The following is a 45,828-nucleotide window of genomic DNA, read 5'->3' on the forward strand; positions in this document are numbered from 1 at the left end:
GCTGCATATTTAACGATAACTGCCAGTTTGATGGAAGCGATTCCGAAAAACACCAGATAATCCGTCGCAGTACCGGAGATACGTCCCACTACATTTTCATCAATATAATCACCGACGCCGACTTTTCGGAAAACGAGGAACATCACGATCGCGGTCAAAAATGCCATCAGGTAATTCGGCAGATCCAGACCGATCGCTGCATAGATTCCCTTGCTGAGTCCCACACCGATACCGGATGCGATCAGCATCACTGCCAGATGCCATGCCAGCGGATCCAGGACGTTGGATGAAATAGTTTCCTCGCCCATCGACTTGCGCTCATTTTTGGGCACCAGACCACAGCGCAGATCATCGGAGATCTGATTGAAGCCTTTCATATATTTGGTCCAGCCCTTTTTCGTTCCCAGCTTGATGAAGAACAGACCGCCAAAGATACCCGATAAAATACCAACAGTTGCACAGGTCATCGCGATATCCATTGCATCCAGATCACCCAGTCTCTCAAACGCGGTACCAACAGCCGCTGCCGTTCCGTGTCCGCCGGAGAAACCAGCTGCCAGCAGCAGACCGAAGCCATAGTTAATGTTCGGGAATAATTTCGAAATTACTAAAATACTAAACAACGGTGCCAGTGAGAACTGAATCGCCTGTGCCAGCACTTTATAGGAAAAATAAGAACCAATCCGGTCAATTTCCGCTTTAAAATCTTTCTTATTGAAAGAAAATCCATTAATTCCGACACCTGCGAAAATCAGGATAATCAGAACACTTGCATAAGAACCAATATTTTCAGAAAACGGCAGGATTCCCAGTCCCTGCGCCCCGAGTGCCAGCGCGATAAATCCGGCTATCATACTAGGCGGAATAAAAAATTTTTGCACCAACGGCACTTTTGCACGTAAAAGCTGACCAACCGCGATAAAAAACGATGCGACCGCAAAGTCCACTAAAATGTCTGTAACACTCACAGATACCCCTCCTATTCTTCTGTATTAAATGCGCCTCCAGCTATTTCCCATCCGGAAGCGCTTCTATTCTCCCCTCAAATGGCAGAGCGCTTTTCATCCGTATCCCCATACGTTTCACGAAAAGCGTTCTGCCGGTATCCTTTATCTGAAAATCACTTTTCTAATTTGATAAAGTTATCCGAATGGCTCTTGGTTGCCGACGGAGCCAGATCCAGTTTCTGATCTGCGATCTCTAAGATGTCTTCCGGACGAACCCACGGTCTGCCCTGGATGGCACTTGTCTCCTCATGGGTTAAGTATCCCTTGTAGGTGGTTAAGCTGCGGCGCAGGAAACCATCCTTTGCACATGCCTGCGCCACGCCATTGTTGATGATGCTTCTGAAGTGCGGCAGTACGGATGCTGCGTATGCGATCGAGGTAGACTGGGAAATTGCACCCGGAATGTTGCTTACGCAATAATGTACGACGCCCTCTTCGATGTAGCGCGGATTTTCATGGGTGGTCTCATGGAACGTCTCGATTGCACCATAATCGTTGCTGATATCTACGATAACGGAACCTTTCTCCATCGAGCGGACCATCTCGCGGTCGATCATGTATTCTTTGGCATCCTTCGGCCATCTAACACAATTATACACGACATCGATCTCCGGTAAAATCTTTTTCAGATTATAACGGTTGGAAATCTGGGTATTGACTTCCTCATTGAACTGTTTTCCGATATCACGCAGGGTTCCGATATTAATATCCATAACCGTTACCCACGCGCCCAGCGCATGAAGAACAGAGATTGCTGCGCGTCCTACCACGCCGCCTCCAATGACCAGCGCCTTAACGCCCGGAGCACCGCCGAGACCGTTGACGAATTTGCCCTTGCCGCCGTTGATGGAGAGCAGGGATTCCAGACCAAAAAGTGCGCCCGCCTTACCAGCTGCCTCGCAGTTCGGTGAACCGTAACGGTGGGAATCTTCTGCGGTAAATGCAATACACTTGCTGTCGAGAAGTGCCTGTACCTCCTCCGGATGTGCTGCCGGATGGATGCAGGTAAATACGATCTGGTTTTCACGGAGCAGCTTGTACTCGCACGGTTCAAACTCTTTTACCTTTGCGACGAAATCGCAGGTTGCATAAATTTCTTCCTTTGTATCAACCAGCTTCGCGCCCTCTTTCACATATGCCTCATCCGGGAATCCAGAACCTTCGCCCGCGCCCTTCTGAACGTAAACCTCATTGCCGTCACCTACCAGCATGCTTACCTCTGCCGGGGTTGCGATGACACGGTACTCGCCTACTTTGATGTCTTTCAATACGCCAACTTTCATAATGTGTTCCCTCCATGTAATATATTTTTCTTTTTGCTTGATACTTTTGCTTGATACTCATATATACAGCAAGTTCCGTGCCAACTTTTACGTTTTTCGATTTTATTTAATATTTTTCTTTTTTATTTTCCAAAAAATTCGAGGTTTTCCTTGTAAATACAAGGTTTTTGTCGAATTAAAATTTTTATTTATTTTTTTGATAACCTTCCAGGAATGACTCGTTCTTGTCTCATTTTTTCATAATGTAAAAAAATGACCCATTTATGAGCTTTTATGTGCTCATAAATGGGTCATTCAAATTTTATTTTTAAGTCATATGCCGATTTTTGAGTCCTACTGCCCAACTTCCGCCGCTGCCAGCTTTCGCGACTCCGTCAGCGTCTTTCCCTCGCGCAGATGAACCACCACGCGCTCCTCGCGCTTCGCGATCCGGGAGGCGGATTCGTAGACTTCCGCGATCTTTCCGGACGGAACCACGACCACGCCGGTCCGGTCCATCACGACCATGTCGCCCGGAAAAATCAGGACGCCGCAGAGCGTCACCGGCACATCCACGCCGACTGTCTCGATATCGTAAGCGCTCTTGTTCGGTGCAGTTCCGGCGCTGTATGCCGGAAAACCAAATGCCGCGATGTCATCGGTATCGCGCAGGCAGCCGTCGGTCAGCTCGCCTTGCACGCCGCGAAGCTGTGCCCGGAGTGCCAGCAGGTCACCGCCCGTCGATACATCCATAATACCGCCCATGGAAATCACCAGCAGGTCGCCCGGTTCCGTTTTGTCATCAATCACTTTTCCGTGCTTTGCCAGGTTCACGCCGTCCCACGGCGTACTCCGGCGCTTCTGCAAAATCGTGCGGGCAAATCCGGCTGCACGCTTCTGGGAGGGATCGATCGGATGAAGTCCCAGCACACTGCCACGTTTTAAACCAAGTCCGTCCATGGCATCTGCCACATTTCCGGTCGGGAGGGCGCTATAGCGCTCCACCCACATCATTCTCTCTTCTGCTGTCATATTTTCCTCTTCCTATTCTCAAACCATATCTTTACAGGCTTCTGCCCGGCTCTTTCATCTATCCGATATGCTGCTTTCTTTTTCCACTATACAAACAGATGATAGATTCCCAAAAAAGAAAATACCGCTACTACTGCCAGTGCCAGGAAGGAAACGGCAAACAGCTCTACAAACATGCGATTCTGTGGGAAACGTTCTTCCGCATTCTCCTGCTGAGAAACACCTGCCATGATGAGTGCGCCGGTTGTGGAAATCGGAGTAAATCCTACGATCGTTCCACCGATTACAATCACCGATACCAGTTCGATGGCATCTGCTCCCAGCGTTGAAGCCAGTCCGCCTGCTGTCGGAATCAGGGTCGGGAATACAACTCCAAGACCAGAACTGAAGAAGGACATAAACCCAGAAGTAATACCCATGATCATCGCAGCAGTCCGTTTGCTCATAACATGCTCCAGAGCCGCTACCATGATATCGATACCGCCGGACAGGGAGATAACATTCATTAAAATGCCAACGCCCAAAACCATAATAATCACATTCCACGGCACCATCTGAACTGCTTTCTTCTCATCACCGCAGCCAAAGATAATTAACAGCGACCCCATTAAAAATCCCATCAGACCGACATTCCAGGAGAAGAACAGAACGCCGACTGCCAGACCAGCCAGTGCTGCCAGGGAAAGGAGCTGTTTTCCGGTAAATTTCGGAAGCTCTGCTTCTTTTCCGACTGCATTTACATCCACTTTCCAGCCTTTATAGTAAATGTAGACAAGTACCATAGTTGCCAGCGCCGTCAGAATCAGGCAGAACATGATCGGAACGGTGTCTGCCTCCAGTCCCTGTGCTGCCATCAGTTCACGGACAACGGCTGCCTCCGGGGTCAGCGGACTCATACGTCCGGACATAACGCCCAGGTCACCGATGATCGCCGTCATAATCGGGTTGATGCCTGCGGATGCCGCAACCGGGATTGCGATAACCGGGATGATTGCCAGACTCGGGATTGCGCCCGGTCCTACGGCACTGATGATAAATCCTAAAATATAGATAACAAACGGAATCAGACGTTTCTGTTTGCCAACCAGCGCTACCATCTTGCGTGCTAAAAGTTCCAGGGTTCCGTTTCCGTTAATAATTGCAAACAGATAAGTAATGCCGACCATCTGGATGCACAGGGAAGCACTGAATCCCTTGATGATATCGGACGCCTTGATGCCGAATACCAGAGCCAGCACCGCTGCGATACCCGTACAGAGAATACCGACGTTACAGTTTTTCACAAAGCCAATCACAATGGCTGCCAGAAGACAGATTAAAGAAATAAGACCTAAATTCATAGCAACCTCCTATCGAAATGTAATGCAGACCGGACTCTCGGTGTGGATGATCCGTCCCGTGTATTCCATGCGGCCTGCTTCCTCGCAGAGGCGCATCTCTACAATGGTATCGCTGTCCTCATTTGCCGCATAAAACAGGCTGTAATCGCGGTTGAAGGAGATAAAACGTGGTGTCAGCCCCAGAGTCGGGTAATAGCCTAATTCCTTCATATATCCAGTGTTCTGGTCGATGCGGTAGAGCACGATAGACTCATGGATGCGGTTGGAACCGATGAGAATCTCGCCATTTTTGCTGAGCAAGGATGCACTCGCCTGTCCCTCGCCCGTATAGGTATCTGGCAGAGTCGGAAGTACCTGCAGCGCCTTTAATTTACCGTTTTTGTCATCAAACGAAAGGTAGGTCATCGAATTTCCTTTTTCATTGATCAAGTAAACAAAGCGGTTGTTCGGGTGAATCGATACGTGGCGCGGCTCATCGTACTCGCGTCCGCGGTAGCAGTCAGTCTGTGTCAGGCTGCCGTCCACCGGATTGAAATGGAATACGATGATCTGGCCGTAGCCCTGCAGTCTCGCCTGGCATACAACAAAAAGGTATTCTTTCTTCTGATCCCAAATACACTGGTGTGCAAAGGAGATAGCGCCTTCTTTCTTCCCTGCCATGTGCGCAGTGTGGACAATCTCTCCCAGACTTCCGTCCGCATTGCGGCGGATGACATAGACAGCGCCGCCCTGCAGGGCTGCCACTACCATGTACTGGTTGGTGCGGTCCGGTGTGATGAAGACCGGATTCTTGCCGCCGATCTCGATGGTGTTTAAGGCAGATAAGGTTCCGTCTGCCTCGATCTTATAGCTGCTGACCTGCGTATTGTCGCCGTGTACGGAGTAGAGATACTTCTCCTCCAGATCCATCGCCTGATAGGACGGATTCGGCAACGTCTCTAAGCACTGAATCTCTTTCCATTCGCCGGTTGCCTCCGAAATTTCGTAAACCTTTAAGCCCTTGCCGCGTGCATTTCTCTCACGGGTGGTACGACATCCTACGTATGCGTAACTCATGTTTGTTTCCTCCTGACCCTTTTAATGCGTTTTATTTTTACCCAAAGAATCCGCGTTCCCTCGAATATGCGGATTCTTTATTTCTTGGTTTGATAAAATTGTAACATGGAGAATTGACAAATGGAAATTCAGGATTTGAATGTAGGGGTATTCCGGAATGGAATGGTACGGATGATGGATGAGATCGCAAGAGGGGCGGCGCAGTCCCAGGGATATTCTTCCAGAAAATGCTTGCGCTCTTGGGTCTGCGCCTGTTATCATATTTATTTCCGTTCTATCTTATTGATGTGATAATACTCTTCTGTAAAGGATATAAAATCCATGATATTCTGGTTCCGATAGCAGGAATCGGAAAGCATCATCCAGACGCGGCGGGAGACAGGTTCCTGTTCTTTATTGTAGATCGGGATGAGCTGGAAACGGCTGCGGTCAAACGCCCAGTCGGAGCCGAAGAGAAAGCAGATGCCAAGTCCATTTTCTACCATCTCGATCGCGATATCCGAATATGGGACGAAATGAGCGGCATGGAGAGATTCTCCAAAGTGATCCTTCCACCACTGGTTGAGCAGCAATTTTACCATCGGATTTAAATATGATTCGATGATTGGCAGGTGCTCGACGTCCTCCAGTGCGGTCCCCATCGGCGCCATGATGTAAAGTTCTTCCTCAAACAGGCAGATTTTCTCCCCGAGAAATGGGTAATCGCCGCAGACGATCGCGATATCGATCGTTCCGTCGGTAATCTGGCGGATCAGCATATCGCTGGAGTTTGGAAATGTCTTAAACTGAAGGCGGTTGTACGCGTCCACATAACCTTTCAGCAGTTTCGGCATATGGAGTCTTGCAAAGGAGTTCGGGACACCGACGCGCACCAGCTCCTTGACGCCGTGGCGCTCAGAGAAATGTTCACGGATCTCACCGAGGAAATCCAGCATGATCCCCGCTTTTTTGACAAGGTAGCGCCCATCCTCCGTGAAGGTCACGCCCTGGCTGCTCCGTTTCACAACCTCCACGCCCCATTCCTGTTCGATCGTCTTGACGCGCTTCGTCAGGGCGGACTGCGTCACGTACAAATCCTCCGCCGCCTTGCTGATGCTGCGTTTTTCATATAATTTTCTAAGAATCAGCCAGTCTAGTTCCCGCATTTCTTCCAGTTCTCCTTTATCTCAACATTTTAATTGCATATTGCTTTGTACTTGTTAAATGAATGAAAAAAGCACCCATTTGTGGTAAAATTATTGAACGGATCATTTTTTCGATTCATGGTGCAATTTTTAGGTTAGAGATTGCTTCGTGAATAACTCAGGATGAATTTTATTTTCTATTTTTCCCAGTTTTCGCACCTTCCGCCACATACTCCACAAACTGCGAAAGCGCCGGGAACAGCCGCTTACTCTTCGGATAGAAAAACCAGGTATTCCGTTCCACCGGCGTCCCATCTTTCCAGAAAAGCGAAGTCAGGCACAGGTTGTGTTCATTGGCAAAATGTTCTGGAAGAAAACAAAGTGTATAACCAAACCCTCGTTCTATCATCTGCCATGCCACATCAATATAACCAACTGGCATACCATTGCCGACTGGGGTGCTGAAATTTTCATTCCACCAGCGCTCCAGAATCTCTCTTGTCCGATCATTCGTCTTATACTCGATCCGATCTAAACCCGGCAAATCTTCCATCTTAACCGGTTCCTTCGTCACCAGGCAGGCAGCGCTTTTACCGACCCGGATGCGCTCCAGCGCCCCCTCATAATCGCCGCGGATAAATCCGACATCCACCGTCCCGTCAAGCAGCTTGCGAAACAGCGCATCGCTCTGATCCGTCACAACCTCAAACTGCACACTCGGATGTTCTTTCCGATACTGGAATAAAAGTTCCGAAAGCATGTATTTACTGTATGTATAGGAAGAACCGATCACGAGCGTCTCCTCCGTGCTCTTCTGCATTGCCGCCAGCGTCTCCGTCGTCTCCTTCATAAACACCAGATACCGCTCCGCCTGATCGGCAAGGTAGCGTCCCTCCGGTGTAAACGAAAGCCCCTTCGGCGTCCGGTTGACGATCGTCACGCCAAATTCCTCCTCCATCTGCTTGAGCCGCTTGGTCAAAGACGGCTGCGTCATGTAAAACGAATTGGCAACCTTCGTCATATTTGGATTTTTATAAAGTGCCTGTAAGATCTGCCAGTCTGTATCTCTCACGGAACATCCCCCATTTTATCACTTAAATTGATTCTGTCGTTATTTTTCTTTCTCTTCTGCCGCTTTTGGATACGCTGTTTCTTCCTGTGTTATCCTTGTTGAATCCGCATATCTTCAAATACACGTTCTTCGCCTATACTCTCTCCTTCTTCGCGACCTTCTTCACGGCCAACCTTCACACCCTGTTCGAATTCCGCTTTTCAAATCAGCTCCTTCTCACGCTTTTCATCGTATTCAAATATACACACTTCTACCACCTCCGCTCGATTCCTCCTAAGAAAATCAGCCAATATATTTTCTGCGATACATTCGGTCACCGCTTTCTCAACAGCTGTGTGTATGTCTCCGTACTTGGCTGTATATCTACAAATTCTGTCAACCAAAAGCATATATTCTTTGCGTAAGTTCCTTTTTTCATAAATCCTCCTTTCTGTCAGGAGAATTTCTTCTGCTTTGTAACACTCCCGTCACCTCACAGTCAGAGCAAAATTCATCGAAAATCTCCTGCTTTTCAATTGTTACTTAATTGGATAAGCATAAGATTTTCTCAGATTCATAATTAGATTGGAATGTAAGATATACTTGAAATGTTTACAAAGAAAACTATATGCTTGATATGATAAATGTAACATATACGAACCCATGATGCAAGGTATATGGTCCTAAATTGTCCATCCGTTCAAAAGATGGATTTGCCGGATTCGGTCATTGCATCCGCAAAAAAGGAAGCAGGTGAGCAAACCATTTAAGACCCCCTCACCTGCTTTTCTTATACCTTGATGTTGTCTTTGAAGTATTTCTCCCAAGAAATCTTGAACGCTTAATGGGGTCTGACCCCACTAACTTCATTCACTTTTTGGCTGTGTAGCTAAGAATACCGCAATTAATATAATCAATGCAATCGGGAATGCGACAAAAATTGTCTGTAATCCAAATGGAGAACCGGTTGCCTCCCAGATAATACTTAATCCACATCCAACAATCATGGATGAAATACCTCCCGCTTTTGTAGCTTTTTTCCATATAAGCGCTCCAACAACTGCTGGTGTAATTCCCGCTCCATATATTGTATAGGACCAGTACTGAATTGCCAGAATCGATGGGAAGAAAGTCAGAATAACATAAGCGACAATACCCGCAATCAAAATAAACGCACGGCTGACTTTAAGTTCTTCTTTTTCAGTTGCATTCGGATTGATTTTGCTATATAAATCAATACAGAAGTTAGCTGCTGCAGACAATAGGTATGAATCACCTGTGGTAATAGTAAATGCTGCTGCAGAAAGTACAATACCACCTATAATCGTAGGAAGAAGCGTTGCTGCACCGATCAATGCCTGTCCTGCTGCAATACTGGTTCCAAAATACTAATGCCTGATAAACCGTAAAGATGTGAATACCATCCTATCTACAGGTGCAGAACTTCTCGAAAACCCCTTATTTTTATCGGATACATCCACCCGTGTTCTTCACTGGTCTGATCTGAAAGAACTAAAGAAAGTTGATGACGAACTGATTCAATGCATCATCAAACACAATTTTGTAACCTCCGATCTATTCGAAAAATACGACTATAAAACTCTTCTGCCCAGTATCGAACAAACCGAACATGCCTTTATTGAACATTCTAATTACCAGAAGAAGAAAGAACGTCTGATTGTAAAAATTGTTATTGAACACCGATATTTTGGCTGGATCGTAGTGATTCCACAGAAACGTCCCTTTGAAGACGGCGATTGTCAAATACTAGATATTTTAGCAAACGTCCTATCGTTAGAATTAGAGCGAAATAAAATAGGCTTTGCACTCAGTTATCGTGAAAATCTTCTATTTGAACTTATTTCCGGACGCATCCGCAATCAGGAAGAATTTAATTTACGGGCAAAAGGATTTGGCTGGATTCCGGGAGAACACTTCTATACCATGGCTATTGGCTTCCGGGATGCGTACCAATCGGACAATCAAGAACGTTCCATCACTGCTTACAAAAATCATCTTGGTATGATTTATCCAACCTATAAAGCAGTCTGTATCGGCAATATCTTATATCTGCTTCTTGAAACCAAAGATCTGGAATCAGTTGCCAATAACTTGGATAACTTCTTTCAAACTTATCATCTGGCCGCTGGTTGCAGTCACCATTTTTCAAATATCATTGAATTTAGTGCATCTGTAGAACAATCCTTAGAGATTCTACGAATTGGAATGAAACAGAATCCAAGGCAGAATATCTATCGATTTCAGGAATACAATATGCCTTACCTGGTTTCCACTTTGAAAAAATATAGTCAGCCGAACTATTTCTGCCTTCCAGAAATACTCAGATTACAGGCCTATGATCAAGAATTCGGAACCGATTATTTAGATACATTACAAACCTACCTCTTCTTCCGCAATGTAATAACTGCAGCAAATCATCTTCACATTCACAGGAACACTATGAATTACAGAATCCAAAAAATCATTGAAATTACGGGGTTAAAGCTTACCGAAGGCGAGGATTTGTATAAAATATGGCTTAGCTGCCTCATTCTTGGTGTTAATGGGTTCTGCCCCCATTAACTTTGAATCACTTTTTCTTTACCATGCAGCGTTTCTTAAAGAATGAAATACCATGCAAAGAATCTGACCAACGCCCCCACTGTGTATCACACACAGCGAGGGCTTTTTTTGCACTCCAGGAGTTCATTTTATTTCCGTCATAAACTATACACTTCCACCATAAGCCGTATCCCGACTTTCAGACCTTCCTGCTCCGGCTTCAGCTTCTTCCGGTCTCCACCGGGCTTTCTGACTTTATATGCTCTTTTCTCTCCCATAATTATTCGTGCAGCTCCAGCGGCAATCCGTCCGGGTCAAGGCAAAATCAAAATATAAAATTCTAAACTTGAAATTTCCAAGGTAATTTTGCTTGAGTAATTTCACAAAAAGCCGTTTTTCTGAAATTTCTTCCGTTCTTTATTTTCACAATAAGTTGATTTCTTGAAATTTCTATGCTAAAATAGCCTCAAAAATTTCAATTTCCATTTTTCGGAGGAAAAAAACAATTATGACAAACCGAGCAGGAACACTCGTGAGTAATCTGTCAGGCGAAATGGCGTATGAATCCTTTCGGCCAGCTCCGCTTCCACCAAATCCTCCTATTGAGGTATCTGGTGAGCTTCTCACGAAACTTATTGATGCAAACAAGAAAATAGCAACACTTGAAGGGCTTTCCTCCCGTATACCAAACATGGGACTTTTTGTTTCCATGTATGTCCGTAAAGAAGCCCTTCTTTCCTCACAGATTGAAGGTACACAGTGCACCCTTGAGGATATCTTGAATCCTCTGATTGAAGACAACACCAATCGAGATGTTTCCGATGTTGTTAACTATATCCGTGCGACTGAGTTTGCGCTTGAGCGGCTGAAAACACTACCTCTGTGCAATCGTCTAATTAAAGAAACTCATGCAGTTCTTCTGGAAAGCGCGCGAGGACAGGAAAAGAATCCTGGCGAATTCCGGTATTCACAAAACTGGATTGGCGGTCAGGGAAGTACTCTCAAAAACGCTCGATATATTCCGCCAAATCCTGAAGATATGCTAACAGCCATGTCCGACCTTGAAAAATATATCAATAGTGATGATACTCTTGACCCTTTGATTCAAGCCGCATTAATCCACTATCAATTTGAAACCACTCACCCTTTCCTTGATGGTAATGGACGTGTTGGACGACTTCTCATTACGCTCTTCCTAATGGAAAAAGGCATTCTGTCTACTCCCGCACTCTATATTTCTTATTACCTCAAGATGAACCGTATTGAGTACTATGACCGTATGACTCAGGTGCGACGTACTGGTGATTATGAGCAATGGATTTCTTTTTTCCTTCAGGCTTTTGCAGATTCCGCAGAAGATGCGATTCATACAATTGATTATCTTACTGCATTACACGATAAAAGCACAAAATTATTTGATGCTCTCACAAAGAGACAGCGTACCAGCGTTCTTAAAGTGTTTGCCTATTTGGAATCAAATCCTATTATTGATATTCAGAAAACCTCTACAGCTCTTGACATGTCCTATAATACTGTGTCAAAGGTAGTCTCCATTTTGGTCAATGATGGAATCTTGAAGCAAACAGACAAATCTGGAAAGGCGAAGATATATTCTTATACCGAATACCTCGATATTCTCCGTAAGGACACTTAACGCCTTGACTATCACCGCAAAAAGCGCTCCAAACAATGTCTTTTTCTCAATTTCTTTCACAATCTTCACTCTTATTCTACCACAAGATTACTACAAATGTCTTTCTTCCGTCAAGTCGCACGAAAAAGCGCCTGCACATCCGCACAGGCGCCTTTTCCCAAAATAAATAAGTTGGTGAATAAGTAGTTATTGTATATAAAAATATAATGGAGGCATAATTAATAAATGACTACGCTTCTTTCTCTGCTTCCAGCTGTTTTTTCAGTGTCCTCAGCTGTCCGCCATTTAAGACAACTTCGATTTCTTTATCCGTCAATTCTAATTTAGCCCAGAAGGAGAATCCTTTTGTCTTATCGGTAATCTGTACACGGCGTGCTGCAATCTGCTCCCGCAGGTTATCGATATGAAGCTCATCTGTCTGCTCCAGGAGGTCATAATCAGCTCCATCCTCAAACAACATTGGAATTACGCCATGATTTACCAGGTTTCCCTTATGGATACGGGCAATACTCTTGGCAATGACCGCTTTTACACCCAGATACATGGGATTAATAGCCGCATGCTCACGGGAGGAACCCTGTCCATAGTTTTCACCGCCGATGATAACGCTCTGTCCCATTTCTTTTGCGCGAGCTGCAAATTCCGGATCATATCGATGATAGCAATACTGGGACATCAGCGGAATATTGGAACGCATACTGCTGAACTCAGCACTTGCCGGTGTAATATCATCGGTGGATACATTATCACGGGCTTTTAAGCTGATAGGAGCATCCAGTGTCTCCTGCGGCGGCTCCGGAACCGGAAGAAACTTGATGTTCGGTCCGCGGACAATCTCCACCTTCGCAGCTTCCTCCGGAGACAGCGGCGGAAGAATCATCGAATCATCAATATCGTACTGATCCGGCTCGTGAATTGAATCCAGGATCTTCACATTTTCACCCATAATATCTTCTGCCGTTGCGAAGGTCCCCATAATCGCTGTCGCTGCAGCACTCTCCGGGCTTACCAGATAGATCTTGGCAGTCGGATTCCCGGCACGTCCCTTGAAATTACGGTTGGAGGTGCGGACTGCCACACCGTCGGTCGCCGGAGTCTGACCGATTGCGCAGCACGGACCACAGGCAATCTCCAGAAGACGGACACCTGCATCCAGAAGCATCTCCACATATCCATCGCGCATCAGCTGACGGTACACCTGCTTGGAAGAAACCGCACAGGTACAGCTTACATCCTCATTCACATGATGTCCCTTAAATACAAGTGCTGCTTTTGCAATATCGGCATAGCTTGCATTGGTACAGCTTCCGATAAATACCTGCTGTACTCTCTTCTTTTCCGCCTGATGCAGCGGCATAACATTGTCCGGCTGGTGCGGACATGCGATCAACGGCTCTAACTCGCTTAAATTGATATCGATCGTCTCGTCGTACTCGGCGTCCTCATCCGGAAGAAGCTCTGTGTATGCTTCCGGACGTCCCTGTGCAGCCAGAAATCTCTTTACCTGTGCATCTGCCGGGAAAATGGAAGTGGTCGCGCCCATTTCCGCACCCATGTTTGCGATAGTCGCACGTGCCGGAATCTCCATCTCGGCAACTGCCGGTCCCACGTACTCATATACATTTCCCAGACCGCCCTTGATGGTCACGCGGCGAAGCATTTCCAGGATAACTTCCTTCGAGTTGCAGCCCGGTCTTAATTTACCGGTCAGGTTGACACGGACGACTCTCGGCATCGTCAGACGCATCGGAACACCCGTCATCGCCGTTGCTACATCCATGCCGCCGACACCGATACACAGCATACCGATCGCGCCGCCATGCGGTGTGTGACTGTCTCCGCCCATCGATACCTTGCCTGGCACACCAAAACGGGATACATGAACGGTATGGCAGATGCCGTTGCCCGGTCTGGACACATACACGCCGAATTTCTTTGCTGCGGACTGCAAATAAATGTGGTCGTCCGGCGTCTTATTATCTACATATAATAAATTGTGATCGAGGTAGCTGACGCTGCACTCCGTGCGGACACGGTCCAGCCCGATCGCCTCGAATGCCAGATAAGTCATAACGGCATTGATATCGTGTGTCAATGTCTGATCCACCTTGATAAAAATTTCTTTGCCCGGCGTCATATCGCCCGATACGAAATGTGACTCAATAATCTTTCTGGTAAGTGATTTCCCCATGTTTTGATTTCCTCCATTTGGTTTGTCATATTCTCTCGGAGTCTTTCCTGCACTCCGCCATCTCTATCAGCCCCGCAGCCTTGACCCGGCTGCCCGTCTGTTTTTTCCGTCCTTATTGTAACGCCTGCCTGCGGGGAAAATCCAATTAAGAAAGGGAATGAAGGTATAACTTTCTGTTATCAGGGCTTTTCCCCGTACTCCTCCCTACTCAATTCTTCGCTTCCATTTACGCCTCCTTATTTTCGCTCATTTTTCGTATATCTACAAAATTATATTATATCTTTTATGTATCATTAAAAATTATTTTATTTTATTATGTAATTTTATGTATCTTTTTGTATTTTTCTGACTGTTTTATGTTAGAATCCAGCCATGTTTGGGAGGACAATTTGTATTAGGGAGGAAATTCGAATGAGAAAAATTAAAATGATGACCAGTGCAGTGCTTCTTTCTTTATCCCTGGCTTTTTCTTTAACAGCTTGTGGAACAAAGTCTGAACCGGCAGCCGATACAACAGCGGCTGAAGCCGAAGTCACCGAGACAGAAGGCGAAGCAGAGACTGCCGAAGAAGCGGCGAATGACGAAGAAGAGAAAGTCAAAGTCGGCGTTTCATGGAATGCAGACGAAATCGACGAAGATGCACAGTTATATATAGATGCCGTTACCAAAGCTGGCGGCGAAGCAATTTATCTTCCTCAGATCAAAACCGAGGATGACGCGAAAAATGCTCTGGCAGAAATCGATGCTCTGGTTATGACCGGCGGCGAAGATATTGATCCGAGCTACTACGGCGAAGAGCCAAACGAAAAATTAGAGACTGTAAACGAAGTCAGAGATACTTCTGATTCTCTTTTAATCAAGGCAGCTCTCGATGAGGATATCCCGATGCTCTGCACCTGCCGTGGCATGCAGTTCTTAAACGTATTAAGCGGCGGTACCTTATATCAGGATCTTCCGACTCAGAATCCGTCCGATATCGAACATCGCGATCCGGACCGTAAGGTATTCGCAAAACATGAGATTACCGTAGACAAAGATAACATCGTTGCTGCCGCATTTGGCGGAGAAGGCACCTACACTGTAAACTCCTGGCATCATCAGGCAGTCGATCAGTTAGGTGACAACCTGAAAGTCGTTGCTACTGCTCCAGATGGAATCATCGAAGCAATCGTCAGAGAAGATAAAGACTACGTGATGGGCTTACAGTTCCATCCGGAAGCTATGATCGCTGAAGGTGATGACAGTTTTCTTGCTTTCTACACCAACCTGATCGATCAGGCAAAAGAGGCAGAATAATCACATTTCTCCCAGACAAAACAATATTTTTGATGTTTTAATAACCTCCAGGCGGATGAATCAATCTTTCCGCCCGGAGGTTTTTTGTCCAAGACGCTCTTTTTTATAAAGAAGAATGTGCCTTGGCACATTCTCGCGCCGAGCGCGGTCGCTTGCGACAAACTACATCTTCGCGCGAGTGCGCATCATTGGCACGTTAGTGCCTTTTTGTGTAATAGGGGATCCCAAGGAATTTCCTATTACATAAAAAAGCAGAAGCCCCACGCTCCCGCATGAGACTTCCACCCTACTTTGAATCATTGAATCTTAATTAAATTGTCTCTACTCCCAGCCAATCACATCCCAGACGTCGCTGGTTTCCAGCCCCAGCCGCCATCCGGCTACGCCTGCCAGGTCGTATTTCTTGATTAAATCCATCTTGAGTCCCAGAGACCTTGTCTCCTCCATCCAGAGCTGCTGTTCGCCGTTCTGGCTGTCCAGCCTGCCGTAATACTGACCAGCCGAATCATCCCAGGTCAGATCCATGCCGCTCTCCGACACCCATTTTGTCGCCTCGGAGATTCCCATCGCACGGGAGGACGCATTGTCGCCGCTTCCCGTCCAGAGCCTTGTGTAGAACGGGACTGCGTTGATTACCTTTTCCTTCGGAACCAGGGAAAGCATATCTTTGATGCCGTTTTCGACATATCCGATCGAAGAAACAGAACCGGCTTCGCCGCCTGCATAGTGCTCATCATAACCCATGATAATCACATAATCTGCGACGTTGCCCTGCTCTTTCTGGTTGTAGAAACGGTTATATACCGCCGGAACATAGTTATCGACCGACAGCACCAGCCCTTTCTTACGGCAGGAAACCGACAGCTCGCGGATAAACTCAATGTAATGGACACCCGCCGCCGTCTTCAAACTCTCAAAATCCAGATTGATACCGTCAAATCCATAACGGTCCGCCTCTGTCATCATATTTTCAATCAGTTTTTCGCGCACAGACGTCCTGGAAAGAAGCACCTCCGCCTGCACGTTCTTGCTGCATTCGCGGCTGAAATTGTCGAGTACCGCCCAGACCTGCAGACCTTTTTCATGCGCCCGATCCACATAGGACTTATCTGCCAGAGATTCATACGCGCCGCTGTTGCTGCTAAGCGTAAACCACGTCGGCGCGATGACATTGACACCTTTCGTCTTTGCAATCAGAGAATCCATCGCCTGGTTTGCCGCCGCGATCGTTACCTGATGCCAGACCATCACAATCTTCTGATCCAGTGAAATATTCTGGTAGACCGGAGCAGTAAAATCACTCTTTAACGTCTCCTCATGCAGATTTTTCATCTTCCACTTGTGCATATATCCGATATGACCGTCCGGTGTCATGACTCTCGCCCAGTTGTCATACTGTTCCAGCACCGTCACTGTCCCGCCGCGCTTTATCTCAGTCACAATCGGGCTTTTCAAGCCGCCTCTTAAGCGGATCTTGGCGCTCCACGCCGCATCTGCCACCGTGACCGGATCCCAGTTATTTTCCACGAAAACCCGCTTCTGTGCCTCACCATCATACGCCTGCAGACGCACATCGGTGTATTTCTGAATCAGAGCCAGTGAAAGATAAACTGCATCGCCATCCCGGTAAAGGATCTTTTTTCCGTCCTCATCCACTGTCGTCTCGTCGCTTTTCACGATCTCCTCCGGCAGGGCGTACACCAGTATTTCCTCATTGGCATCCCAGTAAAAACGTTCATTTAAGTTCGCATCTACCCACGTAGCCGGCAGATACGTCTGCCCGTCCACGTAGACCCCGCTCTCCTCCTGACGTTCATAGTTCAGATACAGCGCCACCCGGTCGCTGCCGCCCGCCGCGTACAGAGCATCCAGATCCGCCCTCTCCCGGCTTGGCATATATTTGACCGCTGCAATCACACCAACGGCTGCCACGATTAAAAACAGCACAAACCCGAAAATCCGTCCCAGACAGCCCGAACGTGCTTTCCTTGATCTTCCTCTTTCCATGTTTTCCTCCGGTGTATGTTAAGGTAATACCATAAGCACTAAGCTCGAAAATACCTCGCTAAGTGCCCTTATTATATCACACCAGCTCCATGGAATGTTGACTTTTTTCTTAACTCCTCTTTCATTTTCCCTGTAATAGGTTACTGTTTACGCATACGTGCCCAGTAACTGTAATAGCACCATCTAAACAGTTCTCACCATTTTCTCCGAAAGAAAAATCCGGCGGACTGTCCAGATACGGACAAAACGGCACCTCTCTTATCACCGGTTGTAAACCCGGTCAAAATGTATCTCTGTCAGCACTCCTGTCTCCGCTCCGACGTAATCAGCCATATAAAACGAGCCGTCCTCCCGGAACTCACACAGCTTCCTGTATTCTTCTGGCCTGCACTCCCTCCCATCAATTAAAATCTGGATTCCTTTGCTTTTATATCGCTGTAATCCCTCGACAAATATTCTCTGCTGTTCCCTACGCCTCCTCTCTGCCTCTTCTTTTTTACTTTTTCTCACTACCATTCCACACCTTCTCCATTCCGCGAAAACAGCCCCTTCTAACTTTTGACCTTTCGGAGATAATCGGTAATTTATAACCCCAGGTCTGCCTCGCTTATCGTAGGAATTTTCCAAAAAAAGTCATGGACTCTCCCGTAACCATCAATGCGTTCTTCTGCAGTGGGATTCGCCGGATCCGGATATCCAGATATTGCTCTGCCATTTTTACAGCTTCCTCTTCTCCAAATGAGACGAAATACTCACACCATTTTTTCCATTTTTGCTTTTCTGCTGCCAATGCCGCAAAATCTGCCAGCTGCCATCCGCTGACCGAACCGACCAGAAAACAGCGGCTGCATCGAAAAAAGGCATCCTGATTCTTCTGTGTCAAGGCTCCGAAGTCGATCACCATCGCCTCCATCCCCCTTTCCGAACAATCGTACCATTCTGCACGTTCAGCCTTTTGATAGAAAAAAATTCCCCTAATTTCAAACGGCTGTCCTGCCCCGTCTATAACCGGTTTTTCCCTTCTTTTTCCCGTCCGGAATATCTTTTCAAGCTGTGCAAATGAGCCGCTCTCATTTTGTTCCAGAACCGCCGTTCGCCGGCACAGAACCCCGGACAGATATGCTGCCGTCATAAGCGAAAAGTGTGTCACCCCAACCGATGGTCCGCTCCCGGCTATCCCGATACATTCCAAGCGTTCTGTCCCGACCTGCTTTGTGTCTGGCACTGGTTTTTGCCTGAATTTTCGCCCCACTTTTGAGCTTTCGCCCCGTTTTCCGATTTTAATCTGTATTTCCTCCTATTTCCACTGCCACGGGAATCCACCCATAAAGCGCTCCCACCTTCGCCGGATGTTCCGCCAGAGTCCCCCTTCTTTTGCTGCCTGCCTGGTCCCCCGTCCTTTTTTGAGAGCTGCCTCCCAGAAAATCCTTTCAAAAAATTCTGTCTCCTCCGCTGCCTCATTTTCCTGCCCCCGCCTTCCGCCTGCATCGAACGGCGGGGTTAAAAACGGAAGCCGCAGATACCTAAGATGCCGGACCTCCTCCGGAAGATAATCCCGCCCGCATTTTCTGTGATTTAATAAAATCTGGAGTCCCTCTTCTGCTCCCAGAAACCGGATCGCCCGCAGAGAATCTTCTTTCTCCCACGGCTGCAATCCACAGACGAAAAGAATCAAATCATACTCCCCCTCCAGAACCGTCTGGAGCTCGGTTCCGCAGTCATCTAAAATCACTTCAAACACTGGCTGTTCCAGCTGCACCACATCGCTGTATCTGGGTTTCAACGCCAGACCGTCCATGTAATAAATTCCATGTTCATCCGGCGCCAGCCCATACCAGGATGCCAGCCTGCGGACTGCCCCCGTGTCATTCTGCTCCCTGTAAAGGCAGGAAACTCCTTTCTGCCGCAGATATCGGACCGCGCCAAGTGCGGTATGTGTAACCCCGATTCCGCTCCGGCTGCCTGCTGCGGCAATCCTGAGAAGTGGTATATGACGTTCTGCAAATATGCGAGCCTCCAGTTTTTCCAATGCCTCTAACACTTCCCGGACACTCTGGCAGCGCTCTTTTTTCTCTATTCTGAGACATCGCCCCATAAGAATGTACAGATCTCCCCGACAGCTTCCCTGTCCTGCTTTTATCTCCCCCTCTGGGGCATGCCCTGTCCCCATATAGTACAGGAGGGCGCCAATGGCATAGATGTCGGTCCTCTCATCCAGAGTCCCTCCCTCGTACTGTTCGGGGGCTGCAAAGCCTTTTGTTCCATAGCAAACAGATCGTTCCTGGCTCAAAGACGCCAGTGCCGCCTGATCAAAATCAATCAATTTTAATTGTTCCCGGCAGATTAGAAGATTCCCGGGGTGGAGATCTAAATATAAGATTGGATTTGGTTTGAATGAATGCAGATAATTCATGATCCGGCAAAGCTCAATTCCCAGACGGATAAGCTCTCCCGTTTGCAGACTGCCCGTTCTCTCAATTCGGGCATACAACGACTCACCGCACAGATATTCCTCGATGAGATAATAATAATTTTCGTCAATTTCCAGATCGTAGATGATCGGGATTCCCGGATGGCGCAGCCGCTTCAAAAGCGCTGCTTCCTGAATGAAACCGCTCTCTGTCCGCCTGACACGCTTAATCGCTCTCTCTTCATCAAGCCCCAGATGCCTGGCTAAAAAAACAGTTCCGCTCCGACCGCGTCCGATCACACGTTCCAGCTGGTATTTTCCAAATAGAACGGCTGCTTCCGTACCGCGCCTCCTTTCGGTCTATACCACCTCTCAAGATTCATTGTATACGATCCCCTCGGTTCCCGCAACCGTTTTTAGAAAGATTTTATGCTTTTTTTTCATATTCAAATTGCCAAGTGATTATATTATATAGTATGATGAATACCAAGGTTCCAAAGTCCAAAACATGAGTAAGCAGCCTTTTTCCGCAGAAAAATGAGCGGCTTACGAATGTCTTGCAAAATTGCGGAAGTGCGAAGCACGAAGCATTCGGTATCTTAACCACCCAAAAGACAAGGAAGTGAAAATCCATGAAAATAGAACGCATCAACGAAAACCAGATCCGCTGCACCCTGACAAGCAGCGATCTGAGCGCCCGCAACTTAAATCTGGGCGAACTCGCCTATGGCACGGAAAAGGCGAAAAAACTGTTCCATGAAATGATCCAGAAGGCATCGAATGAAGTCGGCTTCGAGGCGGACGATATTCCTCTGATGGTGGAAGCAATTCCGCTCTCCAGTGAGAGCATCATGCTGATCATTACCAAGATCGAGGACCCGGAAGAGCTGGACACCCGCTTTTCACGCTTTTCCCCGGGAAACGAGGACGAGCCTCTGACAGCGCTTGCCAACGAGCTTTTAGAGGGCGCGGACGGGCTTTTAAGCCTATTTACTGACAATGGCAAAAATACCGCCGCAAGCCCGCTGACCGGTTCGGACGCGCCTTCCACTGAAAATGCAGAGCCAGGTTCCAAACTGCCGGCAGCGCGTATTTTTACTTTCGGCTCCCTCGACGAGGTCTGCCGGGCAGCGCGCATCGCAGCTCCAGTCTGCGAAACACCGAACACGCTTTATAAACACCCGTCCGATGGTCGTTACTACCTTGTTGTCCGCCAGACAGCCGACAGCACCGACGCATTCAACCGCCTGTGCAATCTCCTGTCCGAGTACAGCGAACCATTAAAGACTGCCGCTGCCCCGAATGCATTTGAGGCATACTATGAGGAGCATTATGAGACGATCGTCCGGGAGCACGCGCTCTCAACGCTCTCGACCCTGTAGGAATACTGACTTCCAGAAAAATCGGTTTTTTCCATTGCTTTTATTTTAGAACATGAAAACCATCAATTTCTCCTTGAATATTTCGCATTTTTAGTATAGAATATAGCCAAACGCATAAATATAAAAGGAGGATTTTATCATGGCATTTGTAATTACTGATTCTTGTGTAAGTTGTGGTTCCTGTGCTGGCGAATGTCCAGTTGGAGCAATCTCTCAGGGAGATGGCAAATACGATATCGACGCTAACAGCTGCATCGACTGCGGTACATGTGCAGGCGTATGTCCGACCGGCGCTATCGAGCAGGGCTAATTAAACACAAACAAAAACGAAATATCTACATAAAAAAGCCTGTCGTTTCCGACAGGTTTTTTTATGCCCTTTTGCAGAACTTATCACATCTTATTCCCATTCCGTCCAAATTTCTTTTTCTTTACACGGGACCGGAAAAATGGAAACCGCCCTGGCGCAGCCGCTGCTGCTTCCGCTCGCCCCTGGTTTTCCCGCTGATACGCGCGGATGACCTCGTCGAGGCGCTTGAAGCGCTCTTCCTCCCGCTCATCAGAGACCCGCATCAGGTATTCCAGCTCCTTCATCAATTTATCATGCACCAGATAGCTAACATCCTGGCTCAGTTTTTCACTGTTTTCCTCGATCGCGCGCCCGATGACCTGGTTCATGATCTCCTGAAACTGGCGCATTTTCTCCCCCGCCAGAGGCTGGGAAACCTCTGCCTGCGGCAGTTCTGTTTCCTTGTTTTCTACCTCTGTATTTTTTTTCATTTCCATATTTTCCTGCCTGCTCATGTTACGCTCTCCTGTTCCCGTTTCCCGGAAAACCGCCTGTGCCTGCGCTTCCAAAAGCGCTTCCGGTTCTGTTTTCTGATTTTCTTCCACTTTTCCGAGGATTCCCCGTATGGCTTTCAACTGGTACCCCTGTTCCTTCAACTGCTTGATCTGACGGAACAGCTGGATATGAAACTCCGTATAGTACCGATGCCCCAGTTCATTTCTCGGAATCGGAAGCCCCAGCTCGTCCTCCCAGTACCGGAGCACGTGAGCCTCCACCTGCACCTGTCTGGAAGCATCCGAAATCAGGTAATGCTTGTTCTTATTCATTCTGCTTGTCCTCCCCGGTACCTTACTACTACTATATGCGGGGTTCAAACTAAATATGAATAGCATTTACATAAAAAACAAGTTCCGGAACTCCTTCACCATCGATCGGAACGATTACCATATCGTAGCTAAATGCCAGCTCGCTGACGGTAGAAGGCGAATGAATGACATAAATAAAAAGAGGGGATTAAATTTCCCCTCTCCATTCTACAGCTTCTTCTCAAAGCACCAGTAATCATGCCCCTGCAGCACATACTCACCGACCTTCTCAAAGGCCAGCTTCGCGTATGACCGCAGCGCTTTCACATTATCCTTCGCCACCAGCATATGGGCACTCTTGCAGCCGCGTCTTCTAAGTTCCTCCATCGCGCCTGCCAGAAGCTCGCGTGCGATGCCTCGGTTCTGGTACTTCTCCGCCACACCCAGTCTGGAAATTTCTGCCGACGGCTGCAGCTCTTCCGACCAGCACGGAATCGATTCCACCTCCGGATCATCATCGATCGAAACCATCCCCGCGATCTCTCCTGACGCATCATCCCGGATGCAGAACAGCGAATTTCTTGAAACATCCGACTGCAGCTCCGGCTCCCCCGGATAGGCATCCGTCCACGCGCAGAACTCCGTTCCCGCTAGCGCGCGATAAAAATGGCGAACTGTATCTAAATCCGCCACATCTGATTTCTGTATTAATTCAAGCATCTTCCATTCCTTTTCTCCAGTCCCGTCCCCCAGCGACCCTATTTCGCCAAATTCGCAAACTTCGTCAGCTCCGGTCTCCACATCAGCTGCACCGTTCCTATCGGACCATTACGCTGTTTGGCAATGATTACCTCCGCGATATTCGGCGTATCCGTATCCTTGTTGTAATAATCATCACGGTACAAAAACATAACCACATCGGCATCCTGCTCAATCGCACCAGACTCACGCAGATCCGAAAGCATCGGGCGATGGTCCGGACGTGTCTCGCAGGCACGGGAAAGCTGCGACAGGGAGATAACCGGCGCATTCAGCTCTCGCGCCAGCGCCTTTAGTGAACGGGAAATCTCCGAAATCTCCTGCTGGCGGTTCTCTCCGCTCTTTCCGCTGCCGCTCATCAGCTGTAAATAGTCGATAATGACAAGGCTTAAACCGTACTCCAGCTTCACCTTGCGGCATTTCGAGCGCAGCTCCGAGATCGAGATACCCGGCGTATCATCGATGATCAGCTTGGAACTTCCGATCGTACCGATGCCTTCCACGACGGCATCCCAGTCGGAATCCGTCAGCGTACCGGTACGCAGCTTCTGGGAATCGACATTCGACTCCATCGACAGCATACGGTTGACCAGCTGTTCCTTCGACATTTCCAGGCTGAATACCATGCACGGAAGCCCTTTTTTGACCGCCACATGCTCGACGACATTCAGAACAAACGCCGTCTTACCCATCGAAGGACGCGCCGCAATCAAAATAAAATCGGACGGCTGGAATCCCGACGTCCGGTAATCCAGATCGATAAATCCGGTCGGAATACCCGTGACGGTGCTGTTGCTCTTCGACGCCGCCTCAATCTTTTCCAGAACATTCAACGCCACCTGGCGGATCGGCACAAACTCTCCGCCTCCGCGGCTCTGGAGCAGGTCAAACACCGATTTCTCCGTGTGCGCCAGAATATCCTCCAGCTTGTTCCTTCCGCCGTAACAGAGGTTTTCAATCTCCTCATTCACTTTTATCAAACGGCGCAGGACTGCCTTTTCCCGCACGATATTGGCATACGATTTGACATTGACCGAGGTCGGCACAGATGTCATGATATCCCGGACAAAGTCCAGGCTGCTGACCTCCGGCGGAACATCTTTTTCGCGTAGCCGATTTTGAAGCGTCACCAGATCGACCGGCTTCCCTTCATTGAAAAGCTCGACCATCGACTCAAACATGACGCCATACTGGTGCTGGTAAAAATCGGCGCCTGTGATAATCTCAGACGCCGCGATAATTGCTTCCCGATCCATAAGCATGGATCCGATGACTGACTGCTCCGCCTCTACACTGTGCGGGAGAACCCGCTTTATCAGGGCTTCCTCCATGATTCAGTCCTCCATATTAAGCTTCTACAACCTTTACTGCCAGTTTTCCGGTTACTTCTTTGTGAAGCTTGATCGGAACTTCGTGTGTGCCAAAGGTCTTAATCGGCTCCGGCAGAACCAGTTTCTTCTTGTCAATATCCAGATTTAACTGATCTTTGATCGCCTTTGCAATCTCCTTGGAAGAAACAGAGCCGAATGCTTTTCCGCCCTCGCCTGCCTTGATGGACAGGGTGATGGACTTATCCTCCAGATGTTTTGCCAGATCCTTCGCTGCTGCCAGGTGCTCTGCCGCGATCTTCGCCTCATTTGCCTTCTGCAGCTTCAGATCATTTAAGTTCTTCGGTGTTGCCTCGATTCCCAGTTTCTTTGTCAGAATAAAGTTGCGTCCATAGCCGTCGCTTACCTTTACAATCTGACCTTTTTTGCCAAGTGCCTTTACATCCTCTAATAATACAACTTCCATCGTTATATTTCTCCTTTCTCCATCATATCCGTAATGAGATCTTTTAATTTCTCTCTGGCTTCATCGATCGTCGCACCCTTAAGCTGTGCACCCGCAATCGTGCGGTGTCCGCCGCCGCCCAAGCGCTCCATGATAATCTGCACGTTGATCTCATCGATCGAACGCGCGCTGAAATAGATCGTGTCGCCCATCTGCGTCAGGATAAATGACGCCTTGATGCCTACAATATCCAGCAGCTCATTTGCCGCCTGTGCACCAACCACGGTAGGACTTTCAAGTCCTTCGGACGGACACACGGAAATCGCAAATGCGCCGTGATAAATCTCTGCTTTCTGGATCGCCTCAGCTCTCGCCCGGTAGTCCTCCAGCCGGTCGCGGAACAGCTTTCTCACACGCACGACATCCGCGCCGTTTCTACGCAGGAACGCCGCCGCCTCAAAGGTGCGGACGCCTGCCTGGTTCATGAAATTGTTTGTGTCAATCACGATACCGGCGTACATCGCATCCGCCTCCGCCGGCTTGATCTTGATGCCGTCGTCGCCGATATACTGCAATACCTCGGCTACCATCTCACACGCCGAAGATGCATACGGCTCGACATAAGATAACACTGCATTATCAATGATCTCGCTGCTCTGGCGGTGATGGTCAAGCACCACGATCGTTTTGATCTGCTTGAGCAATTCCGGTGCCTCCGTGATACTCGGGCGGTTGACATCAACCACAACTAACATCGTGTTGGAATCCGCCCACTCTGCCGCTTCCTCGCCGGTTAAGAACAGATCCTCCGGGTAATCAGAGCTGTTTTCAAACCGCGCCATCATTGGTTTCACGGAAGAATTGACCCCATTGATGACGATCCGCGCCTTTTTATTAAAAGAGGTCGCAATCCGCCAGATACCAATCGCCGCGCCAAAGGAATCCGTATCGCCGATCTTGTGTCCCATGATCAACATCTTATCCTTCGTATCCATCAGCTCGCGCATCGCATGCGCTTTGACACGCGCCTTGACACGGGTCGTTTTTTCCAGCTGCTGCGATTTGCCGCCGTAATAGCGGATCTTCGTGCCATCCTTGACAACCGCCTGATCGCCGCCGCGTCCCAGCGCCATATCAATCGCCGTTCTCGCATACTCATAGTTGCGGATGTAGCTGTCGCCATTCATACCCATACCGATACTCAGCGTGACAGCCATATCATTTCCGATATTAACCGTCTTGACATCCTCCAGGATCGAAAAGCGGCTCTCCTGAATCTCTTTCGTGTACTGCTGCTTGATCACAAACAGATACTTGTCATTTTCCAGCTTCTTGACGATACCTTCCATCGCCATGAAATACTTCGTAATTTTCCGGTCAATCAGGGCAACCAGCAGGGAACGGCGTACCTCCTCGACACTCTCCAGCGCCTCGTCGTAGTTGTCGAGATAAATAAGTCCCGCCACCAGACGCTGGTTGTTGATCTGCTGCTTGCAACGCAGAATCTCCGTCTCATCGCAGAGATACAGCACTAAAAGCATCTCACCGCTGTCCTCGTCCACCGCGCCAAGCTTCATACCTTCCGTCTCGCTCAGCGCCACCTGCTGGATATCGATCCGGTAAAATCTACCGTCAAATGAAGAATGAACGCTCGTTTTTTCGTCCATCTCATCCAAAAATTCCCGCGTCAGTTCCGGAAAGACCGCCGCGATATTCTTACGGCAGTTTTTATCTTCCCCGACGATCTCCGAAAAGGAGTGGTTCAACCAGAGGAAATGTCCCTCTGTGTCCGCGATGGCATACGGCACCGCCATCTCATAGAGGAGCTGTTTCTGCACCCACACATACTCCGCCGAAAACTCCACCAGTCCGCCCATCAGACGTTTTCTCCGGTATATGAACAGCCAGAGTGCCACCAGCACATATATAACCGTAAATCCGGACATCACAAGACCGGCAGCCGGGCTCACAATCCCAACTGCCAGGTTCGCCGCCAACAGGAATACCGACAGTATGATCGGCCACTGCAGATACGTCCGCAGCTGACCTCGTATTTTCATATTTTCTTTCATCTCATTCTCCCGTGCATACAATGTTGCTGTCCATGTGCCGGTTTTCAAAATACCTGCCATGAGCGGTAACGATAAAGCAACCAAAATGACTTGATGCCCCTTATTATAGCATAGTGAGGGGGATTCGTCCAGACAATCCCCCATTGACAAACCAGAGCCGCCGTGCTAGTTATTGTGCACGCATACGTGCCCAGTAACCTGCGCTCGTATATCTTTTACGAAATGCTTTATATGCTTTAGTCTCGGCTATAAAGTTGGTCGAGCTAGTAATAAGACACAAAAATAACCGCCCCGGTCCTGCAAACTTGAGCGGTTATTTTTAACTTATCATTTAAGGGTCCAACCGCTATCGGTGAGATCCTTTATATATAGATAACATAACTACAAAAAATTTCAATCATCTTCTTTGCATCTGTTATCTTAGATATCCTCATATCGACTGCATGAAACTATAAATGCCACTCTTCTTTTACTTCACCGCCTGGCAAATCAACTCCACGCACTTCTCAATTCCCAAATCTCCGCTGTTCAGCATCAGATCATAGTTTTCTCTGTCGCCCCAGCGCTGATTCGTATAGTTTTCATAGTAGATCCGGCGGCGTTTGTCGGTCTGGTGCATAAATTCATCGATATGCTCTTCCAGATCCCCATATTCGTCAATCGCGCGGCGGAGCCGGATATCACGATCCGCATAAACAAAGACACGCAGTACATCCGGACGGCTTCTCAGAATATAATCAGCACATCTTCCGATAAATACGCAGCTTCCGCGCTTTGCCGCCTCCTCGATCGCCTTCTTCTGCGCCACATAGATCTGCTCTGTCAATGGCAGTTCACTGAGCTTCGGCTCTTTCGGATAGGAAAGTCCATACAAAGTTCCCATCGCAAAATTGTAAAGCAGGCTGTTTGTCAGACGCTGCTCACGATCCGCAATAATTTCCGCTGGAAAACCGATCTCCTTCGCAGCAGCATCGATCAATTCCTTATCATAAAATTCCATTCCCAGTTTTTTAGCGGCAGCCAGACCAATCTGACGACCTCCGCTTCCATATTCACGACTGATAGTGATAATCTTTTTCTCCATACAACTGCCTCCTCCCTGTTCCTCCGGAATCTCCCTCTTTTTTCTGTCTTTAGTATAACACACGCCCCGAAATTGTTCAAGTTTAGTCGCACTCACTTCTTATTTTTCTGTATTTTATTCCATATATGTGATTATTTCTGTTTTCTTTTGCCTTTATTTTTTCTTTTCTTCTTAGTTTCTATAAAATGTGAACCAACCGCTTCGTTTCATTCAGCAAAAAAAGATGGATGAAAGCGTTTTATGTATTCCACTTTCACCCATCTGTCCTTCATTTTAAATATCATTTTATCTAAACAGTCATTTTTACAGCCAGACGCTTTTTATTCTCCTAACCGGTAAATTTCGCGGCGCAGCTTCGGTCCGATCAAAGCTGTGAAAATGATTTTGACTGCATCGCCCGGCAGATACGGGATAACGCCCACACCCAGTCCGGCTACAAAGGTCATGTTAAGCTGACCTGCCAGCCATACCGTTCCGAAAATATAGCAAATCGCCAGTCCCAGTACCATGCCAACGATATGCAGGGCTACTTTGCCCGGAAAATGATCCACGAAAAATCCAACAATCAGCGCCATCAGGATAAATCCGACGAGATAGCCGCCGGTCGGTCCTGCCAGCTTACTGACTCCTGCCGTAAATCCGGAAAATACCGGAACGCCCACCATGCCAAGCAGCATATAAATCAGGTAACTCACCGTGCAGGCTTTCATTCCCAGCACATATGCTGCCAGATAAATGGCAAGATTTGTAAAGGAAATCGGAACCGGGCTGAATGGAAGCGGAATCGAGAACGGTCCCAGAATACAGGTTACCGCCGTCATCACACCAATCAGCGCCATCCGTTTGGTTGTAAAGTAAGGTTTGTGCTCCACTTCTGCGGAAAGTGTTTTACTCATGATATGGATACTCCTTTTTTATAATGTGAATCCCATCGCCGCCAGCATCTCCTGGTCCTCGCTGATGCGGTTTCCGGAGGTTGTCAGCATATCTCCGGTGATGGCTGCGTTTGCGCCGGAACGGAATGCCTGTTCGCCGGAATGTTCCATTGAATTTCGTCCTGCTGCCAGACGGACCATCGCGGTCGGATTGATATAACGGAAAATGGCAATCGTCCGCAAAATCTCATCCTCCGAAAGCGCTGCCTGATGTTCCAGCGGCGTGCCCGGAATCGGACGCAGGATATTGATCGGAATTGACTTGATCCCGAGCTCGCTCAGCGTGATCGCCATGTCGATCCGGTCTTCCCAGGTTTCTCCCATACCGATGATGCCGCCGGAACAGACGGAAAGTCCTGCCGCCTGCGCGCGCCGGATGACCTCCAGCTTGTCCTCAAATGTATGTGTTGTACAGATATTCGGGAAATTTCTCCGGGAAGTCTCAATATTGGCATGATACCGTCCCACGCCCGCCTCTTTCAGACGGTTGAAATCTTCCTGTGACAGAAGTCCGTGGGAGGCGCAGAGCTCTACCTTGCATTCCTTCTTCATAGCGCGGTATGCCCGAAGCGCCTTCTCCATCTCCGCTCCCGTCAGCGCACGTCCCGCCGTCACGATGGAGTAACGATGTACTTTCTTCGCCTCATGACGCTTGCAGTCCTCCAGAATCTCCTCTGGCTCCAGAAATGGATATTCTTCCACCTTCGTATGATGACAGGCTGACTGCGCACAAAACTTGCAGTCCTCGCCGCAGCGTCCGCTTCGTCCATTAATGATAGAACACAGATCCACATGGTTTCCGCAGAGCTCCTTCCGGATTTTATCAGCTCCCGCACAAAGCTCATCCAGATCCTCACTCAATAAAAAGCTTAAATCCTCGCCCCGTTTCAGACGGCGTCCCTTTATAATCTCTTCTGCCAGTTGTAAACTCATATCTTCTACTCCTTATCAAAATCAAAACACTTTTTTTGGTTATCCTTCGGTCCAACTTAAAAAATATCCTATTTTTCTCATTTAGCTAACTTTCGCTATTATAAACCGTTGATTTTTAAATGTCAACATACAAGATTAATATAGTTTACATTCTGGCATCTGCTAAATCAAAAAACTGCTTCACACGAGTGCGCATCCTCGCGGAGCGTTTTTTCATAGGTCGCAATTTCCTATGAAAAAAGCTGCTGTCCGACAGGCATTTCCATCGTCCAGCAGCTTTATCCGCCTTTATTTCTAAGTTTCTAATTATTTACGCTCTTTCCGTTCATTTCTCCGCCCAAATTTCCTACCTGACCGGCTCCAGTGCCCCCATGCTCCGTTTCAAAATTTCCTTCATATAGGCAATCAAAATCCCATAATTGGTCATCGGGATCTCCTGATCGGCAGCGCTGCGAAGACGGCTCTTCATCTCCCGCGCATTCAGCATACAGCCGCCGCAATGAACGATCAGCTTATAACCGGACACATCCTCTGGAAATTCCGTCCCCGATGTAAAATGAAACTCCGGCGCTTTTCCCGTGTACTGGCGGATCCAGTCCGGCAACTTCTCCGTGCCGATGTCACCGCACTGGCGATGATGCGTACAGCCCTCAGAAATAAGAATCGGATCTCCGTCCTGTATCATTTCCAGCGCTTTGGCGCCCTCCGCTGCCTGTTTCAGATCCCCCTTATACCGCGCAAACAAAATGGAAAAGGAAGTCAGACGCACCTGCGGCGGTGTCAGCCGGTCTACCAGCGGAAATACCTGGCTGTCCGTGATTACCAATGCCGGAGCTTCTTTCAATTTTGCAAACGTCTCCGAAAGTTCACTTTCCCGGCAGACAAACGGCATCGCACCGATGTCCAGCAGATCCCGGATGACCTGCTGCTGCGGCAGAATCAGCCGCCCCTTCGGCGCCGCCTTGTCAATCGGAACAACCAGAATTACCGTATCAAACGGTTTTACTAGATCAGCAACCAGCCGTTTTTCATCCGTCTCCTGTGACGTAAGACGTGCCATTTGCTCTTTTAACTGCTGGATTCCTTCTCTCGTCCGGGCACTCACATAGGCGGTATGTTCCACAACCGGTTCCTGTTCCGATTTTCCCGTCAGCAAATCCATCTTATTGTAAACCACCAGATACGGGATTTCCTTCTTCTCAAACAGCCGGAGCATCTCTTCTTCCCAGCTGCTGATTCCTTCCACCGCATCCACCACCAGGACTGCCAGATCCGCCTTATTTAAGACTTGACGAGTCTTGCCAACTCTCTTTAAGCCCAGCTCGCCCTCATCGTCGATTCCAGGCGTGTCGATGATAACCACCGGACCGAGCGGCAGAAGCTCCATCGATTTATAGACCGGATCGGTCGTCGTTCCCCGGATGTCCGACACGATCGCCAGCTCCTGCCCGGTCACCGCATTGACCAGACTCGATTTTCCCGCATTTCTCCGTCCAAAAAACGCGATATGTACCCGCTCGCCGGACGGCGTCTCATTCATTCCCATTTTGATCCTCCTGATTTAGTTAAAACCTGAAATCCCGCTGCCCCTTTTCAATTTCAACCAGATTTTTTCTCACGATCTCCTGCACTTTTTCTTTCGGAATCGAACCGATCTCCGCCTGAATCAGCTTCTCTCCAATCTCTTTCGTCCCCGGCGCCGCATAATCCTCCAGATACTCCTTGAGCGTCATCAGCGCATTCGGATGACAACAGTTCTGAATCTGCCCGCTCTTGCACAGGCTCATAAAGCGGTCGCCCGTCCGTCCTTCCCGGTAGCACGCCGTACAGAAGCTTGGGATATAGCCTAATTCCATCAGCCAGCGGACCACCTGGTCGAGTGTCCGGTTGTCGCTCACATCGAACTGCGCCGAATTTTCCTCCTCCGGCTCTTCCTCTGCATATCCGCCGACACTGGTGCGGGAACCGCCGCTGATCTGCGATACGCCCAGCCGCAGCACCCGCTCCCGACAGGCTTTGCTCTCTCTCGTTGAGATAATCATGCCCGTGTACGGAACTGCCACCCGGATGCAGGCTACGATCTTCTCAAAAATATCGTCGCTGATACCGTTGTCAAAGGTCGATGGGTCGATATCGTCCGCCCGGCGGATGCGCGGCACACTGATGGTGTGCGGACCAACACCAAAAACTGCCTCCAGATGTTCCGCGTGCATCAAAAGTCCTGCAAATTCATACCGGTACAACTCCAGACCAAATAAAACGCCGATTCCCACATCGTCGATACCGCCCTCCATCGCGCGGTCCATCGCCTCCGTGTGATAACAGTAATTGTGCTTTGGTCCCGTCGGATGCAGGCGCTCATAGCTCTCCTTATGGTACGTCTCCTGGAACAGGATATACGTTCCGATTCCCGCCTCTTTCAGCTTCCGGTAATTCTCCACCGTCGTCGCCGCAATATTGACATTGACCCGGCGGATCGCCCCGTTTTTATGCTTGATACTGTAAATTGTCTTGATACTGTCCAGCACATATTCAATCGGATTGTTGACCGGATCCTCGCCCGTCTCCAGCGCCAGACGTTTATGTCCCATATCCTGAAGCGCAATTACCTCCCGGCGGATTTCCTCCTGCGTCAGCTTCTTTCTGGCAATGTGCTTGTTTTTCATGTGATATGGACAGTACACGCAGCCATTCACGCAGTAATTCGACAGATACAGCGGCGCAAACATGACGATCCGGTTTCCGTAGAAATCCTGCTTGATCTGGCGCGCCAGCTCAAAGATCTCCTCCACCTTTTCCGGGATCTCGCAGTCAAGAAGCACTGCCGCCTCGCGGTGGCTCAGCCCTTTTCGAAGCCGCGCCTTCGCCAGAATCTGATCGATCAGTTCCACATTGTTTTTGTTCTTCTCGGCATAGGAAAGAGTCTCTAAAATTTCCTCATGGTTGATAAATTCCTCTGCCTTTTTGGATGATGGGTTGTAATTGTAACTCATAGTCTCTTCTCCTTTTCTTACAGGTCAGGATGATAGCTGCCATGTTTTCCTCCGGCATTTTCAATTTCAAAAATGCCAGCATAACCAGCCGTCCATCGCCTCCTTCCCCGTCAGTTTATTTATCTGTAAGCATCTTTCGATGCCAACAAACCAAATCGCAGGCTTTTACCCCTTATAATCTCCCCGGTCGACGACTACCTCGTACCCGATGCTTTCCATGCGCCGTTTCATGCAGCTGACGCACTCCGCCGCCTCGTCTCCCGTGCAGATTTTATTGTCATAAAGCATATATTTGGCGCGCACCCCGACCGGAGACAGGTTCGGCATCACGACGTTTCCGCCTGCCAGAATCCCCAGTTCGCGCCCCATCGGGTGAATCGTTCCGAGCGCCGTCGTCGCCGGAAGCAGCACTTTCGGCTTCAGCAGGCGAAGCAGCCCTAAAAGAAACAATGTCTCTTCCAACGTTCCCGCCGCCTCCCCGCCAAACGGAGTGTCATGCTGCGGAATAAACGGACCGATTCCCACCATTTCCGGATCCAGTTCTTCGATAAAACGCATATCTCTCGCCAGACAGCGCGCCGTCTGGTGCGGCGAACCGACCATAAAACCGCATCCGGTCTGATATCCAAGCGCCTTTAAATCACGCAGGCACTGCATCCGGTGTTCAAATGACATCTCTGCCGGATGCAGGCTCGCGTAATGGCACGCGTCCGCCGTCTCATGGCGCAGCAGATACCGGTCCGCCCCTGCCTCTTTCCAGCGTTTCAACGTATCATACTTCTTTTCTCCGAGCGACAAAGTAATCGCACAATCTGGAAATCCTGCCCGGATCGCCTGCACCATCTCCATCACCCAGTCGTCCGTCATCGCCGGATCCTCACCGCCCTGCAAAACAAAGGTGCGGAACCCCAGCTGATAACCATTCTCACAGCAGGAAAGAATCTCCTCCCGACTCAGGCGGTACCGGCTTGCATTTCGGTTGCTCCTTCGGATGCCGCAATAAAGACAGTCGTTTTTGCAATAATTGCTGCACTCAATGAGTCCCCGCACATACACCGCTTTTCCGTACTCTCTTTCCCGGATGCAGCGCGCTTTTTCAAAGATGTAGTCCGCCAGCTCCGGTGAACGTCCCTCGATCAGACTGACCCACTCATCCTCCGTCAGGGACTCCCCCGCTTCCAGACGGTCAATCAATCTCTTTAATTCTGTAATCGTTTCTATCTGTTCAGCGCCTGGACGGACCGCCTCCCGCCACCAGTCAGACGGTCGAAGCCCCGCGCGTGTAAAATCTGCCATTCCGTCACCTCGTTTTCATTCCTGTGCTTCCGGCGCCTTCGAATACAGCGCCTTCGAAGAAATCCCTCGCAGCATCCCCAGCTTCCCGGACAGCGCACTGATCACATCACCCGGCGCGTCAATCACGACGCTGATAATATTCACGTTCCGTTTGTGGTAAGGAATCCCCATCCGCCCTACGATATACTGCCCGTACTGGTGCAGCACCTTATTCAACTCTTCCGTATCTCCCGTCTGATCGACCACAATACCGATCACGGCAACTCTTGATTCTGTCTCCATGTTTTTCCCTCATATCTTCCTGTTTATCTGTCCAAATTTTTCTCTACAACAGATACCATTTCAAATATCTCCGCTAAAAACCATGCTGCGATCCTGTCCTGCAAAATCTTCCATCCACAGGCACCACTTTTTCCAGCCCCGCCTTTCTATAGAGCAAATGGATCAAAAAGAGCCCGCGCAGACGCGGACTCCATCCATCTCAAAAAGGGTATACGAATCTCCATGAACCGCTCCCCTTTCCTTCAAGACCCGTCTCAAACGTCAGCATCGCTTTTCACCACTTCCAGCATCACCGGAACACTCGATTATTTCTGTTCCATTCCTTTTTGAAAGGTATCTACTGCCTCGCAAATCGGAATACTTGATAAAAGCGTATCACATTTACTGTAAAATTGCAAATAAGACTTATATGCTTCCCCATAAAATGCTTCCCCATAAAAAACGGGCGTCGCCGATTTTCCACTCCAAAACCAGCAACGCCCATCTTCCATTTTCCTAATTATTTCTTACAGAATCTTCCCATACCGTCCCAAAAAGCTCTTCGTTCTCTCATTATCCGAAGCAAACACCTTCTCCGGCGCGCCCTCCTCAACGATGAGTCCGTCTGCCATGAAGATCACGCGGTGGGAAATATCTTTCGCAAACGCCATCTCATGGGTAACAATCACCATCGCGATGTGCAGATCCGCTAACGACTTAATAACCTTCAATACTTCTCCCGTCAGCTCCGGATCCAGTGCGGAGGTCGGCTCGTCGAAAAACAGAATCTTCGGATTCAGTGCCAATGCACGGGCGATCGCCACACGCTGGCACTGACCGCCGGAGAGCTGGTACGGATAATAGTCCTCCTTATCCTCCAGACCCATTTTTTTCAGAAGCTCGCGCGCCTCTTTATAAACCGTCTCCTTGTCGCGCTTCTGCACATGGATCGGCGCGTCTGTGATATTTTTCAGCACAGAATAGTGCGGAAACAGGTTAAAATTCTGGAACACCAGACCGTACTGGCTGCGGATCTCCTTCATGTCCTTCTTGTCCGCATAGCTGACCTTGCCATCCGCGCCCGTCCAGGCTGCTCTCTTTCCTAAATATACGATCTCGCCGTGGTCCATCGTCTCCAGCATCGTCGCGCAGCGCAGAAGCGTCGATTTACCCGAGCCGGACGGTCCGATGATGGACACGATCTCGCCCTCGCTCACACTCAGTGAAATATCCTTTAAAACCGACAGATCGCCGAATGATTTTTCCACATGATTTAATTCTAACAGGTTCATTTTCCACATTCCTCCCGCTTCTATCGGTAATAATCCAGCTTTTTCTCAATCCATTCCATTGCAACTGCCACAACCAGATTGAAAATATAGTAAAATACGGCTGCTGCCACAAACGGCATCATATTCGTCTGGGATGCCGCCAGTGCCTTGGCGATTGAGAACATCTCCGCCACGCTCAACGTAAACGCCAGAGACGTATCTTTTACCAGCGTGATGACCTCATTCGTCACCGACGGAAGAATCCGCTTGATTACCTGCGGCAGGATGATCTTGAAGAAGGTCTGTGCCTTTCCATAACCCAGAATCTCCGCTGCCTCATACTGTCCGACCGGCATCGACTGGATGCCGCTACGGTAAATCTCGGCAAAATATGCCGCATAGTTAATGACAAAACCGATGAAGGTAGCCCACAGACGGTAACTGCTGCCGACTTTGATGCGGAACAGATAATACGGTCCAAAATACACCACCATCAGCTGCAGCATCAGCGGTGTGCCTCGCATAATCGAAATATATACTTTTACAATCGTCTGGATCAGCTTGTTCTTCGACATACGCCCGAACGCGATCACGAGTCCTAACGGAAGTGAAAATAGCAGTGTGATCACAAAAATCTGTGTGCTGACTGCCATACCACCCGCAAGCTGTGTAATCATCTGCTGGAGTGTCATCTTACCCATAATTATCCCATACCTGCTTTCTAAAATGTAGATTCGTTACTGTTCACGCATACGTGCCCGGTAACGGAATGTGCTGTGACTTCACAGTTAAACACATAAACCGCGAATGGGGACTGCCATGAAATCATTCACAGCCGTCCCTATTCCTATTATTTAATAATGTTTCGTTTTTACAATCAACGATTAATTACTATTTGCCGATGGTAGTTACGTCTTTGCTAAACCATTTCTCAGAAACTTCCTGTAAGGTTCCATCCTCTGCCATCTCTTCCAGAGTGCTCTGAACTTTATCTCTTAACTCGGTGTTGCCCTTCTTGAAGCCTACGCCGTATTCTTCCTCAGAAAGGGAATCGTCCAGAATCTTGAAATCAGCGTTTCTCTGCTGAATCTGATAGCCTGCTACGATTACGTCCATCGCAATGGCATCAACGGCGCCCTGCTCCAGATCCATGAATGCGGTGTTGTAATCAGCGGTTGTCAGAAGCTCCTTGAAAGTAGCGGTCAGTTCCGGTGCCTCTTTTAAAGCTGCCTCTGCGGAAGAATCTGCCTGAACCTCTACGATCTTGCCTGCCAGATCCGCCTGGCTGCTGATATCCGAATCATTGGCTACGACAAATACCTGCTGGTTTGCCATGTACGGCTCAGTCCAGGTGTAATCATCCTCACGACCCGTCATCGTAAATCCATTCCAGATGCAGTCGATATTGCCGGACTCAAGCTCCATATCTTTAGAATCCCAGGCAATCGGCTGTGCCTTATATTCCAGACCCAGGCGTTTTGCAACTTCCTGTGCCAGCTCCAGGTCAAATCCGGTGTACTCGCCGTCATCGCCTACAAATCCCATCGGCGGGAAATCCTGATCAAAACCAACAATCAGAGTGCCGCCGTCGGTTGTCTTCGCCTCTTCTGCGGTGGTTTCCTCTGCCTGGCTCTCAGCCGCCTCTGTGTCTGCTGCGGTTGTCTCTGCTGCGCTGTTGCTGCTGCCACATGCGGTCATGGAAAGTGCCATTACTGCAGCCAGCGCTGCGCTCACAAATCTCTTTTTCATAATTGGTGTCCTCCTCATTTTCAGACAGTGGAAGCCGTTCTCCCTTTGCCGGTTTCCGTCTCGCTTTTTAATATGCTACCATATTAGCATACTAAAGTATCTTTGTAAAGCACTTATTTTTGAAATTTGTCTTTTTGTGTAATAGGGAATTCCATGGAATTTCCTATTATACAAAAAGGGATCCCACATGATCTCTCACATGGAATCCCAATCATTTTTATCCTCAATAATTGAGTGAAATTTGAGTAAAAATCTTCCTTTACCCTTAAAAAAACCTTATTTTACAAGGATTACTCGCAAACATACGGCATCAGGGACAGATGTCTTGCTCTCTTGATAGCTACAGTCAGAGCTCTCTGATGTTTAGCACAGTTGCCAGTGATACGTCTCGGAAGGATTTTTCCTCTCTCGGATACGTATCTCTTTAATTTATTTGTATCTTTGTAATCGATTTCGCCGTTCTTCTCGCCGCAGAATACACAAACTTTTTTTCTTCTACGCATACCGCCTCTTCTGATCTTGGAAGCGTCTGTTTTATCGCCTTTATTGAATGCCATTGGTCTTTCCTCCTTCACACACATCAGCCTGATGGCGCTCTCGCGCACTCCGTCCGCCGGGGGACCGATTCCCGAACCTAGTTGAACGGAAGGCCTTCGTCTTCTACTCCATCAGGAATATTCATGAATCCATCGCCGATTGCGCTGGACGGAGCCGGGCGCTCTGCCGGACGGTAACCGCCGTCGCTGTTGCCAGATGCCGCATTCTTGCTCTCTGCAAATTCCTGATCCTCTACAATCACTTCTGTCGTATATACTTTCTGGCCGTCACGATTGGTATAGCTGCCAGTCTGAATTCTTCCGGTTACTACGAGCTTGGTTCCCTGATGAAAATACTTCTCAGCGAATTCGCCTGCTCTGTCAAATGCAACACACGGAATGAAATCCGCTGTCTGTGCGCTGTCGTCTCCGCTTCCGCCTCTGCGGCCTCTGCGGTCTACTGCCAGCGTGTATCTGGCGATTGCCATAGCTCTCTCGCCCTGAGAGTATCTCACTTCCGGATCTCTCGTTAATCTGCCCATCAGAATTACTTTATTCATACGATCACTCTTTCTTTATCTACTCTTACGCATCCTGTCTTACGCATAAGTATCTGATAACCGGCTCCATGATGCGGATGTGGTTCTCCACCTCATTCGGGCATACGGAATCAGACTCGAAATGTACGAAGTAGTAGAATCCTTCTTTCATTTTCTGAATCTCGTAAGCAAGTCTCTTCTTGCCCCATTCATCAATGTCAGTTACTGTACCGCCGAAACGTGTGATGTAACCTGTTACTTTCTCCATCGCTGCGGCTCTCTCTTCGTCCTCGAGTTTTGCGCTAAGAACAACTGCTAATTCATATTTGTTCATGCTCTTTCTTACCTCCTTGTGGTCACTGACCCCCTGACTCCAGCAGGGAGTAAGGATTTTTGTGTTATATATTACCGAATATCTATGATACCAAAAAAGGAACGGCTTGGCAAGCACTTTTTCGAGATTTTCTATGTAAATTTTCTCGTTTTTTCCGGGCTTTCTGCCCCTTCTTACTGCATTCTTTTACTGACTGCCAGATCATGAAGCTGCCTGCATCTGTACGCCCACCCGCCGCTCTTATTCGGACTTCTCTCCCGCTTTTTTCAGTCCTCTGGTACTCTTTTCTACCAACGGTCGTGCCATCATCACCTGATGCCCGCAGCCGGCACATTTCAAACGGAAATCCGCGCCGACCCGCAGGATCTCCCACTCATGGCTGCCGCACGGGTGCGGCTTTTTGAGTTTTACAATATCTCCAACCTCGTATACCATTTCCTCTCTCCCCTGTTACTACCTTATACCCCGACCGCGTCCCCCAGCACCTTCCCGATGCTGTCGCTGATAACCAGATCCGCCTGACCATCGCGCGAGGTCGCTGATTTATTGATCAGAACCAGTTTATTTCCATGATAATAATCAATCAGCCCCGCTGCCGGGTACACCACCAGCGAGGTGCCGCCGATGATCAGCATATCTGCCTTGCGGATATGGGCAATTGACCGCTCAATTACCTCATTGTCCAGTCCTTCCTCATACAGCACGACATCCGGCTTGATCACGCCGCCGCAGCCGCACTTCGGCACGCCCTTCATCTTCAAAATATCATCCAATCCGTAAAACCTGCCGCAGCGCGTACAATGATTGCGGAGCACCGATCCGTGCAGCTCCAGCACCTCTTTGCTGCCTGCTGCCTGGTGCAGCCCGTCGATATTCTGGGTAATGACCGCTTTCAGCTTTCCTTCCTGCTCCAGCTTCGCCAGCGCTAGATGCGCCCGGTTCGGCTTTGCATTCGGGAACAGCATCTTATTGCGGTAAAACCGGTAAAATTCCTCTGGCTTTCTTATATAAAAGCTGTGGCTTAAAATCGTTTCCGGCGGATAGTCATACTCCTGATGGTACAGCCCGTCCGTGCTTCTAAAATCCGGGATATTGCTCTCGGTCGAAACACCCGCCCCGCCAAAAAATACAATATAATTTGACTCATTAATCCATTTTTTTAATGTGTCTGTCTCTCCCATCTGACGCACTCTCCTCTCCTTTTTCTGAAAACATAAAAGCGGTTGCTATTAGTTTACATAAAATAAGCATATTCTCTATCCTATAAAATTACAGCACGCACTCTACACAATCTCATCCAGATACACGCCGTTCACCGTATCCACCTGTGCCAGAATCTCTGCCAGCCCCTTATTTTCAAGCTGTCCGCCCCAGATTTCTTCCGCTTTCCGGCAGCCAAACAGCCAGCTCACCAGCTCTTCCGGCTTCGTCTCCAGCCATATGGAAACATTTTCCGTGCAGCCGCAGGTATCCGGCTCCGGTTTCCGCGCCTTCAGGCTGGAACCTGTCTCCCCAATCGTCCAGACAAACTCACCATTGTTCATTTCCAGAATCGGATCATTCATACGGATGCCCAGTGTGAGCATACGTTTTTCTTCTCCCTGCTGCTCTGCCTGTTTTAAGCCAAATGCCGCCAGCAGCGCCCCGATATTCGTCAGGCGCGCCATATTCCACGGCTTCTCGCCCGTCTTGACCGTGTATGCGTCCTCCGCATACAAAAGCCGGTGTTCACGGACTTCCCAGCCCCAGTAGGCATCCAGGCCAACCAGCCTGCCGTCCTGTTCCAGGAATTCCAACGTGCCATTTTCAGAAGCCAGCTCCTTGATGAGACGGCTCACATACGCCGCATCCCGGCGCGTATACATCTCATACCGTGCGCCCAGCCACTGTTCCATATAGACGGCAGCCCGCCCGCAGTCCTCCGGCGTATCCTGGCACACCGTGCGCGTCAGCGTCTGTTTCGCCTCCTCGGTCAGCTCATAGGATGCCACATTTCCGATGAAGGTAAATCCCATCGGCGCATACACAGCCGGGTTGACCGGAACCAGATACGTGATCGGCTTTCCGGCTGCCTCCTCGTCGTGAAGCATTTTCACAAATACGTCCCGGAAATGTCCCTCGCGGCGGCGGCTCTCCTCGGTTGCTACTCCGACCAGGTAATCGAGCTTCCAGAGGCGTCCACGCAGCTTCACCACATACGGATTGTACTGCACCATCGAAATCAGAAGTCCATTATCCTTTTTCACCAGAATCTCGTTATCCTTCGTCTTTTCCTTATAATAATACTCGATAAAACTCTCCGAATCTTCCGGGAAACACATATGCCAGAGATGCTTCGTCTCGTCCTTATCCTCCGCATCCAGATACGTCAGCACACTTCCCGCCGTCGTATTGGCGATCTGCTCCGCCCAGTGATAGCCCTTGCTGCCGTTTAACAGCTGTTCTACCAGATATTTGCGTGCATAATCCGCCGGATAATACGTCATTTTCGCCTTCCGGAGTCCCTCTAAGCCCATATCGTCCTCGCGGTTTACCCACTCAGCCTCAGGAAATTCCTCTATCAGGAACTGTTGGTTGATAAACTGGTACAGACCGTTGATCTCCGGGTTTGCCTTCTCAATATGGATAACCGCCATATGTTCCACCGGATTGTAGCTTCCGATCGTAAATGCCTCCATCTGACCGTCGATATACACGCCGCCCATGTGGATACTGAATTCTGAACAGTTTTTCAGAATATCGTGAATGCCCTTTACCTCATAATCGAGATGTTCCTCGACCTCCTCGCCCTTCTGCTGTCTCCAGCGGTCCAGAAAAACCCAGACATCGTGGCTGTCCGAACAGCACAGACGGCGGTACTCATAGCGCCCCTCATATTCGCGCTTAAATGCGTTGACGCGGTTTTTCTTCTTATGCAGTTTCTTTCCCGCCAGGGAACGCATCGCATCGCCGTTGTAGAGATAATCCCTCGAATCGACCTGCTCTTCCACCAGATATTTGTCCTCCGGCAGATTTAAATATTTCACTGCATACTCATCCGCCAGATTGATAACCAGCGGATATCCCAGTTCTTCATTAAAATACTCCTCAATCGCCGCAAACGCCCCCGGCAGGTCTTCCTCCCGGCACAGCGGCATCGCGGAAAAACAACGTCCTTCATTCTCCATCAGCCATAAAAGCGCCTTATTTTCCCAGATTGCATAACGGACATTATAATAATCTTTCCAGACATAGCTCTCCAGAAATACGCTGTCGCACGTCATATTGTGGCGCATCGCGTAAAACGGAAGCATCTCCTGGATACTGTTAACTTCAATTTTTTTAAACTCTAAACTCATGAAACCTCCTGTGTAAAATCAAAGTGGGTTTTATTTGCCTTCTCATATTATACCATAAATACTAAATTCAGCTATCGCCTTTGGCTCTGCTTCATTAAGTATTTAGGTATGACTCGCACTAAGCTCGAAAACACCTCGCTAAGTGCTCATATTATACCACAAATTTCCTACTTAAAAACAAGGATTTTCTTTCCTTGACTCCATAATTATTGTAGACATTATAGTTATTTCTGATAAACTATACTCAGAAGATGATTTCTGCGGCGTTTTCTTTCTGACAGCCGACGGCAGAGTCATCTATTTTTACCAGAAAGACGAGGATTTATTCATGGAAAAGAATCTCACCTCCGGCAGTGTGCTGAAAACAGTTATCTATTTCTCCCTGCCATATTTGTTATCTTATTTTTTGCAGACACTCTACGGCATGGCGGATCTGTTTATTATCGGGCAGTTTGGAGGCGTGGATGGGACGACGGCGGTCTCGGTCGGCAGTCAGGTCATGCATATGCTGACGGTTATGATCGTTGGTCTGGCGATGGGCGCAACAGTTCTCATCGGACGCGCGGTCGGCGCGGGTGACCGGAAGCTTGCGGCGCGCGGCATCGGTAACACGATTTCCTTATTTGCAGGTCTGTCCATTCTTCTGACCGGACTTCTGCTGACGGCAGTTCACGGCATTATCAGGCTGCTGTCTGTCCCGGAGGAAGCGATAAACGGCACCGCGGCATATCTGATGATCTGCTTTACCGGCATCCCGTTCATCACCGCCTACAATATCATCAGCTCTATTTTCCGCGGCATGGGCGACTCCAAAAGTCCGATGTATTTCGTTGCAATCGCCTGTATTATCAATATTGCGCTTGATTACCTTTTAATGGGCGTGTTTTCGCTCGGTCCGTCCGGCGCGGCACTCGGCACGACCCTGTCACAGATGTGCAGTGTCCTGATCGCCCTGGTCGTAATCATTAAAAAACGGATGTTTCCGGGTTTTCGTCTCCGTGACCTCCATCCACATAAGACTACCATAGCCTCCATCCTGCAGGTCGGAATCCCAGTTGCAGTTCAGGACGGCTTTATACAGGTTTCTTTTCTGGTTATTACCATGTTTGCCAACCAGCGCGGATTAAATGATGCGGCGGCGGTCGGAATCGTTGAAAAGCTGATCGGAATCCTGTTTCTGGTTCCATCCTCGCTTCTCTCCACGGTTTCCGCCCTCTCCGCTCAAAACCTGGGCGCCGGAAAACCTGAGCGTGCCCGTCAGACGCTGCGCTACGCGATCTGCATCACATTTTCTTTCGGGCTGGTCATCTCAATTGCCATGCAGTTTGCTGCCGGTGCCGCCGTCTCCCTCTTTACTGATGAGGCAGAGGTTGTCCGACTCGGAACCCAGTATATGAAGAGCTATGTGCTGGACTGCATGATCGCCGGTATCCATTTCTGCTGCAGCGGTTTCTTCTGCGCCTGCGGACTGTCCGGGCTGTCGTTCCTGCACAACTGCATCTCGATCGTGGTAGCGCGCATCCCGCTCGCATGGCTCGCATGCCGCTATTTCCCGGAAACACTGTATCCGATGGGACTCGCAGCGCCGATCGGATCTCTCATCTCCGTTGCCATCTGCCTGATTGCATTACGGTGGATTAGACGGCATCCGGAAAAGCTGGTTATGAATTTACATCCAGTTGAAACTAAATAAATGCTGCATTCCCATCTGGATCTTGAAACTTCCATCCGCCAGTTCGACAAGTCTCAGACTGAAACAGCGGTCTGACCTGGAAAGGTCGGTGTCGGCATTTCGCCGGAAGCTCCCTCCATTCCGAGCACAGACAAATGGCAGGAAACTACCTGCATGGTTGTCCGCTTTCGCGGCAGCCATCAGGAAGCTCCTGCCCCATATAAAACTCTTCTGCAATTTATCCGGGAGCATTCTCTCCCCATCACCGGATTCTACCGTGAGATCACCCGCTTACTTTTCCCGCATCTCCAGCAGTCTCCATGCCTTCTTATTCTGGACTTCCAGCACGGAACCACAATATTCACACTTTTTCAACCCCAGCTTCTGAATCGGTGCACCGCAGTTTGGACAGATAAGCGAAACCGCTGCCCCTGCTGTTTTCGCATCCTCATAGACATATACCAGTTCCGTCTCATAAACCGTCTGAATCAGATTCGAATGCAGTTCTGACTGCATCTCAGGCGTTTTCTCATATTCAGTCATTTCCTCATACTCGACCGCCGACTCACACAGAATCCGGCAGAGTCCTTTTTCCTTCTGATAGCGGCTGATGACCGTCCGGTGGATATGTACCTTCTGATACTCTTTTTCCAGTTTTTTTCTCAATTCTGTCTCGATCTGAGCCTTCCACTCGCTCCAGTTAAACTCCGGGAAATCTTTTGCAATCTGCGGCAGGCACAGCCGGTCCATTCCCGCCAGCGAACGCGGTTTGGATGCGTCTGGCTGCGTCAAATCACCTTCCGATAAATGCTTTGCCACATACCGAAGCACCTGTACCTCCGGCGTACTCGCCAGCTGCCGCATTTTACTCTTAATTTTGCGGTAAATCCACCAGACAAGCGCTGCCGCAATCAAAATGCCAATGATCCACCCTATCGTTTCTGTCCGCACCGCTGCCTCTCTTTCTATGTTGCTGCACACACACGTGACCAGTCACTTTTCTTTATCTCCGCGCATGATACTTAAACCTGATACTCCTTATTCCGCCTTGCTCGCAGCCTTGTCGCTCATCGCCTTTGAATTTACCATGATCCGCAGATGGGACCCTTCGCCGCATTTGCCCTTCTCATCGTTTACTTCAATATCAAACCACATTTTCCGGCGCTCAATGCTGCGGAGTTTTGCAGTCGCTGTTACCTTCATTCCCACCGGCGTCGGCGCCAGATGGCGGCAGTGAATCTCCGCTCCGACCGTCGTCTGTCCTTCCTGCAGATACGATTTCGCCAGTTCCAGCGCTGCCGCCTCCATCAGGGCCACCATATTCGGAGTAGACAAAATTTGGGAACCTGCGCTTCCGATTCGCTTTGCCGTCATCTCATCCGTTACTTCCCAGGTCAGGCTGTATTCCTGTAATTTTTCTGCCATTTTCGCTTCCTCCATATTATAAAATAATTTTGTCGCGGCTATTTAAAATGCCGTTTCGTGAATGATTCTATTATAGCAGAAGATGTGAAAATCGGATAGCGCATCTTACTTCACAGCTAATCAAACAGTTAAAATTCCGAAAATTCTTGTAAAACAAAAAAAGGAACCATCTTTCGATGATTCCTCAGAGGCGACAACCAGATTTGAACTGGTGATCAGGGTGTTGCAGACCCACGCCTTACCACTTGGCTATGTCGCCATAAATGACCCCAACGAGATTCGAACTCGTGTTACCGCCGTGAAAGGGCGATGTCTTAACCGCTTGACCATGGGGCCAGATATTAAATTAAAAACTCCCCGAGTAGGACTCGAACCTACGACAGCGCGGT

The 45,828-nt window shown here is 48.8% G+C and carries 43 protein-coding genes and 2 tRNA genes (1 of these 45 running past the window's edge); 6 read left to right on the forward strand and 39 right to left on the reverse strand.

All coding sequences use genetic code 11. The features are described 5' to 3' along the window. The 8 genes from PG862_RS11200 to PG862_RS11235 form a co-directional block, all read right to left on the reverse strand. Nucleotides 1-968: the 5' portion of a sodium/glutamate symporter gene (locus PG862_RS11200; RefSeq protein ID WP_270707415.1), read on the reverse strand. The gene continues 400 nt to the left of window position 1, outside the view; only the first 968 of its 1,368 coding nucleotides appear in the window; its start codon is at nucleotides 966-968; its stop codon lies beyond the left edge, outside the window. A 152-nt stretch (nucleotides 969-1,120) separates the two neighbouring features. Then, on the reverse strand, nucleotides 1,121-2,290 hold the full coding sequence (locus tag PG862_RS11205) for an alanine dehydrogenase (RefSeq protein WP_107001824.1): 1,170 nt from the start codon (nucleotides 2,288-2,290) through the stop codon (nucleotides 1,121-1,123). A gap of 333 nt (nucleotides 2,291-2,623) precedes the next feature. Next, nucleotides 2,624-3,301, reverse strand: a complete 678-nt coding sequence (locus PG862_RS11210) for an RraA family protein (protein ID WP_270707417.1) — start codon at nucleotides 3,299-3,301, stop codon at nucleotides 2,624-2,626. An 86-nt stretch (nucleotides 3,302-3,387) separates the two neighbouring features. Next, nucleotides 3,388-4,641, reverse strand: coding sequence for an SLC13 family permease (locus PG862_RS11215; protein WP_270707418.1), 1,254 nt, complete (start codon nucleotides 4,639-4,641; stop codon nucleotides 3,388-3,390). 9 nt (nucleotides 4,642-4,650) lie between these two features. Further along, nucleotides 4,651-5,697, reverse strand: coding sequence for a lactonase family protein (locus PG862_RS11220; protein WP_270707420.1), 1,047 nt, complete (start codon nucleotides 5,695-5,697; stop codon nucleotides 4,651-4,653). A 263-nt stretch (nucleotides 5,698-5,960) separates the two neighbouring features. Then, nucleotides 5,961-6,842, reverse strand: coding sequence for a LysR family transcriptional regulator (locus PG862_RS11225; RefSeq protein WP_270707422.1), 882 nt, complete (start codon nucleotides 6,840-6,842; stop codon nucleotides 5,961-5,963). A 169-nt stretch (nucleotides 6,843-7,011) separates the two neighbouring features. Continuing rightward, a complete protein-coding gene (locus PG862_RS11230) occupies nucleotides 7,012-7,893 on the reverse strand; it encodes a LysR family transcriptional regulator (RefSeq protein WP_270707424.1) in 882 nt (293 codons plus the stop codon). Between the two features lie 845 nt (nucleotides 7,894-8,738). Next, complete coding sequence (locus PG862_RS11235) at nucleotides 8,739-9,227, reverse strand: sodium:solute symporter family transporter (protein WP_270707426.1); 489 nt, start codon at nucleotides 9,225-9,227, stop codon at nucleotides 8,739-8,741. A gap of 58 nt (nucleotides 9,228-9,285) precedes the next feature. On the opposite strand from PG862_RS11235, the gene PG862_RS11240 reads away from it, so the two are divergent. Both PG862_RS11240 and PG862_RS11245 read left to right on the forward strand, forming a co-directional pair. Then, entirely contained in the window at nucleotides 9,286-10,455 is a 1,170-nt protein-coding gene (locus tag PG862_RS11240; protein ID WP_270707427.1) for a PucR family transcriptional regulator, read from the forward strand. A gap of 487 nt (nucleotides 10,456-10,942) precedes the next feature. Continuing rightward, nucleotides 10,943-12,088 (forward strand): Fic family protein, encoded by a 1,146-nt coding sequence (locus PG862_RS11245; protein WP_107001818.1) that lies wholly within the window; start codon nucleotides 10,943-10,945, stop codon nucleotides 12,086-12,088. A gap of 229 nt (nucleotides 12,089-12,317) precedes the next feature. Here the strand turns inward: PG862_RS11245 and PG862_RS11250 are convergent, their stop codons facing one another. Continuing rightward, nucleotides 12,318-14,279 carry an aconitate hydratase gene (locus tag PG862_RS11250; protein ID WP_107001817.1) on the reverse strand — a complete coding sequence of 654 codons (1,962 nt, stop codon included), beginning with the start codon at nucleotides 14,277-14,279 and terminating at the stop codon, nucleotides 12,318-12,320. A 411-nt stretch (nucleotides 14,280-14,690) separates the two neighbouring features. On the opposite strand from PG862_RS11250, the gene PG862_RS11255 reads away from it, so the two are divergent. Then, nucleotides 14,691-15,575: a gamma-glutamyl-gamma-aminobutyrate hydrolase family protein gene (locus tag PG862_RS11255; RefSeq protein ID WP_181357266.1), complete on the forward strand. Its 885-nt coding sequence runs from the start codon at nucleotides 14,691-14,693 to the stop codon at nucleotides 15,573-15,575. Nucleotides 15,576-15,896: 321 nt separating this feature from the next. Here the strand turns inward: PG862_RS11255 and PG862_RS11260 are convergent, their stop codons facing one another. The 4 genes from PG862_RS11260 to PG862_RS11275 all read right to left on the reverse strand — a co-directional run bounded on the left by PG862_RS11260 (nucleotide 15,897) and on the right by PG862_RS11275 (nucleotide 20,292). Then, nucleotides 15,897-17,582, reverse strand: a complete 1,686-nt coding sequence (locus tag PG862_RS11260) for a glycosyl hydrolase family 18 protein (RefSeq protein ID WP_107001815.1) — start codon at nucleotides 17,580-17,582, stop codon at nucleotides 15,897-15,899. Between the two features lie 261 nt (nucleotides 17,583-17,843). Then, complete coding sequence (locus PG862_RS11265) at nucleotides 17,844-18,098, reverse strand: hypothetical protein (protein ID WP_022358865.1); 255 nt, start codon at nucleotides 18,096-18,098, stop codon at nucleotides 17,844-17,846. Nucleotides 18,099-18,189: 91 nt separating this feature from the next. Next, on the reverse strand, nucleotides 18,190-18,807 hold the full coding sequence (locus tag PG862_RS11270; protein ID WP_146143932.1) for a hypothetical protein: 618 nt from the start codon (nucleotides 18,805-18,807) through the stop codon (nucleotides 18,190-18,192). 72 nt (nucleotides 18,808-18,879) lie between these two features. Next, nucleotides 18,880-20,292 (reverse strand): serine/threonine protein kinase, encoded by a 1,413-nt coding sequence (locus PG862_RS11275; RefSeq protein ID WP_408640003.1) that lies wholly within the window; start codon nucleotides 20,290-20,292, stop codon nucleotides 18,880-18,882. Nucleotides 20,293-20,624: 332 nt separating this feature from the next. On the opposite strand from PG862_RS11275, the gene PG862_RS11280 reads away from it, so the two are divergent. After that, nucleotides 20,625-21,374 carry an adaptor protein MecA gene (locus tag PG862_RS11280; RefSeq protein ID WP_107001812.1) on the forward strand — a complete coding sequence of 250 codons (750 nt, stop codon included), beginning with the start codon at nucleotides 20,625-20,627 and terminating at the stop codon, nucleotides 21,372-21,374. 139 nt (nucleotides 21,375-21,513) lie between these two features. Continuing rightward, on the forward strand, nucleotides 21,514-21,684 hold the full coding sequence (locus PG862_RS11285; protein ID WP_107001811.1) for a DUF362 domain-containing protein: 171 nt from the start codon (nucleotides 21,514-21,516) through the stop codon (nucleotides 21,682-21,684). A gap of 83 nt (nucleotides 21,685-21,767) precedes the next feature. Here PG862_RS11285 and PG862_RS11290 read toward each other — a convergent pair whose 3' ends face one another. The 21 genes from PG862_RS11290 to PG862_RS14390 all read right to left on the reverse strand — a co-directional run bounded on the left by PG862_RS11290 (nucleotide 21,768) and on the right by PG862_RS14390 (nucleotide 42,342). Next, a complete protein-coding gene (locus PG862_RS11290; protein ID WP_107001810.1) occupies nucleotides 21,768-22,490 on the reverse strand; it encodes a helix-turn-helix domain-containing protein in 723 nt (240 codons plus the stop codon). A gap of 207 nt (nucleotides 22,491-22,697) precedes the next feature. Beyond that, a complete protein-coding gene (locus PG862_RS11295; RefSeq protein WP_118629546.1) occupies nucleotides 22,698-23,189 on the reverse strand; it encodes a GNAT family N-acetyltransferase in 492 nt (163 codons plus the stop codon). Between the two features lie 38 nt (nucleotides 23,190-23,227). Next, nucleotides 23,228-24,559, reverse strand: a complete 1,332-nt coding sequence (gene dnaB / locus PG862_RS11300; protein ID WP_270707430.1) for a replicative DNA helicase — start codon at nucleotides 24,557-24,559, stop codon at nucleotides 23,228-23,230. 16 nt (nucleotides 24,560-24,575) lie between these two features. Continuing rightward, nucleotides 24,576-25,022 carry a 50S ribosomal protein L9 gene (gene rplI / locus PG862_RS11305; RefSeq protein WP_022358874.1) on the reverse strand — a complete coding sequence of 149 codons (447 nt, stop codon included), beginning with the start codon at nucleotides 25,020-25,022 and terminating at the stop codon, nucleotides 24,576-24,578. Nucleotides 25,023-25,024: 2 nt separating this feature from the next. Further along, a complete protein-coding gene (locus PG862_RS11310) occupies nucleotides 25,025-27,073 on the reverse strand; it encodes a DHH family phosphoesterase (RefSeq protein WP_270707431.1) in 2,049 nt (682 codons plus the stop codon). Between the two features lie 469 nt (nucleotides 27,074-27,542). Next, nucleotides 27,543-28,157 carry a cytidylate kinase-like family protein gene (locus tag PG862_RS11315; RefSeq protein WP_118638463.1) on the reverse strand — a complete coding sequence of 205 codons (615 nt, stop codon included), beginning with the start codon at nucleotides 28,155-28,157 and terminating at the stop codon, nucleotides 27,543-27,545. A 320-nt stretch (nucleotides 28,158-28,477) separates the two neighbouring features. Next, nucleotides 28,478-29,053 carry a biotin transporter BioY gene (locus tag PG862_RS11320; protein WP_118749700.1) on the reverse strand — a complete coding sequence of 192 codons (576 nt, stop codon included), beginning with the start codon at nucleotides 29,051-29,053 and terminating at the stop codon, nucleotides 28,478-28,480. 18 nt (nucleotides 29,054-29,071) lie between these two features. After that, complete coding sequence (gene bioB / locus PG862_RS11325) at nucleotides 29,072-30,025, reverse strand: biotin synthase BioB (RefSeq protein ID WP_117796745.1); 954 nt, start codon at nucleotides 30,023-30,025, stop codon at nucleotides 29,072-29,074. Between the two features lie 346 nt (nucleotides 30,026-30,371). After that, on the reverse strand, nucleotides 30,372-31,571 hold the full coding sequence (hydF, locus tag PG862_RS11330; RefSeq protein WP_270707434.1) for a [FeFe] hydrogenase H-cluster maturation GTPase HydF: 1,200 nt from the start codon (nucleotides 31,569-31,571) through the stop codon (nucleotides 30,372-30,374). A 19-nt stretch (nucleotides 31,572-31,590) separates the two neighbouring features. After that, nucleotides 31,591-33,018 carry a [FeFe] hydrogenase H-cluster radical SAM maturase HydG gene (hydG, locus tag PG862_RS11335; RefSeq protein ID WP_117796747.1) on the reverse strand — a complete coding sequence of 476 codons (1,428 nt, stop codon included), beginning with the start codon at nucleotides 33,016-33,018 and terminating at the stop codon, nucleotides 31,591-31,593. A gap of 165 nt (nucleotides 33,019-33,183) precedes the next feature. Next, entirely contained in the window at nucleotides 33,184-34,239 is a 1,056-nt protein-coding gene (gene hydE / locus PG862_RS11340) for a [FeFe] hydrogenase H-cluster radical SAM maturase HydE (protein WP_243105163.1), read from the reverse strand. A 90-nt stretch (nucleotides 34,240-34,329) separates the two neighbouring features. After that, nucleotides 34,330-34,596, reverse strand: coding sequence for a TM1266 family iron-only hydrogenase system putative regulator (locus tag PG862_RS11345; RefSeq protein ID WP_022358889.1), 267 nt, complete (start codon nucleotides 34,594-34,596; stop codon nucleotides 34,330-34,332). Between the two features lie 506 nt (nucleotides 34,597-35,102). Beyond that, entirely contained in the window at nucleotides 35,103-35,867 is a 765-nt protein-coding gene (locus tag PG862_RS11350; protein WP_022358890.1) for an amino acid ABC transporter ATP-binding protein, read from the reverse strand. Nucleotides 35,868-35,887: 20 nt separating this feature from the next. Beyond that, nucleotides 35,888-36,538: an amino acid ABC transporter permease gene (locus PG862_RS11355; protein WP_333489850.1), complete on the reverse strand. Its 651-nt coding sequence runs from the start codon at nucleotides 36,536-36,538 to the stop codon at nucleotides 35,888-35,890. Between the two features lie 199 nt (nucleotides 36,539-36,737). Further along, on the reverse strand, nucleotides 36,738-37,595 hold the full coding sequence (locus PG862_RS11360; RefSeq protein WP_107001801.1) for an amino acid ABC transporter substrate-binding protein: 858 nt from the start codon (nucleotides 37,593-37,595) through the stop codon (nucleotides 36,738-36,740). Nucleotides 37,596-37,885: 290 nt separating this feature from the next. Continuing rightward, complete coding sequence (gene rpsR / locus PG862_RS11365; RefSeq protein ID WP_022358893.1) at nucleotides 37,886-38,152, reverse strand: 30S ribosomal protein S18; 267 nt, start codon at nucleotides 38,150-38,152, stop codon at nucleotides 37,886-37,888. Between the two features lie 77 nt (nucleotides 38,153-38,229). Further along, the gene (locus PG862_RS11370) at nucleotides 38,230-38,691 is read right to left on the reverse strand and encodes a single-stranded DNA-binding protein (protein ID WP_270707436.1); all 462 of its coding nucleotides are present in this window, start codon (nucleotides 38,689-38,691) and stop codon (nucleotides 38,230-38,232) included. 25 nt (nucleotides 38,692-38,716) lie between these two features. Next, the gene (gene rpsF / locus PG862_RS11375; RefSeq protein ID WP_107001800.1) at nucleotides 38,717-39,004 is read right to left on the reverse strand and encodes a 30S ribosomal protein S6; all 288 of its coding nucleotides are present in this window, start codon (nucleotides 39,002-39,004) and stop codon (nucleotides 38,717-38,719) included. Nucleotides 39,005-39,244: 240 nt separating this feature from the next. After that, nucleotides 39,245-39,439 carry a DUF951 domain-containing protein gene (locus PG862_RS11380; protein WP_022358896.1) on the reverse strand — a complete coding sequence of 65 codons (195 nt, stop codon included), beginning with the start codon at nucleotides 39,437-39,439 and terminating at the stop codon, nucleotides 39,245-39,247. Between the two features lie 23 nt (nucleotides 39,440-39,462). Then, a complete protein-coding gene (locus tag PG862_RS11385; RefSeq protein ID WP_107001799.1) occupies nucleotides 39,463-40,185 on the reverse strand; it encodes an NAD-dependent protein deacylase in 723 nt (240 codons plus the stop codon). 102 nt (nucleotides 40,186-40,287) lie between these two features. After that, nucleotides 40,288-42,342, reverse strand: coding sequence for a GNAT family N-acetyltransferase (locus PG862_RS14390; protein ID WP_333563213.1), 2,055 nt, complete (start codon nucleotides 42,340-42,342; stop codon nucleotides 40,288-40,290). Between the two features lie 328 nt (nucleotides 42,343-42,670). On the opposite strand from PG862_RS14390, the gene PG862_RS11400 reads away from it, so the two are divergent. Next, complete coding sequence (locus PG862_RS11400; protein ID WP_270707437.1) at nucleotides 42,671-44,035, forward strand: MATE family efflux transporter; 1,365 nt, start codon at nucleotides 42,671-42,673, stop codon at nucleotides 44,033-44,035. Here PG862_RS11400 and PG862_RS11405 read toward each other — a convergent pair. The 5 genes from PG862_RS11405 to PG862_RS11425 all read right to left on the reverse strand — a co-directional run bounded on the left by PG862_RS11405 (nucleotide 44,012) and on the right by PG862_RS11425 (nucleotide 45,775). After that, nucleotides 44,012-44,215 (reverse strand): hypothetical protein, encoded by a 204-nt coding sequence (locus PG862_RS11405; protein WP_270707439.1) that lies wholly within the window; start codon nucleotides 44,213-44,215, stop codon nucleotides 44,012-44,014. The two genes, PG862_RS11400 and PG862_RS11405, sit on opposite strands and share 24 nt — an antisense overlap. Nucleotides 44,216-44,305: 90 nt before the next feature. Beyond that, the gene (locus PG862_RS11410) at nucleotides 44,306-44,965 is read right to left on the reverse strand and encodes a zinc ribbon domain-containing protein (protein ID WP_270707440.1); all 660 of its coding nucleotides are present in this window, start codon (nucleotides 44,963-44,965) and stop codon (nucleotides 44,306-44,308) included. A gap of 87 nt (nucleotides 44,966-45,052) precedes the next feature. Further along, nucleotides 45,053-45,439: a thioesterase family protein gene (locus PG862_RS11415; protein ID WP_270707441.1), complete on the reverse strand. Its 387-nt coding sequence runs from the start codon at nucleotides 45,437-45,439 to the stop codon at nucleotides 45,053-45,055. Between the two features lie 188 nt (nucleotides 45,440-45,627). Further along, nucleotides 45,628-45,698 (reverse strand) — tRNA-Cys (locus tag PG862_RS11420). A gap of 5 nt (nucleotides 45,699-45,703) precedes the next feature. Then, nucleotides 45,704-45,775 (reverse strand) — tRNA-Glu (locus PG862_RS11425). Nucleotides 45,776-45,828: the final 53 nt, after the last annotated feature.

Origin of the sequence: Clostridium fessum (assembly GCF_027698965.1) — a bacterium.
GTDB lineage: Bacteria > Bacillota > Clostridia > Lachnospirales > Lachnospiraceae > Otoolea > Otoolea fessa.

Coding starts and splice junctions, on each gene's coding strand:
- PG862_RS11205 (WP_107001824.1), bottom strand. CDS start 2,290: ATGAAAGTTGGCGTATTGAAAGACATCAAAGTAGGCGAGTACCGTGTC.
- PG862_RS11210 (WP_270707417.1), bottom strand. CDS start 3,301: ATGACAGCAGAAGAGAGAATGATGTGGGTGGAGCGCTATAGCGCCCTC.
- PG862_RS11215 (WP_270707418.1), bottom strand. CDS start 4,641: ATGAATTTAGGTCTTATTTCTTTAATCTGTCTTCTGGCAGCCATTGTG.
- PG862_RS11220 (WP_270707420.1), bottom strand. CDS start 5,697: ATGAGTTACGCATACGTAGGATGTCGTACCACCCGTGAGAGAAATGCA.
- PG862_RS11225 (WP_270707422.1), bottom strand. CDS start 6,842: ATGCGGGAACTAGACTGGCTGATTCTTAGAAAATTATATGAAAAACGC.
- PG862_RS11245 (WP_107001818.1), top strand. CDS start 10,943: ATGACAAACCGAGCAGGAACACTCGTGAGTAATCTGTCAGGCGAAATG.
- PG862_RS11250 (WP_107001817.1), bottom strand. CDS start 14,279: ATGGGGAAATCACTTACCAGAAAGATTATTGAGTCACATTTCGTATCG.
- PG862_RS11255 (WP_181357266.1), top strand. CDS start 14,691: ATGAGAAAAATTAAAATGATGACCAGTGCAGTGCTTCTTTCTTTATCC.
- PG862_RS11260 (WP_107001815.1), bottom strand. CDS start 17,582: ATGGAAAGAGGAAGATCAAGGAAAGCACGTTCGGGCTGTCTGGGACGG.
- PG862_RS11265 (WP_022358865.1), bottom strand. CDS start 18,098: ATGGTAGTGAGAAAAAGTAAAAAAGAAGAGGCAGAGAGGAGGCGTAGG.
- PG862_RS11280 (WP_107001812.1), top strand. CDS start 20,625: ATGAAAATAGAACGCATCAACGAAAACCAGATCCGCTGCACCCTGACA.
- PG862_RS11285 (WP_107001811.1), top strand. CDS start 21,514: ATGGCATTTGTAATTACTGATTCTTGTGTAAGTTGTGGTTCCTGTGCT.
- PG862_RS11290 (WP_107001810.1), bottom strand. CDS start 22,490: ATGAATAAGAACAAGCATTACCTGATTTCGGATGCTTCCAGACAGGTG.
- PG862_RS11295 (WP_118629546.1), bottom strand. CDS start 23,189: ATGCTTGAATTAATACAGAAATCAGATGTGGCGGATTTAGATACAGTT.
- dnaB (WP_270707430.1), bottom strand. CDS start 24,559: ATGGAGGAAGCCCTGATAAAGCGGGTTCTCCCGCACAGTGTAGAGGCG.
- rplI (WP_022358874.1), bottom strand. CDS start 25,022: ATGGAAGTTGTATTATTAGAGGATGTAAAGGCACTTGGCAAAAAAGGT.
- PG862_RS11310 (WP_270707431.1), bottom strand. CDS start 27,073: ATGAAAGAAAATATGAAAATACGAGGTCAGCTGCGGACGTATCTGCAG.
- PG862_RS11315 (WP_118638463.1), bottom strand. CDS start 28,157: ATGGAGAAAAAGATTATCACTATCAGTCGTGAATATGGAAGCGGAGGT.
- PG862_RS11320 (WP_118749700.1), bottom strand. CDS start 29,053: ATGAGTAAAACACTTTCCGCAGAAGTGGAGCACAAACCTTACTTTACA.
- bioB (WP_117796745.1), bottom strand. CDS start 30,025: ATGAGTTTACAACTGGCAGAAGAGATTATAAAGGGACGCCGTCTGAAA.
- hydF (WP_270707434.1), bottom strand. CDS start 31,571: ATGGGAATGAATGAGACGCCGTCCGGCGAGCGGGTACATATCGCGTTT.
- hydG (WP_117796747.1), bottom strand. CDS start 33,018: ATGAGTTACAATTACAACCCATCATCCAAAAAGGCAGAGGAATTTATC.
- PG862_RS11345 (WP_022358889.1), bottom strand. CDS start 34,596: ATGGAGACAGAATCAAGAGTTGCCGTGATCGGTATTGTGGTCGATCAG.
- PG862_RS11350 (WP_022358890.1), bottom strand. CDS start 35,867: ATGAACCTGTTAGAATTAAATCATGTGGAAAAATCATTCGGCGATCTG.
- PG862_RS11355 (WP_333489850.1), bottom strand. CDS start 36,538: ATGACACTCCAGCAGATGATTACACAGCTTGCGGGTGGTATGGCAGTC.
- PG862_RS11360 (WP_107001801.1), bottom strand. CDS start 37,595: ATGAAAAAGAGATTTGTGAGCGCAGCGCTGGCTGCAGTAATGGCACTT.
- rpsR (WP_022358893.1), bottom strand. CDS start 38,152: ATGGCATTCAATAAAGGCGATAAAACAGACGCTTCCAAGATCAGAAGA.
- PG862_RS11370 (WP_270707436.1), bottom strand. CDS start 38,691: ATGAATAAAGTAATTCTGATGGGCAGATTAACGAGAGATCCGGAAGTG.
- rpsF (WP_107001800.1), bottom strand. CDS start 39,004: ATGAACAAATATGAATTAGCAGTTGTTCTTAGCGCAAAACTCGAGGAC.
- PG862_RS11380 (WP_022358896.1), bottom strand. CDS start 39,439: ATGGTATACGAGGTTGGAGATATTGTAAAACTCAAAAAGCCGCACCCG.
- PG862_RS11385 (WP_107001799.1), bottom strand. CDS start 40,185: ATGGGAGAGACAGACACATTAAAAAAATGGATTAATGAGTCAAATTAT.
- PG862_RS14390 (WP_333563213.1), bottom strand. CDS start 42,342: ATGAGTTTAGAGTTTAAAAAAATTGAAGTTAACAGTATCCAGGAGATG.
- PG862_RS11400 (WP_270707437.1), top strand. CDS start 42,671: ATGGAAAAGAATCTCACCTCCGGCAGTGTGCTGAAAACAGTTATCTAT.
- PG862_RS11405 (WP_270707439.1), bottom strand. CDS start 44,215: ATGGCTGCCGCGAAAGCGGACAACCATGCAGGTAGTTTCCTGCCATTT.
- PG862_RS11415 (WP_270707441.1), bottom strand. CDS start 45,439: ATGGCAGAAAAATTACAGGAATACAGCCTGACCTGGGAAGTAACGGAT.